44 protein-coding genes and 1 pseudogene (1 of these 45 only partly in view) are annotated in these 41,997 nt (G+C 64.3%); 21 read left to right on the plus strand and 24 right to left on the minus strand.

The annotated features are described in order from the left end of the window. From BM436_RS28150 to BM436_RS28190, 9 genes are all read right to left on the minus strand, one after another. Nucleotides 1–707, minus strand: the 5' portion of a protein-coding gene (locus BM436_RS28150; RefSeq protein ID WP_093559023.1) for a bifunctional riboflavin kinase/FAD synthetase. The gene continues 265 nt to the left of window position 1, outside the view; 707 of the gene's 972 nt are visible here — the first part of the coding sequence; it begins with the start codon at nucleotides 705–707; its stop codon lies beyond the left edge, outside the window. A 213-nt stretch (nucleotides 708–920) separates the two neighbouring features. Then, complete coding sequence (locus tag BM436_RS28155) at nucleotides 921–2,144, minus strand: tetratricopeptide repeat protein (RefSeq protein WP_093559025.1); 1,224 nt, start codon at nucleotides 2,142–2,144, stop codon at nucleotides 921–923. Nucleotides 2,145–2,212: 68 nt separating this feature from the next. Then, complete coding sequence (locus BM436_RS28160) at nucleotides 2,213–2,644, minus strand: ExbD/TolR family protein (protein ID WP_218164946.1); 432 nt, start codon at nucleotides 2,642–2,644, stop codon at nucleotides 2,213–2,215. A gap of 69 nt (nucleotides 2,645–2,713) precedes the next feature. Continuing rightward, nucleotides 2,714–3,139, minus strand: a complete 426-nt coding sequence (locus BM436_RS28165) for an ExbD/TolR family protein (RefSeq protein WP_093559029.1) — start codon at nucleotides 3,137–3,139, stop codon at nucleotides 2,714–2,716. Between the two features lie 5 nt (nucleotides 3,140–3,144). After that, on the minus strand, nucleotides 3,145–4,059 hold the full coding sequence (locus tag BM436_RS28170; protein ID WP_218164947.1) for a MotA/TolQ/ExbB proton channel family protein: 915 nt from the start codon (nucleotides 4,057–4,059) through the stop codon (nucleotides 3,145–3,147). Between the two features lie 88 nt (nucleotides 4,060–4,147). Further along, nucleotides 4,148–4,810, minus strand: a complete 663-nt coding sequence (locus BM436_RS28175) for an energy transducer TonB (protein ID WP_093559031.1) — start codon at nucleotides 4,808–4,810, stop codon at nucleotides 4,148–4,150. Between the two features lie 583 nt (nucleotides 4,811–5,393). After that, entirely contained in the window at nucleotides 5,394–6,932 is a 1,539-nt protein-coding gene (locus tag BM436_RS28180; protein ID WP_093559033.1) for a SpoVR family protein, read from the minus strand. A 21-nt stretch (nucleotides 6,933–6,953) separates the two neighbouring features. Continuing rightward, the gene (locus BM436_RS28185) at nucleotides 6,954–8,222 is read right to left on the minus strand and encodes a YeaH/YhbH family protein (RefSeq protein WP_093559035.1); all 1,269 of its coding nucleotides are present in this window, start codon (nucleotides 8,220–8,222) and stop codon (nucleotides 6,954–6,956) included. Between the two features lie 82 nt (nucleotides 8,223–8,304). Next, a complete protein-coding gene (locus BM436_RS28190; protein WP_093559037.1) occupies nucleotides 8,305–10,227 on the minus strand; it encodes a PrkA family serine protein kinase in 1,923 nt (640 codons plus the stop codon). Between the two features lie 521 nt (nucleotides 10,228–10,748). Here BM436_RS28190 and BM436_RS28195 point away from each other — a divergent pair. From BM436_RS28195 to BM436_RS28215, 5 genes and pseudogenes are all read left to right on the plus strand, one after another. After that, entirely contained in the window at nucleotides 10,749–11,759 is a 1,011-nt protein-coding gene (locus tag BM436_RS28195; protein WP_093559039.1) for an adenosine deaminase, read from the plus strand. A 146-nt stretch (nucleotides 11,760–11,905) separates the two neighbouring features. Further along, nucleotides 11,906–14,440: an ABC transporter permease gene (locus tag BM436_RS28200; protein WP_093559041.1), complete on the plus strand. Its 2,535-nt coding sequence runs from the start codon at nucleotides 11,906–11,908 to the stop codon at nucleotides 14,438–14,440. An 18-nt stretch (nucleotides 14,441–14,458) separates the two neighbouring features. Continuing rightward, a complete protein-coding gene (locus BM436_RS28205) occupies nucleotides 14,459–14,845 on the plus strand; it encodes a group II truncated hemoglobin (protein ID WP_093559111.1) in 387 nt (128 codons plus the stop codon). Next, the gene (locus BM436_RS28210) at nucleotides 14,845–16,101 is read left to right on the plus strand and encodes a DNA recombination protein RmuC (protein ID WP_093559043.1); all 1,257 of its coding nucleotides are present in this window, start codon (nucleotides 14,845–14,847) and stop codon (nucleotides 16,099–16,101) included. Before BM436_RS28205 ends, BM436_RS28210 begins: the two co-directional genes overlap by 1 nt. A 25-nt stretch (nucleotides 16,102–16,126) precedes the next feature. Beyond that, nucleotides 16,127–17,677, plus strand: a pseudogene (locus BM436_RS28215) (acyl CoA:acetate/3-ketoacid CoA transferase); the annotation flags it as partial. A gap of 108 nt (nucleotides 17,678–17,785) precedes the next feature. Here the strand turns inward: BM436_RS28215 and moeA are convergent. The 3 genes from moeA to BM436_RS28230 all read right to left on the minus strand — a co-directional run bounded on the left by moeA (nucleotide 17,786) and on the right by BM436_RS28230 (nucleotide 24,269). Continuing rightward, on the minus strand, nucleotides 17,786–19,660 hold the full coding sequence (gene moeA / locus BM436_RS28220; protein ID WP_093559047.1) for a molybdopterin molybdotransferase MoeA: 1,875 nt from the start codon (nucleotides 19,658–19,660) through the stop codon (nucleotides 17,786–17,788). A 13-nt stretch (nucleotides 19,661–19,673) separates the two neighbouring features. Next, entirely contained in the window at nucleotides 19,674–20,780 is a 1,107-nt protein-coding gene (gene moaA, locus BM436_RS28225) for a GTP 3',8-cyclase MoaA (protein ID WP_093559049.1), read from the minus strand. 222 nt (nucleotides 20,781–21,002) lie between these two features. Next, on the minus strand, nucleotides 21,003–24,269 hold the full coding sequence (locus BM436_RS28230) for an Rne/Rng family ribonuclease (protein ID WP_093559050.1): 3,267 nt from the start codon (nucleotides 24,267–24,269) through the stop codon (nucleotides 21,003–21,005). Nucleotides 24,270–24,834: 565 nt separating this feature from the next. Here BM436_RS28230 and BM436_RS28235 point away from each other — a divergent pair. The 4 genes from BM436_RS28235 to BM436_RS28250 are packed head-to-tail and all read left to right on the plus strand — an operon-like array spanning nucleotide 24,835 to nucleotide 27,998. Continuing rightward, a complete protein-coding gene (locus BM436_RS28235; protein WP_093559052.1) occupies nucleotides 24,835–25,860 on the plus strand; it encodes an RluA family pseudouridine synthase in 1,026 nt (341 codons plus the stop codon). A 32-nt stretch (nucleotides 25,861–25,892) separates the two neighbouring features. Beyond that, the gene (locus tag BM436_RS28240) at nucleotides 25,893–26,552 is read left to right on the plus strand and encodes an HAD-IIIA family hydrolase (protein WP_093559054.1); all 660 of its coding nucleotides are present in this window, start codon (nucleotides 25,893–25,895) and stop codon (nucleotides 26,550–26,552) included. 13 nt (nucleotides 26,553–26,565) lie between these two features. Continuing rightward, nucleotides 26,566–26,934 (plus strand): Rieske (2Fe-2S) protein, encoded by a 369-nt coding sequence (locus tag BM436_RS28245; RefSeq protein WP_093559056.1) that lies wholly within the window; start codon nucleotides 26,566–26,568, stop codon nucleotides 26,932–26,934. Between the two features lie 11 nt (nucleotides 26,935–26,945). Next, complete coding sequence (locus BM436_RS28250; RefSeq protein ID WP_093559058.1) at nucleotides 26,946–27,998, plus strand: S49 family peptidase; 1,053 nt, start codon at nucleotides 26,946–26,948, stop codon at nucleotides 27,996–27,998. A gap of 202 nt (nucleotides 27,999–28,200) precedes the next feature. Here BM436_RS28250 and BM436_RS28255 read toward each other — a convergent pair whose 3' ends face one another. Continuing rightward, complete coding sequence (locus BM436_RS28255; RefSeq protein WP_229490805.1) at nucleotides 28,201–28,500, minus strand: hypothetical protein; 300 nt, start codon at nucleotides 28,498–28,500, stop codon at nucleotides 28,201–28,203. Between the two features lie 132 nt (nucleotides 28,501–28,632). Here BM436_RS28255 and BM436_RS28260 point away from each other — a divergent pair, with 132 nt between their 5' ends. Further along, entirely contained in the window at nucleotides 28,633–29,349 is a 717-nt protein-coding gene (locus BM436_RS28260; RefSeq protein ID WP_093559062.1) for a pseudouridine synthase, read from the plus strand. 28 nt (nucleotides 29,350–29,377) lie between these two features. On the opposite strand, the gene BM436_RS28265 is transcribed toward BM436_RS28260, so the two are convergent. Then, the gene (locus BM436_RS28265) at nucleotides 29,378–30,421 is read right to left on the minus strand and encodes a phytanoyl-CoA dioxygenase family protein (RefSeq protein ID WP_093559064.1); all 1,044 of its coding nucleotides are present in this window, start codon (nucleotides 30,419–30,421) and stop codon (nucleotides 29,378–29,380) included. Between the two features lie 74 nt (nucleotides 30,422–30,495). On the opposite strand from BM436_RS28265, the gene BM436_RS28270 reads away from it, so the two are divergent. From BM436_RS28270 to BM436_RS28290, 5 genes are all read left to right on the plus strand, one after another. After that, nucleotides 30,496–31,494: a fumarylacetoacetate hydrolase family protein gene (locus BM436_RS28270; RefSeq protein WP_093559066.1), complete on the plus strand. Its 999-nt coding sequence runs from the start codon at nucleotides 30,496–30,498 to the stop codon at nucleotides 31,492–31,494. A gap of 80 nt (nucleotides 31,495–31,574) precedes the next feature. After that, a complete protein-coding gene (locus tag BM436_RS28275; protein WP_093559068.1) occupies nucleotides 31,575–31,868 on the plus strand; it encodes a type II toxin-antitoxin system RelE/ParE family toxin in 294 nt (97 codons plus the stop codon). Nucleotides 31,869–31,881: 13 nt separating this feature from the next. Next, on the plus strand, nucleotides 31,882–32,205 hold the full coding sequence (locus tag BM436_RS28280) for an addiction module antidote protein (protein ID WP_093559070.1): 324 nt from the start codon (nucleotides 31,882–31,884) through the stop codon (nucleotides 32,203–32,205). A 274-nt stretch (nucleotides 32,206–32,479) separates the two neighbouring features. Then, on the plus strand, nucleotides 32,480–32,881 hold the full coding sequence (locus BM436_RS28285) for a type II TA system antitoxin MqsA family protein (RefSeq protein ID WP_093559072.1): 402 nt from the start codon (nucleotides 32,480–32,482) through the stop codon (nucleotides 32,879–32,881). A 56-nt stretch (nucleotides 32,882–32,937) separates the two neighbouring features. Next, the gene (locus tag BM436_RS28290) at nucleotides 32,938–33,726 is read left to right on the plus strand and encodes a Fic family protein (RefSeq protein ID WP_093559074.1); all 789 of its coding nucleotides are present in this window, start codon (nucleotides 32,938–32,940) and stop codon (nucleotides 33,724–33,726) included. Nucleotides 33,727–33,746: 20 nt separating this feature from the next. Here BM436_RS28290 and BM436_RS28295 read toward each other — a convergent pair whose 3' ends face one another. From BM436_RS28295 to BM436_RS36485, 6 genes are all read right to left on the minus strand, one after another. Continuing rightward, on the minus strand, nucleotides 33,747–34,172 hold the full coding sequence (locus tag BM436_RS28295) for a DUF2442 domain-containing protein (protein ID WP_093559076.1): 426 nt from the start codon (nucleotides 34,170–34,172) through the stop codon (nucleotides 33,747–33,749). After that, nucleotides 34,159–34,389 (minus strand): DUF4160 domain-containing protein, encoded by a 231-nt coding sequence (locus BM436_RS38745; RefSeq protein ID WP_093559078.1) that lies wholly within the window; start codon nucleotides 34,387–34,389, stop codon nucleotides 34,159–34,161. The genes BM436_RS28295 and BM436_RS38745 overlap by 14 nt, the downstream gene beginning before the upstream one ends. Nucleotides 34,390–34,460: 71 nt before the next feature. Next, nucleotides 34,461–35,675: an RNA-guided endonuclease InsQ/TnpB family protein gene (locus BM436_RS28305; protein WP_093559080.1), complete on the minus strand. Its 1,215-nt coding sequence runs from the start codon at nucleotides 35,673–35,675 to the stop codon at nucleotides 34,461–34,463. Beyond that, nucleotides 35,642–36,106 (minus strand): type II toxin-antitoxin system PemK/MazF family toxin, encoded by a 465-nt coding sequence (locus tag BM436_RS38575; RefSeq protein ID WP_307666318.1) that lies wholly within the window; start codon nucleotides 36,104–36,106, stop codon nucleotides 35,642–35,644. Before BM436_RS38575 ends, BM436_RS28305 begins: the two co-directional genes overlap by 34 nt. After that, nucleotides 36,103–36,321: an AbrB/MazE/SpoVT family DNA-binding domain-containing protein gene (locus BM436_RS28315; protein WP_093559081.1), complete on the minus strand. Its 219-nt coding sequence runs from the start codon at nucleotides 36,319–36,321 to the stop codon at nucleotides 36,103–36,105. The genes BM436_RS38575 and BM436_RS28315 overlap by 4 nt, the downstream gene beginning before the upstream one ends. A gap of 31 nt (nucleotides 36,322–36,352) precedes the next feature. Next, entirely contained in the window at nucleotides 36,353–37,051 is a 699-nt protein-coding gene (locus BM436_RS36485) for a hypothetical protein (RefSeq protein WP_143133336.1), read from the minus strand. On the opposite strand from BM436_RS36485, the gene BM436_RS28320 reads away from it, so the two are divergent. Both BM436_RS28320 and BM436_RS36490 read left to right on the plus strand, forming a co-directional pair. Then, on the plus strand, nucleotides 37,041–37,529 hold the full coding sequence (locus BM436_RS28320; RefSeq protein WP_093559083.1) for a hypothetical protein: 489 nt from the start codon (nucleotides 37,041–37,043) through the stop codon (nucleotides 37,527–37,529). The genes BM436_RS36485 and BM436_RS28320 overlap by 11 nt on opposite strands. After that, the gene (locus BM436_RS36490; protein WP_143133337.1) at nucleotides 37,520–37,804 is read left to right on the plus strand and encodes a hypothetical protein; all 285 of its coding nucleotides are present in this window, start codon (nucleotides 37,520–37,522) and stop codon (nucleotides 37,802–37,804) included. The genes BM436_RS28320 and BM436_RS36490 overlap by 10 nt, the downstream gene beginning before the upstream one ends. A gap of 77 nt (nucleotides 37,805–37,881) precedes the next feature. Here the strand turns inward: BM436_RS36490 and BM436_RS37260 are convergent, their stop codons facing one another. Further along, nucleotides 37,882–38,088 (minus strand): putative type II toxin-antitoxin system PemK/MazF family toxin, encoded by a 207-nt coding sequence (locus BM436_RS37260; protein WP_177307555.1) that lies wholly within the window; start codon nucleotides 38,086–38,088, stop codon nucleotides 37,882–37,884. Here BM436_RS37260 and BM436_RS28330 point away from each other — a divergent pair. After that, nucleotides 38,087–38,377, plus strand: a complete 291-nt coding sequence (locus BM436_RS28330; protein WP_093559087.1) for a CopG family ribbon-helix-helix protein — start codon at nucleotides 38,087–38,089, stop codon at nucleotides 38,375–38,377. The genes BM436_RS37260 and BM436_RS28330 overlap by 2 nt on opposite strands. Then, a complete protein-coding gene (locus BM436_RS28335; protein WP_093559089.1) occupies nucleotides 38,365–38,655 on the plus strand; it encodes a type II toxin-antitoxin system RelE/ParE family toxin in 291 nt (96 codons plus the stop codon). The genes BM436_RS28330 and BM436_RS28335 overlap by 13 nt, the downstream gene beginning before the upstream one ends. Before the next feature lie 30 nt (nucleotides 38,656–38,685). On the opposite strand, the gene BM436_RS28340 is transcribed toward BM436_RS28335, so the two are convergent. Next, entirely contained in the window at nucleotides 38,686–38,877 is a 192-nt protein-coding gene (locus tag BM436_RS28340) for a hypothetical protein (RefSeq protein WP_093559091.1), read from the minus strand. Nucleotides 38,878–38,990: 113 nt separating this feature from the next. Between BM436_RS28340 and BM436_RS28345 the strand changes: the two genes are divergently transcribed. Next, a complete protein-coding gene (locus BM436_RS28345) occupies nucleotides 38,991–39,254 on the plus strand; it encodes a type II toxin-antitoxin system RelB/DinJ family antitoxin (RefSeq protein WP_093559093.1) in 264 nt (87 codons plus the stop codon). Between the two features lie 68 nt (nucleotides 39,255–39,322). On the opposite strand, the gene BM436_RS28350 is transcribed toward BM436_RS28345, so the two are convergent. Beyond that, on the minus strand, nucleotides 39,323–40,699 hold the full coding sequence (locus BM436_RS28350) for an FAD/NAD(P)-binding protein (protein ID WP_093559095.1): 1,377 nt from the start codon (nucleotides 40,697–40,699) through the stop codon (nucleotides 39,323–39,325). Nucleotides 40,700–40,907: 208 nt separating this feature from the next. On the opposite strand from BM436_RS28350, the gene cysC reads away from it, so the two are divergent. Further along, complete coding sequence (gene cysC / locus BM436_RS28355) at nucleotides 40,908–41,519, plus strand: adenylyl-sulfate kinase (RefSeq protein ID WP_259741445.1); 612 nt, start codon at nucleotides 40,908–40,910, stop codon at nucleotides 41,517–41,519. Between the two features lie 79 nt (nucleotides 41,520–41,598). Here the strand turns inward: cysC and BM436_RS28360 are convergent. After that, nucleotides 41,599–41,997: integrase core domain-containing protein (locus tag BM436_RS28360; RefSeq protein WP_143133338.1), on the minus strand; the 399-nt coding region annotated here is incomplete at its 5' end.

The following is a 41,997-nucleotide window of genomic DNA, read 5'->3' on the forward strand; positions in this document are numbered from 1 at the left end:
TCGGCCAGGCCGTGCACTTGCACCACGAAGATGCCGCCCAGCGCGGGGCGGTGCGGCACGCGCAGGTTCAGCGTCGGGTAGCCCAGGGTGCGGCCCAGCTTCTGGCCGTGGATCACGTGGCCGGAGATCGAGTACGGGTGGCCCAGCAGCTGCTCGGCGTGGTGGAAGCTGCCGGAGGCCAGCGCGGCGCGCACGGCCGAGGAGGAGATCCGGTGGTCGCCGTTCATCACGGTGGGCAGCGTCTCGACCTCGAAGCCGTAGTGCTTGCCGGCCTCGATCAGCATCTGCACGTTGCCGGCGCGGCGGGCGCCGTAGCAGAAGTCGTCGCCGACCATCAGCCATTTCACGTGCAGGCCGTCGACCAGCACGCGCTCGGTGAATTCCCGCGGCGTCAGCGCGGCGAAGGCGGTGCCGAAGTGCTCGACGATGACGCGGTCGATGCCGTTGTTCGACAGCGATTGCAGCTTGTCGCGCAGGTTGGCGATGCGGGCCGGGGCTTTCGACAGGTCGCCCGCCTTCTGCGCGAAGAACTCGCGCGGGTGGGGCTCGAAGGTCATCACGGCCGCCTCCAGGCCCAGGCGGTCGGCGGCGGCGCGGACGCGCGCGAGCAGGGCCTGGTGGCCGCGGTGGACACCGTCGAAGTTGCCTATGGTTAATGCGCAGGGCGCGCGCGCTGCAGCATTGGGTAGTCCGCGAAATACCTTCATGGGAATCTTGGGGGCGAAAAACTGGGCTAAATGGGGGATTATACGGGGTGCGACGGGGATTCACACAAGGAATGCCTGGAGCGCCAAAACCAGATGCGGAATCCGGGGTCGGACCCGCGGGGTCCGACCCCGGCCTTTTGCCCTTGGGTTGGCCCCAAAAAAAACGCCGCCTGCGGGGCAGGGCGGCGTTTTCGGCGTGCGCGGGGCGGCCGCTTACATCGGGTGGTTGGTCTGCATGATCCAGTAGCGGGCCAGCTCGGCCTCGCCGTTGGTGCCCTTGACCGATTTCAGCGTGGCCAGGCCGGCGGCCTTCTTGCCGGCGTTGATCTGGGCCAGGCCGTAGTGCAGCTTCATCTCTTCCGGACGCTTGGCGGTGCCGAACTTCAGCGCCTGCTCGATCAGTTTCAGGCCGGCGTCGCCCTTGCCCTCGCTGACCATGGCGTAGCCCAGGTTGGCCAGGCCGTCGGCGTCCTTGTTCTTCAGCAGCTCGGCTTCCTGCGTGGCGCGGTTCTTCACGGCCTCGGCTTCGGTCTTCAGCGCCAGGTCCTTCAGGCGCTGGTGGCGGCCGGCGTCGGCGCCGGTGCCCAGCGCGCCCTTCTTGTAGCCCTGGTCGATGATCTTCAGCGCCTCGGCGGTGTTGCCGGTCTGCAGCGACAGCTGGCCCATTTCCATGTAGTCGGCCGGCTTGGCCAGCAGGCCCAGCGCCAGCTTCAGGCGCAGCACGTCCAGGTTCAGCGAGCTGGAGAAGCCGGGCTTGCCCACCACGCGGTTCAGCAGGTCGGCCCAGTAGCTGGTCTTCGGATAGCCGCCGGCCAGTTTTTCCAGGGTCTGCACGTAGCCGGCCTTGTCGTTCTGCTTCAGCTGGATGTTGGCCAGCATCTGCAGTTGGGCCTCGGAGGCCTTGCCGTTCGATTGCAGTTCCTTGGCCGCCTCGGCGTACTTGCCGCTGATGTAGTAGGTCTGGGTCAGCAGTTCGCGCATCTGCGTGTCGCCCGGATTGTCCTTCAGCGCGCGCTGGATCCAGGTGATGGCTTTCGGGTAGTCCTTGGCGCGGTAGTAGAGGCCGGCCAGGGCTTGCGTGAATTTCGGGGCCTCGGCGGCGGACAGGCGGCCGGAGTTGACCACCGCCTCGAACGCGCGGGCGGCGGTGTCGTTGTCGCCGGCGGCCGCGGCCGCCGAGGCGCGCACGCGCTCAATCTGGTATTTCTCGAATTCGGACTTGCCGCCAACCGCGTCGGCGTCTTTCAGCTTGGCCAGCGCTTCCTTGTTCTTGCCCGCTTGCGCCAGCTTCTGCGCCTCCTGCAGCGGCTTGCCGACTTCGGCGCGGACCGTGTCGGCGGCGTGCGCGATCGAGGTCAGGCCGACCATGGGGGCCGCGGCGTTGAAACCGATGGCGGCCATCACCAGGCCGAGATGAGCGAGACGAAACTTGGTCATGGGGAAGTAATCTTTCTTAAAAACGAAATAGGCAGGGGATGCCTGCCTATCGTGGAAAATAATACCGGTTATTGGAACTGTTCGTTGCCGACCAGACCAATCTTGGTCACGCCCAGGCGCTGGGCCGAAGCCATCACGCCCGCCACCGCGTCGTACGACACCAGCTTGTTCGGACGCAGATGCACCTCCGGCTGGTCGGCCTGCGCCGCCACGGTCATCAGCTTCGATTCCAGCGTGGGACGGTCGGGGATGACCTGGTTGTCCCACAGGATCGTGCCGTCGAAGTCGACGTCGATCGTGATCACCACCGGCTCCTTGGTGGGCGGCGGCGGGGTGCCGACCGGCATGTTCAAGTTGACGGAGTGGTTCGCCTTTGGAATCGTGATAATCAACATGATGATCAGCACAAGCATGACGTCGATCAGCGGCGTCATGTTCATTTCCATCATTGGTTCTGGCTCGGCGTTGCTACCGCCACTCGAACCGACATTCATACTCATGTGTGTTCCTTTCAGAAGATCCGTCCGGACCGTGTGGCGTCCGGACGGCGGGGGCGACCCCCTGTGGTGTTAGCCCCTGTCAGGCGGTTCCGTGATGAAACCGACCTTCTGGATGCCAGCACGCTGGGTGGTGTAGATCACCTTGCCGATGAATTCGTAGCGCGTACCGCGGTCGCCACGCACATGCACTTCCGGCTGCGGGACCTTCACCGCCTCGACCTTCAGGAAATCGAACAGCTCATTCGTATCGGCCATGCGCTTCTGGTTCCAGTAAATGTCGCCATCCTTGTTGACCACGATGTTGACATTTTCCGGCTTGGTCTGAATCGCCTGGTTGGTCTCTTTCGGCAGTTCAATCTTCTGCAGCTTGAGCACAACCGGGCTCGTCACCAGGAAGATGATCAGCAGAACCAGCATGACGTCGACCAGCGGCGTCGTGTTGATCTCTGAGAGGACTGCGTCTTCTCCGCTATCGGAGCCTACGGACATCGACATGGCGTTTACCCGACCTTCTTACCAGCCTGTGCCGCGCCTTGGCTGGTGGACATCGCGCCGGAGATCAGCACGGAGTGCACGTCGGCGGAGAAGGAACGCACGTCTTCCATGGCGGTCTTGTTGCGGCGAACCAGCCAGTTGTAACCCAGCACGGCTGGAACGGCGACCAGCAGACCCAGCGCGGTCATGATCAGCGCCTCGCCCACCGGGCCGGCCACTTTGTCGATCGACGCGTTACCGGTCATGCCGATGTTGGTCAGCGCGCCGTAGATACCCCAAACGGTACCGAACAGACCGATGAACGGGGAGGTCGAACCAACGGTCGCCAGGAACGACAGGCCGTCTTGCAGACGCGATTGCACTTTGTCGACGGCGCGCTGGATCGACATCGTCACCCAGGTCGACAGGTCGATTTGTTCCAGCAGGGCGCCGTCGTGGTGGGCGGTGGCCTTGGTGCCGGTTTCAGCGATGAAACGGAATGGCGAGCCTTCGGTCAGCGTGGCGGAGCCGGCGGCGATGGAGGAGGCTTTCCAGAACTTGGCCGAGGTTTCCTTGGCTTGCTTGAAGATCTTCATCTGGTCGATCAACTTGGTGATGATGATGTACCACGAACCCATGGACATCAGGGCCAGGATGATCAGGGTGGCGCGTGGCACGAAGCCGCCGTTCCACACCGCCTGGAAGCCGAACGGGTTTTCCACTTCTTCCATGTTGCCGTGGCCGCCGGCGGCCGGCGCTGCTGCTGGAGCTGCCGCATCTGCTGCTGGTGCTGCCGCCGCATCCGCTGGAGCTGCTGCTGGGGCCGACGCGGCCGGAGCAGCCGTATCGGCCATGGCTGGGGCGCTGACCAGAGCGGTGGCTGCGGTCACCGAGAACAGCACTGCGGCCAGTACAGCGGACAAACGGGTATTCTTAAACATGCTTCCTCCAAATTGATAAAATAATCAGTTCGCTGAAATATCAACGAATATTGCTGCTAAGTTGAGACGGTGTTTTGTCCCGTTTTTTTTATTCCAGCGTCCAGACGTATTGCATTTGCATCCATGCTTCTTCTGGCTTGCCATCGGTCATGCCAGGTTTGAACCTGCACCTGCCGATGCCGTTCACCGCGGCCTTGTCCAGGTCCCGGAAGCCACTGGATTTCACGACCTTGGATTCCTTGACGGCGCCGTCCGTACCAATCAGGAACGACAGCGTCACGGTACCGGTCTCTTCATTACGCAGCGACGATTTCGGCCACTCGGGCTTGGCGCAAGTGCTGAAATCGGCCACCGCGGGAATGTGCACCGACTTTGCGGGAGGCGCTGGCGGTGCCGGCGGTGCGGCCGGCGCAGGCTTCTGCAGTTCGTTCGTCGCAGGTTTCACGTTCGTCGCGTTGGCGATCGTGTTCTGTGGCGGCGGTGGCTGCTGCACGTTCACCTCGACCGGAGGGATGAAGGGCGGTGGTGGCGCTTTCATCTCTGGCGGTGGTGGCGGCGGCGGCAGTTCCTTGGGCGGCGGAGGAGCGACCTCCTCGATGATCTTGGTCTCAACCGGTTCGATCATTTTGGCGACCAACCGCTTGCCCAAGCCCGTCACGATCCCGTAGCCAATCAGGATGTGTAACAGGATTACGATGGTAATACCTGTGTAATTCTTCCCGGTATCTTTCTCGTTATGCGTGAAATTCATGCCTGCTTTCTCCAATACCAACTCTTTTGTACTACTTGAACCCCGTCATGACGACACAACCCTCCAGTCGCACCCGGGACGTCGGCGAATTATACATACGAATTCTCGAATTTACATAGAATTTTGACCTTTAAAACCGGTTAAATTTCATGTGCTTATTGGCATTTCCTGCCTTGCTGCTGCACCGTTCTGGCACAAAAAGCAAGAACTCCCGGCACAATTTTGGGGCGCTGATTTTTGTGGCATTATGATATTAACCGTAATGATTGAATAACAAAATTTCGTTCATTGAAAATACGGTTTTACATCATAAAAGTTCGGGTGTCGGCGTTGTGGTTCCGCAACTCTAAGTACTTACGCGGATATGAAGTTTAGTAGAAATCCGGCCGTTTTTGCTAAAAAAACAGTCGAAAATTTTCAGGGAATGTTATGCAACCGGCATGTTTTCGACGGGTCCAGACCCGTCCAACGGTCGCGGCAGGGGAAGTGCCGGGGCGGGCCTGGTTCCCGCCCCCAAAAACAGCCTTTCAGACGGCCTTTCAGGGCCCTCCGGACGGGCCTCGAATGGCCCTCGAACGGACCCTCAAATGGCCCGGTTGCGCTTCTCGCGCTTCACTTCCAGGGTGTTGACGACGTTCCCGTGGGGATCGACCGTTTCCAGGTGCACATCGAAGCCCCACAGCCGCGCGACGTGCTTGAGCACCTCGTTGGCCTGCTGGTTCAGCGGGCGCCGGTTGAACTGGGTGTGGCGCAGGGTCAGCGCGCGGTCGTCGCGCGTGTTGACCGACCAGACCTGGATGTTCGGCTCCCGGTTGCCCAGGTTGTACTGCTCGGCCAGCTGCTGGCGCACGTAGCGGTAGCCCAGGTCGTCGTGGATGGCGGACACGGCCAGCTTCTCGTTCTTGTCGTCGTCCAGCACGGCGAAGAAGTGGAACTCGCGGATCAGCCGCGGCGACAGGTACTGCGCGATGAAGCTCTCGTCCTTGAAATTGCGCATGGCGAAGTCCAAGGTCTTGCGCCAGTCGCTGCCGGCGATGTCGGGGAACCATTCGCGGTCCTCCTTGGTCGGGTTCTCGCAGATGCGGCGGATGTCCGTCATCATCGCGAAGCCCAGCGCGTACGGGTTGATGCCGTTGTAATAGGGGCTGTGCACCGGCGGCTGGTAGACCACGTTGGTATGGCTCTTGAGGAACTCCATCATGAAGCCCTCGGCCACCACGCCCTCGTCGTACAGCTGGTTCAGGATGGTGTAGTGCCAGAACGTGGCCCAGCCCTCGTTCATCACCTGGGTCTGGCGCTGCGGGTAGAAGTACTGGCTGATCTTGCGCACGATGCGCACCATCTCGCGCTGCCACGGCTCCAGCAGCGGCGCGTATTTCTCGATGAAGTACAGCAGGTTCTCCTCCGGCTCGGGCGGGAAGCGCGGCATCGGCTTGTTGACCTCCTCCTCCTCGCGCCGCGGCACGGTGCGCCACAGGTCGTTGATCTGCGACTGCAGGTATTCCTCGCGCTCCTTCTGCTTGAGCTGCTCCTGGTACAGCGACAGCTTGGCCGGGCGCTTGTAGCGGTCCACGCCGTAGTTCTGGATCGCGTGGCAGGAGTCCAGCAGCATCTCGACCGCGTCGATGCCGTGGCGCTGCTCGCACTCGGCGATGTAGTTCTTGGCGAACACCATGTAGTCGACGATGGCCTCGGCGTCGGTCCAGGTGCGGAACAGGTAGTTGCCCTTGAAGAAGGAGTTGTGGCCGTAGGCCGCGTGCGCGATCACCAGCGCCTGCATGGTCAGGCTGTTCTCCTCCATCAGGTAGGCGATGCAGGGGTTGGAGTTGATGACGATCTCGTACGCCAGGCCCATCTGGCCGCGCTTGTAGCCCTTCTCGGTCGACAGGAAGTGCTTGCCGAACGACCAGTGGTTGTACGAGACCGGCATGCCGACCGAGGTGTAGGCGTCCATCATCTGCTCGGCGGTGATGATCTCCAGCTGGTTCGGGTAGGTGTCCAGCCCGAAGCTCTGCGCGACGCGCTTGATCTCCTCGTGCGCCTGTTCGATCAGCTCGAACGTCCATTCCGACTGCTCCGGCAGCGCGCGCGGATGGGGAATACGTTTGGTCATCTGGTTCATAGCGGCACTCGGTTGTCGCCCTTACTTGGGCTGCTTCTTGAACAGTTCGCGGAACACCGGATAGATGTCGGCGGGCGTGACGATCTTCTGCATCGCGAAGTGCGGGTGGAAGTCCGGCACGGTCGCGTACTGCTCCCACAGGTTCTGCGGCGGCCCGTCGGTGATCTCGACATAGGTGTAGTACTGCACCTTGGGCATGATGGTGTTCACCAGCAGCTGCTTGCACAGCATGGAGTCGTTGTCCCAGTTGTCGCCGTCCGAGGCCTGGGCCACGTAGCTGTTCCAGGAGCCGGCGCCGTAGCGCTCGTCGATGATCTTGTTGAGCAGGTGCAGCGCCGACGACACCACCGTGCCGCCCGACTCGCGCGAGTGGAAGAATTCGTTCTCGTCCACCTCGGCCGCGGCCGTGTGGTGGCGGATGAAGACCACTTCGATCTTGTCGTACACGCGCTTGAGGAACAGGTACAGCAGGATGAAGAAGCGCTTGGCGGTGTCCTTGCGGCTCTCGTCCATGGAACCGGACACGTCCATGATGCAGAACATCACGGCCTGCGTCATCGGCTTGGGCACCTTGACGCGGTTGCTGTAGCGCAGGTCGAACGGGTCGATGTAGGGGATGGCCAGGATGCGGGTGTGCAGGTGGTGGATCAGCTTCTTCAGTTCCACCACGTACGGGTCCTCCATCGGCGCGCCGGCCTCCAGCAGCGCCTGCAGTTCGGCCTCGGCCTCGAGCAGCTTCTTGCGCGACGGGCCGCCGACGGCGATGCGCCGGCCCAGCGCGCCGCGCAGCGAGCGCAGCACGTGGATGTTGGACGGCGTGCCGGACACGGTGTAGCCGGCGCGCATGTTCTTGAATTCGGTGGTGGCCGCCAGCTGGGTCTTGACCAGGTTGGGCAGTTCCAGGTCCTCGAAGAAATAGTTCATGAATTCTTCGCGCGACAGTTCGAAGATGAAATCGTCCTCGGAGGTCTGGTCGCTGTTGCCGGCCTTGCCGCGGCCGGAGCCGCCGCCGCCCTTGGGACGGTTGATCAGGTCGCCCTTCTGGTATTCCTGGTTGCCGGGATTGATCACTTCCCACACGCCGCCATGGGCGTGGCCGAACGAGGGCTCGTTCACGTCCTTGACGGGAATCGAGACTTTTTCGCCATTTTCAACGTCCGTGATGGAGCGGCCCTTGATGGCGCGCCCGACCGCATCCTTGATCTGGCTCTTGTAGCGGCGCAAGAAGCGTTCGCGGTTGACCGCGGACTTGTTCTTGCCTTGCAAACGACGGTCTATGAGGTAAGTCAAAATGCCTCCTGCAGCTGCTTGGGTTCCGGCGCCGGGCAGGGCGGCTGTTAGGCCGTCCCTGACCCATATTAGCACCGCCGGCTTAGGACGACTTCCTCACGCGCAGGTACCACTCGCACAGCAAGCGCACCTGTTTGGCGGTGTAGCCTTTTTCCACCATGCGCGCGACGAAGTCGGCGTGCTTGTTGGCGTCCTCGGCGCTGGCCTTGGCGTTGAACGAGATCACCGGCAGCAGCTCCTCGGTGTTGGAGAACATTTTCTTCTCGATCACCGTGCGGAACTTCTCGTAGCTGGTCCAGGCCGGGTTCTTGCCGCCGTTGTTGGCGCGCGCGCGCAGGCCGAAGTTGACGATCTCGTTGCGGAAGTCCTTCGGATTCGAGATGCCGGCCGGCTTCTCGATCTTCTCGAGCTCGTTGTTCAGCGATTCGCGGTCGAAGCTCTCGCCGGTGTCCGGGTCGCGGTATTCCTGGTCCTGGATCCAGAAGTCGGCGAAGGTCACGTAGCGGTCGAAGATGTTCTGGCCGTACTCGGAATAGCTTTCCAGGTAGGCGGTCTGGATCTCCTTGCCGATGAACTCGACGTAGCGCTGCGCCAGGTGCTCCTTGATGTAGGAGAAGTACTTCTGCTCGGTCTCCGGCGGGAACTGCTCGCGCTCGACCTGCTGCTCGAGGACATAGAGAAGGTGGACCGGATTGGCCGCCACCTCGGTGGTGTCGAAGTTGAACACCTTGGACAGGATCTTGAACGCGAAGCGCGTCGACAGCCCGTTCATGCCCTCGTCCACGCCGGCGTAGTCGACGTATTCGTGGATGGACTTGGCCTTGGGATCGGTGTCCTTCAGGTTGTCGCCGTCGTACACCAGCATCTTGCTGAAGATGGACGAGTTCTCCGGGTCCTTCAGGCGCGACAGGATGGCGAACTGGGCCATCATGCGCAGCGTGCCGGGCGCGCACGGCGCCTTCTCCAGCGAGGAGTTGGCCAGCAGCTTGTCGTAGATCTTGATCTCGTCCGTCACGCGCAGGCAGTACGGCACCTTGACGATGTAGATCCGGTCCAGGAAGGCCTCGTTGTTGCGGTTGTTCTTGAACGCCTTCCACTCCGACTCGTTCGAGTGCGCCAGGATGATGCCGTCGAAGGGGATCGCGCCGAAGCCCTCGGTGCCCTTGTAGTTGCCCTCCTGGGTCGCGGTCAGCAGCGGGTGCAGCACCTTGATCGGGGCCTTGAACATCTCGACGAATTCCATCAGGCCCTGGTTGGCCAGGCACAGGCCGCCGGAGTAGCTGTAGGCGTCCGGATCGTCCTGCGCGTAGTCCTCGAGCTTGCGGATGTCGACCTTGCCGACCAGGGACGAGATGTCCTGGTTGTTCTCGTCGCCCGGCTCGGTTTTCGAGATCGCGATCTGCTTCAGGATCGACGGATAGCGCTTGACCACGCGGAACTGGTTGATGTCGCCGTTGAACTCGTGCAGGCGCTTGACGGCCCACGGGCTGGGGATGTTGCGCAGGTAGCGCCGCGGGATGCCGTAGTCCTCTTCCAGGATGGTGCCGTCCTCGAGCTCGTTGAACAGGCCCAGCGGGGACTCGTTCACGGGCGAACCCTTCAGGCAGTAGAAGGGCACCTGCTCCATCAGCGACTTGAGTTTCTCGGCGATCGACGACTTGCCGCCGCCCACCGGACCGAGCAGGTAAAGGATCTGCTTGCGTTCCTCCAGGCCCTGCGCCGCGTGGCGGAAGAAGGAGACCACTTGCTCGATCACTTCCTCGGTGCCGTAGAACTCGCGGAAGGCCGGGTAGATCTTGATGACCTTGTTGGCGAAGATGCGGGACAGGCGCGTGTCGTTGCGCGTGTCGACCAGCGTGGGTTCGCCGATGGCCGCCAGCATCCGCTCCGGGGCGGTGGCGTAGGTCAGCCTGTCCTTCTTGCAAAGCGCCAGGTATTCGGACATGGACATCTCCTCTTCCCTGGTGCGTTCGTACCGTGCTGCGTAGTTGTCAAAAATGGTCATTTGGATGTCCTTTAATGTAAACCTGCTAGTCACTACGGTCGGCAGTCGGATCGGCTGCTGGCCTGTTCTTTAGTGTGTGCAAACTCCTCTTAGGATTGTTCTTATTTTCCGTCGACAGCTGCCGGTGACGGCGCGGATTGCCCGCGCCTCGGAGCTGGATTGTTGGGCCGTGCGGTGGACTTTTGCCGGCATATTTGTGTGCTCTTCGTAACGCATCTTACGTTGATGAAATTAATTATTGCTCTACTGGTTCAGGAAGTCAAAACATATGTCGCAATATCGTTAATAGGTTTGCGCAAGTCCTTGATCCGGCAGGGAAAATGTCGAAATGTAAATGGTAAAAACCAGCTATTTCCGCGACGTTTTTCTTGAGCTTCGACATCACATTATCATGGCTGTGGCAATAGTGCCGACACGCATGGAAGTCGTGCGCGGGCCCCCGCCGCGAATTGCTGCGACCGCACTTGCGCTAAGATGGCGGCATCCCGCCACACCAAGTCACACAGAGAGGAATACCGGATATGAACGAACAATTGCGCCAGGCCGTGACGGCCATGCCGAAGGCCGAACTCCACATCCACATCGAGGGCTCGCTGGAACCCGAACTGATCTTCGCGCTGGCCGAACGCAACGGCGTGCGGCTGGCCTATCCGTCGGTGGACGCGCTGCGCCAGGCCTACGCCTTCAAGGACCTGCAATCCTTCCTCGACATCTACTACGCCGGCGCCAGCGTGCTGCTGCAAGAGCAGGACTTCTACGACATGACCGCCGCCTTTCTCGAGCGCTGCGAGCGGGACAACGTGCGCCACGCCGAGATCTTTTTCGACCCGCAGACGCACACCGCGCGCGGCGTGGCGATGGAGACGGTGGTGAGCGGCATCCACCGCGCCTGCCAGGACAGCCCGGTCAGCGCCACGCTGATCATGTGCTTCCTGCGCCACCTGTCCGAAGAGGACGCGCTGGCGACCCTGGATGCTGCGCTGCCACATCGCGACAAGCTCATCGGCGTGGGCCTGGATTCGTCCGAGGTCGGCCACCCGCCCGAGAAGTTCGCGCGCGTGTTCGCGCGCTGTCGCGACCTGGGCCTGCACCTGGTGGCGCACGCGGGCGAGGAGGGGCCGCCGGCCTACATCGCCTCCGCGCTGGACGTGCTGAAGGTCGAGCGCCTGGACCACGGCGTGCGCATCCTCGAGGACGCCGCGCTGACCGCGCGCGTGGCGCGCGAAGGCATCGCGCTGACGGTGTGCCCGCTGTCCAACACCAAGCTGCGCGTGTTCGACCAGATGCGCGACCACAACCTGGTCCAACTGCTGGACGCCGGCCTGCTGGCGACCGTCAATTCGGACGACCCGGCCTACTTCGGCGGCTACATGAACGACAACTTCATCGCCGTGTTCGAATCGCTGCCGCTGACCCTGGCGCACGCCAAGACGCTGGCCCGCAACAGCTTCGCCGCGTCCTTCCTGCCGGCCGAGCAAAAGCGCCGCTTCCTGGACGAGGTCGACGCCTATTTCGCCGCCTTGCCCGCCTGAGTTCGTTAAGCCAGGCTTAAAAAACTTCCGTCACACTGGCCGGTCGGCGGCATTTACCGCTGACGCCGCTTTGGGGTCAGACCCCAAGGCGTTGTTGACGCCGCTTAGCGCGGCCGCGCCGGATCATGGGAAGGACGGGAGTGCCGATGTTTGTTCAAGCTTTACGCATGACGCTGCGCGACTGGCGCGCCGGACAGCTGCGCTTCCTGATGGTGGCGCTGGTGGTGGCCGTGGCCGCGCTGTCCGCGTCCGGCTTCTTCATCGACCGCCTGCGCGCCGCGCTGGACCGCGACGCGCACCAACTGCTGGGCTCGGACCTGGTGGTGCAGGCCGACCAGCCCATCCCCGACGCCTGGCGCGACGAGGCCCGGCGCCGCGGCTTGAACATCGCGCAGACCGTGGTGTTCCCCAGCATGGCCCAGGCCGGCGAGGGCGAGGCCTCGCAGTCTCAACTGGCCTCCATCAAGGCCGTGTCCGACCTCTACCCGCTGCGCGGCAAGCTGCGCGTCACCACCAATCCCGAACAAGCCAACGACGGCTACGGCAGCCCCGCGTCCGACACGCCCGCGCCCGGCACGGTGTGGGTCGACGCCGGCCTGCTGCCCGCGCTCAAGGTCGGCGTGGGCGACGAGATCCGCCTGGGCGAGCGCGCCTTCAAGATCACCCGGCTGATCGCCGCCGAGCCCGATCGCGGCGCCTCCTTCATGAACTTCGCGCCGCGCGTGATGCTGCAACTGCCGGACTTGGCCGCGACGGGCCTGGTGCAGCCCGGCGCCCGCGTCACCTACCGCCTGCTGCTGGCCACGCCATCACAGCAGCGCGCCGACGACGTGAAGGCCTACGAGGACTGGCTGCGCGCCAGGATCGCGGCCGACAACACCAAGGGCGTGCGCATCGAGTCGCTGGAGGCGGGACGCCCCGAAATGCGCGCCACCCTGGACCGCGCGGACCGCTTCCTGTCCCTGGTGGGCCTGCTGTCGGCGATGCTGGCCGCCGTCGCGGTGGCCATGGCCGCGCGCCGCTTCATGACGCGCCACCTGGACGCCTGCGCCATGCTGCGCTGCCTGGGCCTGACGCAGAACCAAGTCACGGCCATGTATCTGATCGAGTTCCTGCTGGTGGGCCTGGCCGGCAGCGCGATCGGCGTCGCGCTCGGCTTCGCCAGCCACTTCGCGCTGCTCGAGGCCTTGGGCAAGCTGGTGGCCAGCGACCTGCCGCCGGCCACCATCATGCCCGCCGTGCAAGGCGTCGCGACCGGCATGCTGTTGCTGGCCGGCTTCGCGCTGCCGCCCATCCTGCAGCTGCGCAACGTGCCGCACAACCGCGTGATCCGCCGCGAGGCCGCGCCGCCGCGGCCGATGGCACTGGCCACCTACGGCCTGGGCCTGGCCAGCTTCTTCGCGCTGCTGCTGTGGCAGGCGCGCGATATCAAGCTGGCCTCGCTGACGGGACTGGGCTTCCTGGGCGCGTTCGCCCTGTTCGCGCTGGCCGGCTGGCTGGGGCTGGCGGCGCTCAAGTCCGCGCGCGGCGCCTTCCGCCACCAGTCCTGGCGCTTCGCCGTCAATTCGCTGCAGCGCCGCCCCGGCGCCACCGTGGTGCAGGTGGTGTCGCTGGCGCTGGGGCTGATGGCCCTGCTGCTGCTGACCGTGGTGCGGGGCGACCTGATGACCGCGTGGCGCAACGCCACGCCGGCGGACGCGCCCAACCGTTTCATCATCAACATCCAGCCCGAACAGAAGGACGAGATCGCCGCGCGGCTGGCGCGCGCGGGGGTGACGAACGTGCCGCTGTACCCGATGATACGGGGCCGCCTGGTGGCCGTGAACGGCAACACCATCACCAAGGACACTTACACCGAGGACCGCGCGCGCGGCCTGGCGGACCGCGAGTTCAACCTGTCCACGATGACGGCCGTGCCGGCCCAGAACAAGATCGTGGCGGGCCAGTGGTATGGCGACGCGGCCGGCGCGCCGGCCGAGGCGTCGGTGGAGGAGGGCATCGCCAAGACGCTGGGCCTGAAGCTGGGCGACAAGATGCGTTTCGACATCGCCGGCTCGCCGGTGGAGGCGACCGTGACCAGCCTGCGCAAGCTGGAATGGGGCTCGATGCGGGTCAACTTCTTCGTCATCATCAACCCGAAGGCGATGGCCGACACGCCGCAGACCTGGATCACCGCCTTCCACCTGCCCCGGCAGCACGCCGCGCTCGGCAACGAGTTGACGCGCGATTATCCCAACCTCACCGTGGTGGACGTGGGCAGCGTGATCCGCCAGGTGCAGGCGGTGCTGGACCAGGTGATCGTGGCGGTCGAGTTCCTGTTCGCGTTCACGCTGATCTCGGGCGTGCTGGTGCTGTACGCCGCGCTGATGGGTTCGCAGGACGAGCGCACCCGCGAGGCCGGCCTGCTGCGCGCGCTGGGCGCCACGCGCAAGCAGCTGTCGCGGGCGCAGATGATCGAGTTCATGCTGGTCGGTTCGCTGGCCGGGCTGCTGGCGGCCAGCGGCGCGGCGGCCATGGGCTGGGGGCTGGCGACCTACCAGTTCAAGTTCGAATGGGCCTTCAATCCGGGCGTGTGGCTGGCCGGGCTGGTGGTGGGCGCGCTGTGCGCGATCGCGGGCGGCTGGCTGGGCCTGCGCAACGTGCTGCGCCAGCCGCCGCTGCAGACTTTGCGTGAAGCCTAGGTGCGCTATCATGACGGCATGACTGAACAAACCCTATACGAAACCATCGGCGGCGAAACCAAGCTGCGCGAAATGGTGGACCGCTTCTACGACCTGATGGAACTCGAGCCCGAGTTCGCCGTCATCCGCGCCCTGCATCCGCCCACCACCGACGGCTCGCGCGACAAGCTGTTCTGGTTCCTGTCCGGCTGGATGGGCGGCCCGGACATGTTCATCGAGCGCTTCGGCCACCCGCGCCTGCGCGCTCGCCACCTGCCTTTCCCCATCGGCAGCACCGAACGCGACCAATGGCTGCGCGCCATGGCCTGGGCCATGGAGGACGTGGGCATCGCCGAGCCCTTGCGCGTGCGGCTGATGGAATCCTTCTATCAAACGGCCGACTGGATGCGCAACAGGCCGCATTGATGGAGCGCGTCGAATTCCTGGTGCTGCTGGCGCTGGGCGCCATCATCGTCGCGCTGCAAGTGGCGACGCTGCTGCGCGGCCGTTCCAACGCCGGCCCCGACCTCTCCGCCGGCCTGGAGCGCGTCGAGCGCGAAGTGCGCATGCAGCTGCAAGCCACGGCCCAGGCCTCGCGCCAGGAAATGGGGCAGACACTGGCGCAATCCCACGCCGCCACCGTGCAGCAGCTGGACGGCATGCGGCGCCAGATCGAAACGCTGACCGAATCGAACACCCGGCGCCTGCTGGAAGTGCGCGCCACGCTGGAATCCAAGATCCGCGAGCTGCAGACCGACAACGGCGCGCGCCTGGAGGAAATGCGCAAGACGGTGGACGAGAAGTTGCACGCGACCCTGGAGGCGCGCCTGAGCGCCTCGTTCCAGCAAGTGTCCGAACGCCTCGAGCGGGTCCACCAGGGACTGGGTGAAATGCAGCAGCTGGCCCTCGGCGTCGGCGATTTGAAGCGAGTACTCACCAACGTCAAGACGCGCGGCACCTGGGGCGAGGTGCAGCTCGAGATGCTTTTGGAGCAAGTGCTCACTCCGGACCAGTACGCGAAGAACGTGGAGACCATCGCCGGCAGCAACGCGCGGGTGGAGTTCGCGTTGAAGCTGCCTGGCCAGAAGGAGGGCGGCGCGCCGATGTGGATGCCGATCGACGCCAAATTCCCCAAGGAACAGTATGAACGCCTGCTGGAGGCGGCCGAGCGCGCCGACGCCGACGGCGTGGCGCTTGCCGGCCGCGAGCTCGAGCGCGCGGTGCGGGGCGAGGCCAAGACCATCGCCGAGAAATACCTGTCGCCGCCGCAGACCACCGATTTCGCCATCCTGTTCCTGCCCACCGAGGGCCTGTACGCGGAAGTGATGCGCAGGCCGGGACTGGCGGACGATTTGCAGCGCGTGAACCGGGTCAGCATCGCCGGGCCGTCCACGCTGATGGCGCTGCTGAACAGCCTGCAGATGGGCTTCCGCACGCTGGCGCTGGAGAAGCGCTCGTCCGAGGTGTGGCAGGTGCTGGGCGCGGTGAAGACGGAGTTCGCCAAATTCGGCGACGTGCTTGCCGCCACTAAATTGACGCTGGAGAAGGCGGCGCGAAATATCGAGACGGCGGAAGTGCGCAGCCGCCAAATGGCGCGTAAGCTGAAGTCCGTGGAGGCGCTGCCCAACGAAACCGCGCAGTTGCTGCTGGGGCAGGAGGGGGACAGCGATCCAGAGTCATAATCGACCGCCCACACGGGAGACTGGCATGGCACGCAACAAGATCTGCACCGCCGCCGAGGCGGTGGCCCGCATCCGCGACGGCGACACCATTGCCACCGGCGGCTTCGTCGGCGTCGGCTTCGCGGAGAACATCGCGGTGGCGCTGGAATTGCGCTTCCTGCGAACCGCCCAGCCCCGGTCGCTGACGCTGGTCTACGCCGCCGGCCAGGGCGACGGCAGGGATCGTGGCCTCAACCACCTGGCCCACGCCGGCATGATACGGCGCGTGATCGGCGGCCATTGGAGCCTGGTGCCGAAGATGCAGGCGCTGGCCATCGACAACCTGATCGAGGCCTACAACCTGCCGCAAGGCGTCATCAGCCAGCTGTTCCGCGACACGGCCGCCGGCAAGCCCGGCATGCTGACCCACGTCGGCCTCGGCACCTTCGTCGATCCCCGCCACGGCGGCGGCAAGATCAACGCCCGCACCACCGAGGAACTGGTGGAACTGAGCACGCTCGGCGGCAAGGAGCACCTGTTCTACAAGGCGCTGCCCATCCTCGTCGGCATCATCCGCGGCACCACGGCCGACCCGGCCGGCAACCTCACCATGGAGCGCGAGGCGCTGACGCTGGAGGCGCTGGCCATCGCCATGGCGGCGCGCAATTCGGGCGGCATCGTCATCGCGCAGGTGGAGCGGCTGGCCGACCCCAACACGCTCAACCCGCGCCAGGTGAAGGTGCCCGGCATCCTGGTCGACTGCGTGGTGGTGGCCGAGAAGCCCGAGTACCACCTGCAGACCTTCGCCGAGCCCTACAGCGCGGCCTTCGCCGGCGAAACGCGCGTGGCGCTGGACGCGATCGCGCCCATGCCGCTCAACGAGCGCAAGGTGATCGCGCGGCGCGCCTTGATGGAACTCGGCCTGGACGACGTGGTCAACCTCGGCATCGGCATGCCCGAGGGCGTGGCCGCGGTGGCGGCCGAGGAGGGCGTGCTGGACCTGGTGACGCTGACGGCCGAACCGGGCGTGATCGGCGGCCTGCCGGCTGGCGGCCTGAACTTCGGCGCCGCCATCAACGCGGACGCGATCATCGACCAGCCCTATCAGTTCGACTTCTACGACGGTGGCGGGCTGGACGTGGCGGTGCTGGGCCTGGCGCAGGCGGACCGGCGCGGCAACCTGAACGTCAGCAAGTTCGGCCGGCGGCTGGCCGGGGCGGGCGGCTTCATCAACATCAGCCAGAACGCGAAAAAGGTCGTGTTCGCCGGCACCTTCACGGCGGACCGGCTGGACGTGGCCATCCGCGACGGCGGCGTGCACGTGCTGTGCGAGGGCTCGGCGCGCAAGTTCGTGGACGAGGTGGAGCACCGCACCTACAGCGGCGACTACGCGCGGGCCAGCGGGCAGCGGGCCCTGTTCGTGACGGAGCGCTGCGTGCTGAGGCTGTGCGAAGACGGGATGGAATTGATTGAAATCGCGCCCGGCGTGGACCTGGAGCGCGACATCCTGGCGCAAATGGATTTCCGGCCGCGCATCAGTCCGGAGTTGAGGCTGATGGACGCGCGCCTGTTCGCGCCGGAACCGATGGGCTGGCGCCCTTAAAACCAGCGGCGCCAAACCGGGGTCAGACCCCGCGTTCCGCGCCTCATGCCCTTGCAATGGCGTATGGCGCGGAGGGTCTGACCCCAGATTTACGCAGTTGGTTTAGACCAAGCCGTCGAACAGCACGACATCGACCAGGTCGCCCACCGCCGCGTCGCCCTGCGCGGCGGGCAGCACCACCATGCAATTGGCCTCCGACATCGAGCGCAGGATGCCCGAACCCTGCGAGCCGGTGATACGCACTTCCCGCTCGCCATCGCCGTTCACCGACAGGATGCCGCGCTGGTACTCGGTGCGTCCCGGCTTCTTGCGGATCGCCTGCGCGCTGCGCGCGCGCAGCACCGGCAGCGCCGATTCCGCCCCCATCATCCGCAGCAGCGCGGGACGGGCGAAGAAATAGAAGCCCACCATGGCCGCCACCGGATTGCCCGGCAGCCCGAACAGATAGGCGCCGCGGCCGTTGGAACCGATCCGGCCGAACGCCATCGGCCGTCCCGGGCGCATGTTCATCTTCCAGAACGCCACCTCGCCCAGTTCCGCCATGATGCGCCGGATGTAATCGACGTCGCCGGACGACACCCCGCCCGTGGTCAGCACCGCGTCCGCGCTTTCGCAGGCGCTGCGCAGCGCCTCCTCCAGCGCGCGCGGGTCGTCCGGCACCGTGCCCATGTCCACCACGTCGCAGCCCAGGCGTCGCAGCATGCCGTACAGCGTGTAGCGGTTGCTGTCGTAGATGCAGCCCGCGTCCAGCGGCTCGCCGATGGAGCGCAGCTCGTCGCCGGTGGAGAAGAACGCCACCCGCAGGCGGCGCCGCACGGCCACCTCGGCGATGCCGAGCGAGGCGATCAGCCCCAGGTCCGCCGGCCGCACGGTCTTGCCCTTGCGCAGCGCCGGCGCGCCGGCCATCAAGTCCTCGCCCTTGAAGCGGCGGTTGGCGCCGGTGGCGATGCTGCCGGGCGCGACCGTCACGCTGTCGGCCGTGATGGCGGCGGCCAGTTCCTGCGGCAGCACCGTGTCCAGCCCCTCCGGCATCACGCCGCCCGTCATGATGCGCACGCACTCGCCTGGGCCGATGCGCAGCGCGCACGGCCGGCCCGCCAGCACCACGGCCGTGATGCGGAAGGTGGTGGGCGCGCCGGCCAGCAGCTCGGCGCCGCGGAAGGCGTAGCCGTCCATCGCCGAATTGTCGTGCGCGGGCACGCTGATGGGGGAGACGATGTCGGCCGCCAGCACGCGGTCCAGCGCGGCGCGCAGCGCCACCTTTTCCACCGTCCGCACCGGCTCGATGTAGTCGTGGATGACGCGCTGGGCCTGCTCGACGTCCATCGCGTCCGGGTCGCCGCCGGCTTGCAGCGCGGGCCGGGCGGCCGGCTTTTCCATGTCCTTCAAGTCGGCCAGGGTGTTGATGTTGCGGAAGGCCGCCGCGTCGTCGAACAGCACCTGGGCCACGCGGATCGACTTGTACCAGCCGTCCATGCGGCGCGCGCCGCTGTCCAGGTAGGCGCTCAGTTGCGGCAGCACGCCGGTCTTCACCAGGCTGAACACGGGATGCACGCGCTGGTAGGCGTCGCCGGACTCGTCCGCCTCCATGGTGACGGCCACGGCCAGGTCGGCGTCCTGCTCGCGCAGCGCGGCGAGCAGGCGCTGGGCCAGGTCGGCGGGCAGGAAGGGCGAGTCGCAGGGCGCGGTCAGCAGCAGCTCGGTGGCGCAGCGGCGCAAGCCCGTCTGCAGGCCGGCCAGCGGGCCCTCGTAGCCCTGCATGTCGTCCGGCCACACCGGCGCGCCCATGGCCTCGTAGGTGGCCTGGTTGCGGTTGGCGTTGATGGCCACGCCGGCCACCTGTGGCGCCAGCCTCAGCAGCACGTGGGCGGCCAGGGTGGCGCCGCGGAAGGGTTGCAATCCCTTGTCGACGCGGCCCATGCGGGTGCCGCGGCCGCCGGCCAGGATCATGCCGGTGATGCTGTTCTGGTGCGTCAAACTGATTCCTCGCTTATCCGCCTATGTAAGACATCTCGACTTTTTGCGCGCCGGGCAGGCCGGCGGTGTTGCTGGTGCGCAGTTCGGAATAGCGGTCGCCGCGCGCCGCCCACAGGTGGCCGACGGCGCCGGAAATCTCCGCGTCGCTGGCGCCGTTGCGCATCAGCGCGCGCAGGTCGTGGCCGCGGGTGGCGAACAGGCAGGTGTAGAGCTTGCCCTCGGTCGACAGGCGCGCGCGCGAGCAATCCTTGCAAAACGCCTGCGTGACGCTGGAGATCAGGCCGATCTCGCCGCCGCCGTCCAGGTAGCGCCAGCGTTCGGCGGTCTCGCCGGTGTAGTTGGCGGCGACGGGCGCCAGCGGCATCTCGGCGCCGATGCGGCGCGCCACCTCGGCGGACGGGACCACCTCGTCCAGCTTCCAGCCGTTGGAGGCGCCCACGTCCATGTACTCGATGAAACGCAGGATGAAGGGCGTGCCCTTGAAATAGCGCGCCATCGGCAGGATTTCCTGGTCGTTCATGCCGCCCTTGACCACCATGTTGACCTTGATCGATTGCAGGCCGACGGCGTGCGCCACGTCCAGGCCGTTCAGCACGTCGGCGACGGCGAAGTCCACGTCGTTCATGCGCTTGAAGATGGCGTCGTCCATCGCGTCCAGCGACACGGTGACGCGCTGCAGGCCGGCGTCCTTCAGCGACTGGGCCTTCCTGGCCAGCAGGGAGCCGTTGGTGGTGAGGGTCAAGTCGAGCGGCTTGCCGTGCACGGTTTTCAGCTCGGCCAGCATGGCGACCAGCTTTTCGATGTTCTTGCGCAGCAGCGGCTCGCCGCCGGTCAGGCGGATCTTCTCCACGCCGTGCGCGATGAACAGCCTGGCGATGCGGGTGATCTCCTCGAAGCTCAGCAGGGACGAGTGCGGCAGGTAGTTGTAGTCCTTGTCGAACACTTCCTTGGGCATGCAGTAGACGCAGCGGAAGTTGCAGCGGTCGGTGACGGAGATGCGCAAGTCGTGCAGGGGGCGGGCGAGCTGGTCCCGGAGGGTGCCGGTGGGCGCCTCCAGAATGGCTGGCACGAAAGCGGCTTGCGGGCGGCTCTCGGCGAAGTGGATGATTTTCTCGGACATGAATATACGATAGCACGATGCGCGGACAGCCTCGCATATTGCCACAGTTGCTCCCATCACATCGGTGTCAGGCGCGACATTCGGACATTAATGGGGAGAAATGTCCGAATGTCGCGCCTGACACCGATGTAGGTGGGGAAAGTTTTGGGCTTTTGGCGGCGTGCCGTCCGGGCGAAAAAAAAGGAAGCGCGGGGCTTCCTTTTTTGGGGGGCCGCTAACGGGTTAGCGGCGGGTGTTGACCTGGACCAGCGGCTCTTCCTTTTGCTGCGGCAGCGGCTTGCGCTCGCGTGGCACGCGCGCCGGGGCCGGGGCCTGGGCCGCCGCTTCCTGCGCGGCGCGCAGTTTGGCGGGGTCGGTCGCGGCCAGGGTCAGGCCGGCGGCTTCCAGGATCGCGTTCAGGTCGCCGGACGATTTGTGGGCGGCCGGGGCTGCAGCCGCTTGCGGGGCTGCTGCTTCGGCTACCGGCGCTGGAGCCGCTTCCGCGACTGGCGCGGCTTCGGCCGCTGGCGCCGCGACGGCTTCGGCGGCTGGTGCGGCGGCGAAGGCGTACTCGGCGGCTGGAGCCGGCTCCGGCGTCACCGGCACGGCTTGCGCCGCGGCCACGACGGGTTGCGCCGTGGCGGCGGCTTCGACCGCGACTGGCGCGGCTTCGGCGGCAACCGGCGCTGCTTCCACCGCTGGAGCGGCTTCCACGGCAGGAACGGCTTCGGCTGCGACGACCGGTTCGGCCACGGCTGGCGCCACCTCGGCGACCGGCGCCGCTTCCGCTACTGGGGCGGCTTCAGCCGCCGGCGCTTCGGTTTCCGCTGCTGGGGACGCTTCAGCCGCATCGGCAACGGTTGCTTCGACTGGCGCGGCAACGTCGGCTGCGGCGGCTACAGCCGGGGCGATTTCAACTGGCGCTGGCGTTGCGACTTCCGTCGCCAAGGCCGGGGCGGCATCGGCTGCCGCTTCGGTCGCTGGGGCTTCAGCCGCCGCCGGGGCGATCGCCGCCTCGGCAACCACGGGTGCCGGGGCTTCCGCCGCGGATGCCTCGGTCACCGCGGCTTCCGCGACGACTGCCGGCACTGCCTGCTCGCCTTCGGCGGGGGCCACGGTGAAGCTGATCACCGGTGCTTTTTCGCCATCGGCGCCTTCAATGCCTTCGCCTTCTTCGCGTTCACGGCGGTTGCGGTTGCGGCCACCACGACGACGACGGCGGCGTGGCTCGTCGCCATCGGCGCCGTCCGCCTCTTCACCTTCAGGGCCGACGTTTTGCGCCAGCTTCTGCGGCGCGGCCTCGGCGGCGACGGGCGTTACCACGACCGGCGCGCCGGTCAGGGCGACGCTGGCGCCGGCGGCGGTCGCGTTCAGGGCGACTTCCTCGGCTTTCACTTCGGCGACCGGAGCCTTGTCGGCGCGCGGTTCGCGCGGCGGACGCGGTGGGCGTTCGGCGCGATCGGGACGCTCGGCGCGTTCAGGACGCTCGCCGCGCGGTTCGCGCGGGGCCAGGGCTTCCACCGGCTGGCCTTCGCGGCCTTCACGCGGTTCGCGTGGCGGACGCGGCGGACGAACCGGACGGCCGGCCTCGGCTTGCTTGGTCGCGTCGTCGGCTACCGGACGGCTGCCCGGTTCGCGTTCCTCGCGCTCGCGGCTGCCCGGCTTGCCGTTGCGGCTGCGGCCACGCGGGCCGCGGGCGTTGCGGTCGCCACGCTCGGCGGAGGCGGCGGCCGCGCCGGGCTTGGCCACCACGGCTGGCGTCGGCGTTGGCGCCGGGGTTTCCTCTTTGCCCGAGAAGAAGGAGAACAGTTTCGCGAAGAAACCTTTTTCCACCGGGGCGGGGGCTGGCGCGGGAGCGGCTTTCACCGGCTCCGGCGCGGGCTTGCGCTCCACCATCGGCGCGGGCTGGTCCGGGGTGATGGTCTTGACGACGGCTTCCTGGCGCGGCTTGGCTTCTTCCTTCTGGCGCTTGCTGTAGGCCATGTCGGTTTCGGCTTGCTCGGCCATGGTGTAGCTGGCCGTGTGGTCTTCCAGGCGCGGGTCGTCGTGCTTGATGCGCTCCAGCTTGTAGTGCGGCGTGTCCAGATGCTTGTTCGGGATCAGGATCACGTTGATGCGGTGGCGGTTCTCGATCTTGAGCACTTCGCCGCGCTTTTCATTCAGCAGGAAGGCCGCCACGTCCACCGGCACTTGCACGTGGATGGTGGCCGAGTTTTCCTTCATCGCCTCTTCCTGGATGATGCGCAGCACCTGCAGGGCGGACGATTCGGTGTCGCGGATGTGGCCGGTGCCCGAGCAGCGCGGGCAGGTCACGTGCGAACCCTCGGACAGCGACGGACGCAGGCGCTGGCGCGACAGTTCCATCAGGCCGAAGCGGGAGATCTTGCCCATCTGGACGCGGGCGCGGTCGTGGTGCAGCGCGTCCTTCAGGCGCTGTTCCACCTCGCGCTGGTTCTTGGCCACTTCCATGTCGATGAAGTCGATCACGATCAGGCCGCCCAGGTCGCGCAGGCGCAGCTGGCGCGCCACTTCCTCGGCCGCCTCGCAGTTGGTGTTGAAGGCGGTGGTCTCGATGTCGGAACCGCGGGTGGCGCGGGCCGAGTTCACGTCCACCGACACCAAGGCCTCGGTGTGGTCGATCACGATGGCGCCGCCCGACGGCAGCGGCACGGTGCGGCTATACGCGGTTTCGATCTGGTGTTCGATCTGGAAGCGCGAGAACAGCGGCACGTCGTCGCTGTAGCGTTTCACGCGGTGCACCATGTCCGGCATCACGTGGCTCATGAACTGGTGAGCCTGCTCGTAGATGTCGTCGGTGTCGATCAGGATCTCGCCGATGTCGGGCTGGAAGTAATCGCGGATGGCGCGGATCACCAGCGACGATTCCTGGTAGATCAGGAAGGCGCCCGCGGCGCCCTTGCCGGCGCCCTCGATCGCGCGCCACAGTTGCATCAGGTAGTTCAAGTCCCACTGCAGCTCTTCGACCGTGCGGCCGATGCCGGCGGTGCGGGCGATCACGGACATGCCTTGCGGCAGGTCCAGCTTGTCCATGGTTTCGCGCAGTTCCTGGCGCTCCTCGCCCTCGACGCGGCGCGACACGCCGCCGCCGCGCGGGTTGTTCGGCATCAGCACCAGGTAGCGGCCGGCCAGCGAGATGAAGGAGGTCAGGGCCGCGCCCTTGTTGCCGCGCTCTTCCTTCTCCACCTGCACCATGATTTCCTGGCCTTCGCGCAGGGCTTCCTTGACCGAGGCGTTGCGCACGTCCACGCCTTCGCGGAAGTAGCTGCGCGCCACTTCCTTGAACGGCAGGAAACCGTGGCGATCCTCGCCGTAGCTGACGAAGCAGGCTTCCAGCGACGGCTCGATCCGGGTGATGACGCCTTTGTAGATGTTGGATTTGCGCTGTTCGCGACCAGCGGTTTCGATGTCGATATCGATCAGTTTCTGACCGTCGACTATCGCTACGCGCAACTCTTCTTGCTGCGTAGCATTAAACAACATGCGTTTCATTTTTATTAACTCCGCGACCCTGAGGCCATCTCTTGCCACTCCCTCGGGAGTGGCGTAGTACAAGGATATACGCGGGAAAAAGGAGGCTGCGGGGGGTGTGCCTCGTCATGCGGCGCTGCGACGCGCGAACGCGTTGCGGCCGCAAAGGGCGCATGAGGCCGATCGTCATGCCGAGTGCGCGCACTGCCTGCGACTCATCCGATCACGGCCCGACGGGGTCGGGGGGGAGAATGCAGGCGTGCGCAAAACGTCGAGCCAGGGCATCTTGTATGGTGCCCGGGCGAAAACGGCAGCGTTATCAGCTTCATCAACCAGCGAGCAACGACTATGTGCTTGCTCGCTGGACTTATCCTAACAATCCAGCCAATCTAATCCCAGCACCCGTGCCCTCTACCCGATGACAACAGCGGTTGCCACCCTGACATGCGCACGAGTGTGCGTATACATTTATTTTCCACCGAATTTGCAAATAGGCGAGGCCAGTGGATACGCCCCTGTGTAAAATGTGCTTTTATTCTTACACGTGCAGCAGCTTAAACTGCGGCGAATCGATTATATATTCAAAATGAAGGACTTAGAGAGATTTTCAGGGAAAACAGCCCAAAAGCCGACCAAAACGGCCCCCGCTGAGACCCCCGCGCCAGTCCTGCCGCAAGCACAATTCGTGACGATCACCGAAGAAGAAGCCGGACAACGGATAGATAACTACCTGTTGCGGATCTGCAAAGGCGTGCCGAAAAGCCATGTGTACCGCATCCTGCGCTCCGGCGAGGTGCGCGTCAACAAGGGCCGCATCGACCAGTTGTACCGCCTGGTGGAGGGCGACGTGGTGCGGATTCCGCCGATCCGCCTGGCCGAGAAGGCCGAGACCAACGTCCCCGCCGCCGAGTTCGCCATCATCCACGAGGACAGCCACCTGCTGGTGATCGACAAGCCGGCCGGCGTGGCCGTGCACGGCGGCTCCGGCGTGTCCTTCGGCGTCATCGAGCAGCTGCGCGCCTCGCGGCCGGACGCCAAGTTCCTGGAACTGGTGCACCGCCTGGACCGCGAGACCTCCGGCCTGCTGCTGCTGGCCAAGAAGCGTTCGGCGCTGACCAATCTGCACGAACAAATGCGCGACGGCCATACCGACAAGCGCTACCTGGCATTGGCGGTGGGCGATTGGAAAAACCCGCGCCAGCATGTAAAGTTGCCGCTCCGTAAATACTCGACGCCGGATGGCGAGCGCCGCGTGTCCGTGTCGGCCGACGGCCTGGCCTCGCACACGGTGTTCACGCTGCTGAGGAAATACCCGCAGTTCGCGCTGCTGGAAGCCGAACTGAAAACCGGCCGCACCCACCAGATCCGCGTTCATCTGGCATCTTCGGGCTTTCCCATCGCAGGTGACGACAAATACGGCGATTTCGCATTGAACAAGGCGCTCCAGAAAGCCGACGCGACGCGCGGCGCGCTCAAGCGCATGTTCCTGCACGCGCACCAGATTACGTTTACCCACCCGGAAACCGGGAAATCGATGACACTGAAGGCGCCATTGGCCGCCGAATGCGAGCGTTTCTTGGTAAGCTTGGGCAAACCATTGAATTCTATATAACAAGGAGCCGGCCGCCGGACGGGCCGGGTGACATGGCAAGAAAGCAATTTGATCTGATCGTCTTTGATTGGGATGGCACGTTGATGGACAGCACATCGACGATCGTGAAATGCATCCAGGCATCGGCCAAGGATTTGGGCCTGCCGATACCGGGGGAGGACGCGGCGTCGCACGTGATCGGCCTCGGGCTGTACGAGGCGATGCAGGCCGTGCTGCCGAACGTGGATCCGAAATACTATCCGCGCATGGTGGAGCGCTACCGCTACCACTACCTGTCCAAGGACCACGAGCTGACGCTGTTCAAGGGTGTGGCTGAAATGCTACAGGAGCTGTCGCAGAACGCCTATTTCCTGGCCGTGGCGACCGGCAAGAGCCGTGTCGGCCTGAACCGCGCGATGGACGCGGCCGGGCTGCTGTCGATGTTCGACGCCACCCGCTGCGCCGACGAGACCTTCTCCAAGCCCCATCCGGCCATGCTGCAGGAGCTCACGCGCGAGCTGGGCCAGGACTTGAAGCGCACCGTGATGATCGGCGACACCAGCCACGACCTGCTGATGGCCAACAACGCCGGCGCGGCCGCCGTGGCCGTCGAGTACGGCGCGCACCCGGTCGACCAGTTGATGGCCTGCAATCCCATGTATTCGGCCAAGACCGTGGCCGAACTGCACGAGTGGCTCAACGAGCACGCCTGATGCGGGAGCGGGCATGAGCGAGGAAATCCTGATCTGCGCCGCCGACGCCGTGCTGGACGGCGGCCGCGGCGTGCGCTTTCCCGTCACGGCGGGCGGCGAGGACGCGACCGGCTTCGTGGTGCGCCACAACGGCAAGCCCTACGCCTACCTGAACCGCTGCGCCCACGTGCCCATCGAACTGGACTGGAATCAGGGCGAGTTCTTCGAGTCCAGCAAACTCTATATCATGTGCTCCACCCACGGGGCGATCTACATACCGGACAGCGGCATGTGCGCCGGCGGCCCCTGCCGGGGCGGGCGGCTGCGGCCGATCCCGGTGGTCGAGCACGACGAACAACTATATTGGCAGCCCGACGACTATATTCGTCCGGCGCGCGCCTGAGAACCGAATCCATGAGCGATAACACCAGCGACCAAGACAACGGCGCCAGCGCCGCGCCGCAGGGCGCCGCCCCCGCCACGCCCGCCACGCCAGCCGCGAGCGGCGCGCCACAGTCGGTCGCCGGCCTGAACTGGGAACGGGAGGTGCTGGAAAAGCTGGTGCTGTCCACCGTGCGCGAACGGCGCGCGCACCGGCGCTGGGGCATCTTCTTCAAGTTCCTGGTGCTGCTGCTGGTGCTGTTCGCGCTGGCCGCGTATTTCGACGTGTCCTGGCCCGTGGGGGATTCCGAGAACGTCGGCCGGCACACGGCGTTGATCGAAATAGACGGCGAGATCGAGACCGAAGGCAGCGGTTCGGCGGCGGTGGTGATCCCCGCGCTGAACAAGGCCTTCTCCGACCACGGCTCGGTTGCGGTGGTGCTGCACATCAACAGCCCGGGCGGCAGTCCCGTCCAGGCCGGCATGATCGTCGACGAGATCCGGCGCCTGCGCAAGGGCTATCCGGGCAAGCCCTTGTACGTGGTGGTCAACGAGATCTGCGCCTCGGGCGGCTATTACATCGCCGCCGCCGGCGACCAGATCTATGTCAACAAGGCCAGCATCGTCGGCTCGATCGGCGTGCTGATGGACGGTTTCGGCTTCAATGGCGTGATGAGCAAGGTGGGCGTGGAACGCCGCCTGCTGACGGCGGGCGAGAACAAGGGTTTCATGGACCCCTTCCTGCCGCTGTCGGACAAGCACCGCCAGCACGCGCAAACCATGCTCAACGACATACACCAGCAGTTCATCGACGTGGTGCGCACCGGCCGCGGCAAGCGCCTGAAGGAAACGCCGGACATGTTTTCCGGCTTGTTCTGGACCGGCGCGCGCGCCGTCGACATGGGCCTGGCCGACGGCCTGGGCACGGTCGACACGGTGGCGCGCGACGTCGTCCACGCGGAAGACATCATCGATTACACCCAGCACGAGGGCCTGCCGGAGCGCGTGCTGAAGAAATTCGGCGCCGCCATGGGCGCTGGCGCGATGAAGGCGGCGGTGCAAAGCGCCAACCCGAGCATCCGATAAATCCGACGCGAGTGTGCGCTGCCTCAAACGCGTCGGCGCGCCTCCGTGCGCGTAGGCACAGAAGAACATTATCTTTTCTGCTTCATTTAGCCTTGTAATCTCCCCGGCGTGGGCTATATTGGTGTTGTAGTTCTTTCCCAGGGAGGTCGCATAAACAGCTTAACTCGTTGTCTGCACAATCTTGTGTCTAGTCTGAAACGAACTACTCAACCGCATCGCTGATGCGGGCTCGAGAGAATTTCAATTCCTCGCACTGCGCCTCGCAATGGGGCATGAGAACGGCGGCGTCATTGCCGCTGTTTTCATTTTCCGGGCCGTCATTTTCCGGGCCGCCTATCTCCTCCCCGCCGAATCCGCCCGCCGAGAGCCAGTTGAGGAACTGCGCCTGGGTCGTCCTGTGCCAGGCGGCTTGGGGCATCGTCTCCGAGCCAGTGCTTTGCCATTGCGCCAATGCCAGCCGACTGGTGTGGAGCGCCATATACTTTAATGATGTAAGTTTCATTTTTGAGTGGCTTTCCTAGCTCATTAGGTAAATTCCTAATGAGATTTCAGTGTAGTAGTTCGTCCTGGGCAAAGTTTGATTTGCGTCAATGTGGCGTCAGGAAGGCGTGCGAAATCTGGTACAGTCTCGGCCATGAGCAAACTATCTTTAGACCGCATCCTGCAATCCCAAGGTTTCGGCACGCGCAAATACTGCCGCGCCCTGATCGAAGACGGCGAAGTCAGCATCGCCGGCGAAGTCCACGACAACTACAAGGAAAGTATCGACACCGACGGCCTGGTCCTGCGCGTTTTCGACGAGGAATGGGTGTACCGCGAGCGCGTGTACATCGCGCTGTACAAGCCGGCGAACTACGAGTGTTCGCGCAAGCCCAGCCACCATCCCGGCGTGCTGACCCTGCTGCCCGAGCAATACACCTGGCGCGAGGTGCAACCCGTGGGCCGGCTGGACCACGACACCACCGGCATGCTGCTGATCTCCGACGACGGCGCCTTCATCCACGCCCAGTCCTCGCCCAAGCGGCACGTGCCCAAGGTGTACCAGGCCACCACCCAAGACCCGGTGACGCCGGAACTGGTGGCGCAGCTGCTGTCCGGCGTGCAGCTGCACGACGAGCCGGCGCCGCTGTCGGCGCTGGTGTGCGAGCAGCGCGGCGAGCGCCAACTGGAAATCGTGCTGGAGCAGGGCAAGTACCACCAGGTCAAGCGCATGCTGGCGGCCGCCGGCAACCACTGCGGCGCGCTGCACCGCTCCGCCATCGGCGGCCTGCAACTGGAGGCGCTGGGATTGAAGGAAGGGGAGTGGTGCTACCTGAACGAGGAACAGCTGGCGCTGCTGGCGCCAGCGTGAGTAAGCGGCACGGCGGCGTGCTGACGCCTTAAGGCCGCAGCTTGCGCTTCTCCTTGCGTCCGTGCGTGAGGTAGTGCTCGGCCGGATTCCAATTGCCCGCCGCCACATCCGGATTCGCTTCCAGATACAGCTTGCCGTCGAACTCGTCCAGCAGGTGGCCGGCGTCCGTCGAGCAGGCCTCCACGAAGCCCTTCGGAATCGCATGGCCCGCGTAGCGTTGCGGCATCTCCTCGCCGGTGACGATGTTGGTCAGCTTGCGGAAATCGATCTTGCCGTAGAACGTGTCCGACATCATCGGCGTGTAGTACGCGCAGTCGTCGAAATAGTAATGGGTGACCTGCGACCAGCGCGTGCGCATCGGATCGGTCTGGCGCGAGCCGCCGTGCATCAGGTTGGCCGCCCAGATCAGCGCCTGTCCCTTCTTCGCGTGGAAATACTCCGGCTGCGCGCCGTGGGACTCCACCAGCGCGCGCCACATCTCCTCGTACAGCGCCTGGGTCGGCGTCTGGCCCAGCTGCGACACGCACAGGCCCACGTGCTCGTTCGTGTAAATTGGCCAGCGGTGGCTGCCGGGGAAGTACACCAGCGGCCCGTTCTCCTCGTTGATGTCCTCCAGCGCCACCCACACGCCGCACATGAAACGTTCCGGGCTGGAACTGAAGTGGATGGAATCGGTGTGGAAATGCTGCTGCGTGCCGACCGGGAAGTTCAGCGTCTGGAACGGCCAGGCCTGGCGTCCATACAGCCTGCTCAACAGCGCCAGGATGTGCGGATTGCAGGCGATGTCGCGCACCCGCTCGTTGAATTGCCAGGCGTCCTGCACCCGCAGGCTGATGCCTTGCCGATGGCCCTCGGCCCGCCATCCCTCCAGGTCGTAATGGTCCAGCAGGTCCGCCTTGATGGCCTCCGCCTTGGTCTCGAAGGCGGCGTCCGGAAAGTCCAGCACCGCGTATCCCTTCACCGCCAGGTCCAGCGCGATGCGGCGGGTCTCGTCGTCGATCGCGGGATCGCTGAAGAGCTGCTTGAAGAACGGGGATTCGACATGCGGTACGCCGGGCAGTACGTTTTTCATGGGGAGTGGCAAATCAATAAGGTTCGATATTGTAAGACCTTCCGGCCTCCAATGGCATCTGTTAAAGTCCCGCCATGAAACTAGCAACCCTCAAGGACGGCACGCGCGACGGCCAACTGATCATCGTCTCGCGCGACCTGAAAACCGCCCAGGTGGCGGACGGCATCGCCCCCACGCTGCAGCGCGCGCTGGACGACTGGGGCTTCATCGCCCCGCAACTGGACGAGGCCTACCGCCTGCTCAACGACGGCAAGGGCCGCCGCAGCTTCGATTTCGATCCCGCCAACTGCATGGCGCCGCTGCCGCGCGCCTTCCAGTGGGCCGGCGGGGCGGCCTACGTCAACCACCTGGAACTGGTGCACGCGGCGCGCAACGCCGAGTTGCCGGAATCGTTCAGGGACGAGCCGCTGATGCACCAGGGCGCAGGCGACGACTTCCTCGGCCCGCGCGACGACATCGCCTTGCCGCGCGAGGAGTGGGGCATCGATTTCGAGGCCGGGATCGCCGTCGTCACGGACGACGTGCCCATGGGCGCCACGCCGGACGAGGCGCACCAGCAGATCCGCCTGCTCATGCTGGTCAACGACGTGTCGCTGCGCAAGCTCATGCCGGACGAACTGGCCAAGGGCTTCGGCTTCCCGCAGTCCAAGCCGGCGACCGGCTTCTCGCCGGTGGCGGTCACGCCGGACGAACTGGGCGACGCCTGGAAGGGCGGCAAGGCGCATTTGCCGCTGCGCTCCAGCTGGAACGGCAAGCCGGTCGGGCAACCGAACGCGGGCGTGGACATGGCGTTCAACTTCCCGCAACTGATCGCCCACCTGGCGATGACGCGCAACGCCCGCGCCGGCGCCATCGTCGGCTCCGGCGCGGTGTCGAACAAGGACGCCAAGAAGGGCTATTCCTGCATTGCCGAGAAGCGCTGCCTGGAGCTGATTGCGGACGGGGAGGCCAGCACGCCGTTCATGGTCTTCGGCGACACCATCCGGATCGAGATGCTGGACGCCGACGGCAAGTCCATCTTCGGCGCGATCGAGCAGACGGTTAAGCAGACTGATTTGCGCAAGCCGCGTTAGAGCTATTAATGCAATAAGCATGGTTCCAGGTACTGTTCAAGTCGATTGAGTTTTTGTAATCGTTCGATTACAATCGGCACATGTTCACGATCAAGTCACTTCCCGCGTTCACTAGCTGGCTCGACGGCCTGGCCGATGCTACGACGCGTGGCGTGATTGTGGCTAGGATTAAGCGATTGGAGCGCGGATTGATGGGAGACGTTGAGCCAGTCGGCGACGGCGTTTCCGAGCTACGCATACACGTTGGTGCCGGCTGGCGTGTGTACTTCACACAGCGCGGCGGTCAGCTAGTCGTATTGCTGGTTGGTGGCTCCAAGCGCACGCAGAAGAGTGACATTAAGCGTGCCAAAGGATTGGCGGCATTGCTGGATTAACGAGGAAACACAAATGAGTAAACGCATTAATGTGGCCGATCTGCCCGACTTCGACGCCGCCCCTTACCTTGACGGTGAGGTGGCTATTGCCGCCTTCTTGACTGATATTCTGGAAGCGAACGATGCTTCCCTACTCGCCGCAGCTTTGGGCGACATAGCCCGCGCTCGCGGGATGACTGAGATTGCCAAGTCGGCGGGACTCACCCGCGAAGCGTTGTACAAGGCCTTGCGGCCAGATAGCGCTCCACGTTTCGATACCATAAGCCGCGTGTGCACCGCGCTCGGTGTACGTCTGGTGGTGCAGCCGGTACCGGAGCCTTGTGATGGCCAATCGTAAAGTTGTGGATCGAGAAATGATCGAGTTCGAGGACGCACTGTTGCGCTCAATGGGGCAAGCCAAGCGGGGTGAGTTTGCCGCTGTCCACACTCCAGAACAAATCGCAACACGGCGCGGCCGGCTGGCGGGGAGTGTCAAGGCGGCCCCCCCAAAGTGCCAATCCCACGCCGCAGCTGCAGCTGGCAAAAGTTGATAATCACCTACTTGGTGATTGTTGCCTATTGGGTTACAATTTTTAACTGAAAAAACGCACCCCACACTGCAATAGGCCAAAATGAAGAATTGCCCCGAATGCGGGGCACTGTCCCCGGTGCATGACACCCGCGACGTGCCCTATACCTACAAAAGCCATGAAACCGTGCTCCCGGCGGTGGCTGGCTACCACTGCTTCGCCTGTGGCGAAGTCACACTGGACCGCGACGCGGTAGACCGTTACAGCGATTTGGTAGGGGAATTTCAGCGCTCGGTTAACGCTGAACTGGTGGACGCGGCGTACATCACCCAGGTGCGCAAGAAGCTGCGCCTGGACAAGAAGCAAGCGGCCGCCATTTTTGGCGGCGGGGTCAACGCGTTCACCCGCTACGAAAGCGGCCAGTCAAAGCCGCCGGTGGCGCTGGTTAAGCTTCTAAAGGTGCTGGATCACCACCCCGAGCTGCTGGCCGAGGTCCGGGCCTAAGCCAGCGGATGCGATCAGGGTCAACGTAGCCGATTCAAGGAAGGTGAAGGAACTAAATGTCCCCCGCTCTGCAACTGCTGCTTTCTAAAGTCGATACCCTGAAAACGTCGCTGGACGCCGCGCGTCCGCTGCCGTCGCATACAGTGGCGTCGCTACGCGCAAAGTTGGCATTGGAGTGGACTTACCACTCCAATGCCATCGAGGGCAACACGCTGACGCTGCGCGAAACCAAGGTGGTCCTGGAGGGCATCACCGTTGGTGGAAAAACGTTACGCGAGCACTTCGAGGCGACCAACCACCGTGACGCGATCTTGTACGTGGAGGACATTGTCGCGCGCGACGAAGCATTGTCGGAATGGCAAATAAAAAACATCCACAGCCTGGTGCTGAAAGGGGTGGATGATGTCGAGGCCGGCCGCTATCGCAGGGAAAACGTCGCCATCACGGGCGCAAGTACGACTCCGCCCGGCTTCTTGCATCTTGCGGACGAAATGCGTTCGCTGGTCGAATGGCGCGAGAGCGCTGGCGCCGCGCACCCGGTCGAGTGCGCGGCGGAGCTGCACACCCGGTTCGTGAAAATCCACCCCTTCATCGACGGAAATGGTCGAACCGGACGGCTGTTGCTGAACTTCGAATTGATGAAGGCCGGCTACCCGCCGGCAGTGATCCGCAAGGAAGACCGCCTTGCGTACTACGATGCGCTGGACGTCGCCTGCGTCAGCGGGAACCACGATGACATCACCCAACTGGTCGCCGAGGCTGTGGAGCGCTCCTTGAGCGTCTATCTCGATCTACTGGCGCCAACCCCTGGCGGCCCGAACGGCGGACCCTCGCATACTACGTGATGCCAGAGGATATCGATTGCTCATGCGCCAGCCAACTCCCTGACTTTCTTTGGACGGCCACCAAGTTTCCCGTTTTCACGCGCGGCGGCCGTCTTGGCATCGGTGGATGCCTTGCCGCCCACCTTGCCCATCTGTGAAGCCATCCAGCGTTTGGAACCAAGAAAGCCCTCCAGGAGGGCGGGGATGTAAAGGTCGGCATCGAGTTTGGGGAAATGAACGCCCAAACCAGAGGGGCTGATCTCAGCACCGATCAGGTCTGCGGGATGGGCGTTCTCCAAACCTTGTACATCGCGGGGCGAAAACGCGATTTGCAAGCCGGATGCCAGGGAAATCACGATGCGCGAAATGCGCCGGTCATAGCGTACCGCCACCGCAGCCGGAAAAGCGGCTTTTTTTGCCGCGCCACGACGGTTCGCTGCCTCGAATGTGGTATCAGTAATGTCCATGTGTCGTCCTCCATTTAGTGCATAGGTCCGCCAAATTTTTGGCGAGTGCACCGGCAATCTTCCCCAGCTCCTTTTGCGAAAACCCATAGTTCTCGCGCAACTCAGGAGGCCCATCTGGACAATGCAAGTTGAACACTGCTTCACATCCGTTACCTAGAACGTGAACATGAGCCGGTCGGTGATCGTTTGGGTAGATGACGACGCGCAGGCCAAAAATCTTGACATCCTCCTCCCCCTCAACCTTCGGTTGCCGCTGACGCGGAAAGGGGGAGGATTCCTACGGCGCTGTCACCGATCGAGCCGGTTCGAGCCGCTTCGACGGGTTCCTACTGCTGGCGACCTTGCCGCGTCGCTCACTTCATAGGCGCACCGGGCGTGTCCCGCCCTGAGGATGTTGATCGCGCCGACCAGGTCGGCATGCCGCGAGTGGCCGCACGCCACGCACGCGAACACCGCTTGCGTGGGCCGGTTGTCGGCCGACACATGGCCGCAGCCCGGACAGGTCCGGCTGGTGTCGCGCGGCGACACCGCCACCAATATGCCGCCGCGCCACGCCAGCTTGTAAGCGAGCTGCCGGCGGAACTCGTACCAGCCCTGATCGAGGATGGCCTTGTTCAGGCCCGACTTGGCGCGCACATTGCGTCCCGGCTCGGCGCGATCGCCCGTCGCCGATGCCGACATGTTTTTGACCTTCAAGTCCTCGACGCTGACCATCGCGTGGTTGTTGCAAATAGTGGTCGTGGCCTTGTGCAGGTAGTCGCGGCGGGCATTGCCGATGCGGGCGTGGATGCGCTGGACCCGGGCTTTCGCCTTGTGCCAGTTCTTGCCGAATTTCTTCTTGCGGCTCATGGCTTGCTGCGCGCGCCGCAGACGGTCCTCGTGCCGCTTGAAACTGTGGAGGGGCTCCAGCGCTTGGCCATCGGACAGCGTGGCGAAGCGGACTATCCCCATGTCGATGCCGACCGCGCCGCCCGACGGCACGGGCGGCGCGACATCGCGCGCGGTCTGGATCGCCACATACCAGCGTCCCGCCGACTGGCTGACGGTGACGTTGCGCACCTCGCCCGGCACCGTTCTGCTGTCGCGGTAGCGCAGCCAGCCCAGCTTGGGCAGAAATACCCGGCCATGGGCCTGGTCGAGCTTGATCTGTTTGGGATCGGGGTAGCGGAAGCTGTCGTGCCGGCCCTTCTTCTTGAAGCGCGGGAAGGCGGCCCGCTTGGCGAAGAAGTTGGTGTAGGCCCTCTCCAGGTCTTTCAATGCCTGCTGCAAGGGATGCGTCGGCGCTTCTTTCAGCCATGGGGTCGCCGCCCCGTTGCGCCATGTCGTGAGCAGCCTGCACAGTTCGGCGTAGCCCAGCTTCCGCTCGCCGCCCTCATGGCGTTGCTTTTGAACCTCCAGCGCCTGGTTGAAAACAAAACGGCAGGCGCCGGCGAAGCGGCGCATGGCGCGTTGCTGCTCGCCGTTGGGGTTCAACGCGAATTTGAAGGCTTGAAGGCGTTCCATACTGTGATTTTATACAGTTGTGGCGACCGGGGACGCACGTTAGGACGCCTTCGGCGTCCGCGCTCTTGACCTCGGCCTGAAGTCCGAGGCTTGCCGCGCCCTGGGTCAGTACAGTTGGCATTGTATCGGAAACCTAAGCTGATTGGGTTATTCGTCATATCGTGCGTAGGGATGTCGACGTGGCGGGCGGCCAGGTCGATCACCCGCAGCTGATCGCAGCGCACAACGCCGGTGGTCTTGATTCCGGTCACGGGTACGGCGAAGCCCGGGCGGCGGGCGAACTCGCCGCCTGTGGTAATTGGCAGGATCACCGGTAGCTTGGTGGCTTCATTGAACGCGGCGGGCGACACGACCAGGACGGGGCGGCTGCCGCTTTGCTCATGCCCAGCTGTCGGATCGAGCGAGACAAGATAAATGCCACCGCGCTTCATAACAGCTCGCCCCCGGCGGCGGGCGCGTCGACCCATTCACGTTCCTCGACTGGCTGCGGCTGCGAATAGTCTGACACGGCCAGCAACTCGGCGAGTGTGTAGCGAGGCCGCGGCTTAGGATTGACCACCAGGCAGCCGTGATCAACGGACAGGCCGACTGTGGCGCCGGCCTGCAGCTGTAATTGTTCGAGGAAGGCGGGCGGGACGGCCAGCATCACCGAACCGCCGACCTTGCGAATGCCCCAATCATTTTACGGGTGACGCTATAATGACGGCCTCCAACCATCGACCACCGCGTTCGCGCCAACGCCCATGCCCCTCGCCGCCCAATACGCCATCCGCATCGCCGCGCCCGCGACCGCCGGCCCGCTGTCGCGGGTGCGGAAGCAGTTCAACACCCTGGTCAAGAAGCTCGAAGCCGAACGCGTCAGGTTGGCGCTCTGGCGCGAGGAGTTGCCCAGGATACGCGCCCTGGCCGACAGCGAGTACGACCCCTTGGCGCGGACCTTCGACGCCCATCGCCGACGATTGCTGTTGCTGCTCGATCAGGCCTGTTCCGACAAGGCGATGGGCAAGAAGGACAGGGAAAAGCTGGCCGACGTGATCTGTTCGACGGCCCTGGACTTGATGCAGATCGATGAGGAGGACGAGGCGATCAAGGAGATCTACAACAAGCACAGCGGATGCGACTTCGATCTGGAGATGGACGCGGAAAAGGCGTTCATGCGCGAGTTCGTGGGCGCGACGACCGGCGTCGAACTGGACGACGACACCGATTTCAGCTCGCCGCGCGCCTTCTTCGAGGCCATGCGGGACAAGATGGTAGCGGGAAGCGGGGCGGGAACAGATCGGAGCGGCCAGTCCGGCCAAGCCGGCCAAACCGAGCGCGCGCGAGGCGCGCCACCAGGCCGAGGAGCTCAAGCTCAAGCAGTCGGTGCGCGACATTTTCCGCAAGCTCGCCAGCGCGCTGCACCCGGACCGCGAGACCGATCCCGCCGAGCGCGGGCGCAAGACGGCGCTGATGCAGCGCGCAAACGTGGCGTATGCGGCCAACGACCTGCTCGACCTGCTCGGACTGCAACTGGAGGTCGATCAGATCGATCAGACCGGTCTGGACAATCTGGGCGACGACCGGATCAAACAATACAACCGGATTCTCGATGGCCAAGTCAGCCAAATCAAATTTGAAATCATCGCGCTGGAAACCGCGTTCTCGCTCGACATGGGCTGGGAGTTTGGCCGGCGCCGCACGCCGAAGGCGATGATGCGGGGCTTGCGCGCCGACATCGCCGAGATGCGGGCCAACGTCAAACACATCGAAGCGGAGCTCGACACGTTCAGCGACCTCAAGAAACTGAAGGACTGGCTGAAGGACTACCGCATCGTCGTCAACGACCCGGCCTACGGCGACTCGTGGTTTTAACGGCACAAGCCCCAAAAGAAACATGCGCGCCGTATCTGCTCGCCGGTGGGTGTCTGCCGAAGCCGGGCAAGCAGGGCGTCGGGTTGGATATGCTCGAACGCGGCGTCGATCACCTCCAGATTCACTCCCTCATGGCGCAACGCGAACTCCAAGTGGCCGACAAGCGTGTCCTCGAGCGCCACTCCCGTGGGGAAAAGGACACGGCCATCACTGTCGATTCGCCGATTCACGGACCGGCTCCAGATATGCCGGACGCGCAAGCGGCAGCACGTTGAGTTGCAATGTGGCAATGAAGTGCTCGTAGCCAACTGGGGTCATCGGGGATCGAATTTTCTTAACTTTTATCGAAAATTTATGCCATTTTCCGAAAAATGGCGGTCGCCATCGAAAAACTGTAAGCCCAGGCGGCGGGCGAACTCGCCGCCGGTGGTATTGGCAGGATCACCGGCAGCTTGGTGGCTTCATTGAACGCGGCGGGCGACACGACCAGGACGGGGCGGCCGCCGTGGCAAAGTATGGTAAGGTAATACCTAACACTGACTGACAGGAGAAGCTTCATGACCACCACCAATGTCCGCCCCATGTCGGTCAAGCTGGACCCGGACACTCGCGCCCGTCTTGAGCAGTTGGCGGAATCCCGCCGCAGAACCCCGCACTGGATACTGCGCGAGGCCGTCGCGCAGTACGTCGAGCGCGAGGAAAAGCGTGAAGCCTTCCGGCAAGATACGCTCAAGGCGTGGGAAGAGTATCGGACCACTGGGCTACATGTCACGGCTGACGAGGCCGACGCGTGGCTGGCGCAGCTTACGGAAGGCAACGACGTTGAGCCGCCAGAATGTCACGTCTGATCTGGTCGCCGTCCGCGTTGCGCGACGTGCAGCGCCTCTATCGCTTTTTGGCGGGCAAGAATCCTGACGCCGCGAAGCGTGCCGTCCAAGCTGTCCGGCAAGGGGTGAAGGTGCTGGGACAGCAGCCGCAGATTGGCCGCCCCATTGAGGACATGGCGGAGGTGTACCGGGAATGGCAGATCGACTTTGGCGACAGCGGCTATGTGGTGCGCTACCGTGTTGCCGCCGATGTCGTGGCCATCTTGGCAGTGCGCCACCAGAAGGAAGTAGGGAGCTAAGCAGACAACGAGCGCCGTCCCACGCCGTGGCTAAGCCAGCAACGTCCCCGCCAACCGCCGCGCAAACACGCGCAAATCCGGCACCGCCGTCGCCTCCCAGTAGTTCGCCTTCAACCACGGCCCTATATAAAACAGGCTCCGCGAAGGGCTGCCATCCGCCCCCAGCACCGCGCAATCCTCCGCCACATCGATGCCCAATCCCAGCCGGTCGCTGCGGATCAAGCCATCCTCCAGCAGCTGCCCCACCAGCGCGCTGTTGGTATGGCGCGGATGTTAACGGAAACGTTCGAACCGCGAGCTGGGCTACAATGGAGCTCACAATACGGAGGTGACTTATGGCCGCGAACGCTGTAGTGCGTGCCCGGATCGAAGAGCACATCAAAGACGAGGCAACTGCCGTACTTGCGGCCATGGGCCTGACTGTCTCGGATGCTTTTCGCATGATGTTAATCCGCGTGGCTCACGAAAAGGCTCTGCCGTTCGAGCCGCTGATGCCCAATGCAACCACCATCGCAGCCATGAAGGAGGCGCGCACTGGCGGCTTGAAGTCGTTCGCCACCGTCGAAGACTTGATGGCCGACTTAAATGTGGAGGATTGAGCAAACCAGCCAGTTTAAACGTGACGGACATTGTTTAGGTTTCGCCGAACGCCTACCCGCCGCCGCCATCAACGACCCAGCAACGTCCCCGCCAACCGCCGCGCAAACACGCGCAAATCCGGCACCGCCGTGGCCTCCCAGTAGTTCGCCTTCAACCACGGCCCTATATAAAACAGGCTCCGTGAAGGCCTGCCATCTGCCCCCACCACCGCGCAATCCTCCGCCACATCGATGCCCAATCCCAGCCGGTCGGTGCAGATCAAGCCATCCTCCAGCAGCTGCCCCACCAGCGCGCTGTTGGTATGGCGCGGATCCGAGCACGGCCCCGTGCAATTGACCACGTACTCCACCCGTATGGTCTGGTTGGCGCAGGCGCCGCGCGGCCGCACCGACACATGGACGCCATCGCCGCCCTCGTCGAACCCGGCCACCCGCGCCGCCAGCGTCCGCACCGTGCCCGCCGCCAGCGCCGCGCCGAAGCGCTCGTGGACAACCGGCGCCAGGCGGTGCCGATGGGTGTCCCAGTACGGCTGCACATGGCGCAGGAAGCGTCTGCGCTCCTTTTCCGGATACGCCAGCCACACGTCCGCCGTGACCGGGCGCAACAGCGCCAGGCCCTCGCGCCAGTCGCGGCCCTCCGAGGCGATGGCGCGGCAATACTGGCGGAAGGCGCGCAGTTGCGCGCGCACCGTGGCGGCGTCGCCCCAGATCGCCTCCGCGCCCGCGCCGGACGGCTTGCCGGCCGTGTGCCGATGGTGCTGCGGCAGCAGGCCCCGGCGGGACACGGCCGTGACGGGCCGTTCCGGGTTGCGGTTCAGCAGCGTCATCGCCACGTCGACGGCGGTCAAGCCCGTGCCCAGCAACAGCACCGGCGCGTCGGCCGGGATCGCGTCCAGCCGCGCCTGGTCCCACGGGTCGCGCAGGTAGCGGGCGCTGTCGTAGAACGCCATGTCGGCGACGCGCGGGTTGTTCGACGGGAAATGGCCCAGGGCCAGCACCACCTTGTCCACCTCCATCGTTTCGCCACCTTCGAGCGTTACGATGCTAGCGCGGCCGTCGGCGGCGGTGACGATGCGGGTGACGTGGCGGTAGATGCGCTTGAGTTCGGTGTTGGGCGCGGCGCCGAGCTCGGCCTGGTTCAGCAGCCACTCGAGGTAGTCGCCGTAGATGCGGCGGGAGACGAAGGAGCCCGCCGCGGTGCCGGCATCGACGTGCTGGGCGTAGCGCAGGAAATGGTCCGGGTCCTCATCGAATGCGCTCATGTTCCCGGCGGGGACGTTGAGCGTGTGCTCCGGGCTTTGGGTGCCGTAGGCCATGCCGCGCGCGATGCGGCCGCTGCCGTTCAGCAGGTGGATGCGGGTGGCTTCACCGCTCTCTTGCCGAAGCAGACGGGCGGCGATGACGGCGCCGGAGAAGCCGGCGCCGATGATGAGGATGGTTTTCATTATGCGTTTTACGAATATGCTTAGAATAATTTCGTATTATTGTATGAGCAAAATAGATCGAGGCTGTAACAAAGATGCCCCGTTGCCATTTTTCCTCATCAACCAGTTGTCGAGTATGTAAAACACCTATATGGCTGGCAATTGATTGCCCGCTATGTCATCATGCCCGATCGCGGCCGTGAGTTGCGCGCAGTCTAGGAAACCGATAGTGAACATAAAATCCAGCAACACCGTGTGGCACCACGCCACCGTCACCCGCTCCCGCAGGGAGCAGCTCAACGGCCACAAAGGCGTCGTTGTCTGGTTTACCGGACTGTCCGGCTCGGGTAAATCCACATTGGCTCACGCGGTCGAGGAAAGGCTGTATCAATCCGGATGCAGAACCTTTGTGCTGGATGGGGACAATGTGCGCCATGGACTTTGCGCGGACCTGGGTTTCTCGGACGAAGCGCGGACTGAGAATATCCGACGCGTTGGTGAGGCGGCAAAACTCTTCGTTGAAGCAGGAACGGTCGTTCTGACCGCATTTATCTCCCCCTTTCAAAATGATCGCGAGCGTGTGCGGGCGTTGCTGGCCGCTGACGACTTCATAGAGATCTATTGTCATTGTTCTCTCGAAATGTGTGAGCAACGGGACGTGAAAGGGCTGTACAAACGCGCCCGCGCGGGCGAGATATCACACTTCACTGGGATTTCTTCGCCTTATGAGGCTCCTACAGCGCCCGATCTGAAGGTGAACACTGACTCTCTATCTTTGAATGATTCGGTTGAACTGATTTTGAACTTGCTGCGCGAGCGGAGTGTCATTGCTGCAGCGTAGCCAGATACCGGCCAGATACCGGAATATACAGACCGTCAGTTTTGCTTTCTGCTGCCGTCCCCTTCGCGCTTTTTGGAGGCTAGATGTCGAGTCCCGTTTGATCATAAACACGTTTAACGAATAATTCGGGCTTCTGCCGCTGCCATTCCTTGAGCGCTTGGATCGGTGTCCTGGTGCCGATGGCGCGTTGTGGAATATGGTGGTTGTAGAGCTTGAGGTAGTTCAGCAAAGTCGTCTCCAGATCGGCCCTGCTATCGAAACGAGTCTGCCGCAGCAGTTCGTTAATCCGGCCATTAAACCGCTCCACCATGCCATTGGTTTGTGGATGACGCGGCGGCGCCAGGCGGTGCTCGACAGCGATGGCCGCGCAGGCCTTGTCGAAGGCGTGCTGGCCGCTGGGTTTCTTGTCCTTGGCCGCGAAGCGATCAGTGAACTGCGAGCCGTTATCAGTCAGTATTTTGCTGATCTTGATAGGCGA

The organism is Pseudoduganella namucuonensis, from assembly GCF_900116645.1.
GTDB lineage: Bacteria > Pseudomonadota > Gammaproteobacteria > Burkholderiales > Burkholderiaceae_D > Rugamonas > Rugamonas namucuonensis.

What these genes read in the sequence shown, in the direction of transcription:
- BM436_RS28240 (WP_093559054.1), top strand. Translation starts at nt 25,893, where the DNA reads ATGGCAAGAAAGCAATTTGATCTGATCGTCTTTGATTGGGATGGCACG.
- BM436_RS28270 (WP_093559066.1), top strand. Translation starts at nt 30,496, where the DNA reads ATGAAACTAGCAACCCTCAAGGACGGCACGCGCGACGGCCAACTGATC.
- BM436_RS28180 (WP_093559033.1), bottom strand. Translation starts at nt 6,932, where the DNA reads ATGAACCAGATGACCAAACGTATTCCCCATCCGCGCGCGCTGCCGGAG.
- moaA (WP_093559049.1), bottom strand. Translation starts at nt 20,780, where the DNA reads ATGTCCGAGAAAATCATCCACTTCGCCGAGAGCCGCCCGCAAGCCGCT.
- BM436_RS28305 (WP_093559080.1), bottom strand. Translation starts at nt 35,675, where the DNA reads ATGGAACGCCTTCAAGCCTTCAAATTCGCGTTGAACCCCAACGGCGAG.
- BM436_RS28255 (WP_229490805.1), bottom strand. Translation starts at nt 28,500, where the DNA reads ATGAAACTTACATCATTAAAGTATATGGCGCTCCACACCAGTCGGCTG.
- BM436_RS28195 (WP_093559039.1), top strand. Translation starts at nt 10,749, where the DNA reads ATGAACGAACAATTGCGCCAGGCCGTGACGGCCATGCCGAAGGCCGAA.
- BM436_RS28190 (WP_093559037.1), bottom strand. Translation starts at nt 10,227, where the DNA reads ATGACCATTTTTGACAACTACGCAGCACGGTACGAACGCACCAGGGAA.
- BM436_RS28175 (WP_093559031.1), bottom strand. Translation starts at nt 4,810, where the DNA reads ATGAATTTCACGCATAACGAGAAAGATACCGGGAAGAATTACACAGGT.
- BM436_RS28235 (WP_093559052.1), top strand. Translation starts at nt 24,835, where the DNA reads ATGAAGGACTTAGAGAGATTTTCAGGGAAAACAGCCCAAAAGCCGACC.
- BM436_RS28345 (WP_093559093.1), top strand. Translation starts at nt 38,991, where the DNA reads ATGGCCGCGAACGCTGTAGTGCGTGCCCGGATCGAAGAGCACATCAAA.
- BM436_RS28200 (WP_093559041.1), top strand. Translation starts at nt 11,906, where the DNA reads ATGTTTGTTCAAGCTTTACGCATGACGCTGCGCGACTGGCGCGCCGGA.
- BM436_RS28165 (WP_093559029.1), bottom strand. Translation starts at nt 3,139, where the DNA reads ATGTCGATGTCCGTAGGCTCCGATAGCGGAGAAGACGCAGTCCTCTCA.
- BM436_RS38575 (WP_307666318.1), bottom strand. Translation starts at nt 36,106, where the DNA reads ATGAAGCGCGGTGGCATTTATCTTGTCTCGCTCGATCCGACAGCTGGG.
- BM436_RS28330 (WP_093559087.1), top strand. Translation starts at nt 38,087, where the DNA reads ATGACCACCACCAATGTCCGCCCCATGTCGGTCAAGCTGGACCCGGAC.
- BM436_RS28285 (WP_093559072.1), top strand. Translation starts at nt 32,480, where the DNA reads ATGAAGAATTGCCCCGAATGCGGGGCACTGTCCCCGGTGCATGACACC.
- BM436_RS36485 (WP_143133336.1), bottom strand. Translation starts at nt 37,051, where the DNA reads ATGTCGCGCACCGACTGCTTGAGCTTGAGCTCCTCGGCCTGGTGGCGC.
- BM436_RS28245 (WP_093559056.1), top strand. Translation starts at nt 26,566, where the DNA reads ATGAGCGAGGAAATCCTGATCTGCGCCGCCGACGCCGTGCTGGACGGC.
- BM436_RS28290 (WP_093559074.1), top strand. Translation starts at nt 32,938, where the DNA reads ATGTCCCCCGCTCTGCAACTGCTGCTTTCTAAAGTCGATACCCTGAAA.
- BM436_RS28205 (WP_093559111.1), top strand. Translation starts at nt 14,459, where the DNA reads ATGACTGAACAAACCCTATACGAAACCATCGGCGGCGAAACCAAGCTG.
- BM436_RS28265 (WP_093559064.1), bottom strand. Translation starts at nt 30,421, where the DNA reads ATGAAAAACGTACTGCCCGGCGTACCGCATGTCGAATCCCCGTTCTTC.
- BM436_RS37260 (WP_177307555.1), bottom strand. Translation starts at nt 38,088, where the DNA reads ATGAAGCTTCTCCTGTCAGTCAGTGTTAGGTATTACCTTACCATACTT.
- BM436_RS28170 (WP_218164947.1), bottom strand. Translation starts at nt 4,059, where the DNA reads ATGTTTAAGAATACCCGTTTGTCCGCTGTACTGGCCGCAGTGCTGTTC.
- BM436_RS28335 (WP_093559089.1), top strand. Translation starts at nt 38,365, where the DNA reads ATGTCACGTCTGATCTGGTCGCCGTCCGCGTTGCGCGACGTGCAGCGC.
- BM436_RS28280 (WP_093559070.1), top strand. Translation starts at nt 31,882, where the DNA reads ATGAGTAAACGCATTAATGTGGCCGATCTGCCCGACTTCGACGCCGCC.
- BM436_RS28160 (WP_218164946.1), bottom strand. Translation starts at nt 2,644, where the DNA reads ATGAGTATGAATGTCGGTTCGAGTGGCGGTAGCAACGCCGAGCCAGAA.
- BM436_RS28295 (WP_093559076.1), bottom strand. Translation starts at nt 34,172, where the DNA reads ATGGACATTACTGATACCACATTCGAGGCAGCGAACCGTCGTGGCGCG.
- BM436_RS28275 (WP_093559068.1), top strand. Translation starts at nt 31,575, where the DNA reads ATGTTCACGATCAAGTCACTTCCCGCGTTCACTAGCTGGCTCGACGGC.
- BM436_RS28210 (WP_093559043.1), top strand. Translation starts at nt 14,845, where the DNA reads ATGGAGCGCGTCGAATTCCTGGTGCTGCTGGCGCTGGGCGCCATCATC.
- BM436_RS28260 (WP_093559062.1), top strand. Translation starts at nt 28,633, where the DNA reads ATGAGCAAACTATCTTTAGACCGCATCCTGCAATCCCAAGGTTTCGGC.
- BM436_RS28315 (WP_093559081.1), bottom strand. Translation starts at nt 36,321, where the DNA reads ATGCTGGCCGTCCCGCCCGCCTTCCTCGAACAATTACAGCTGCAGGCC.
- BM436_RS28250 (WP_093559058.1), top strand. Translation starts at nt 26,946, where the DNA reads ATGAGCGATAACACCAGCGACCAAGACAACGGCGCCAGCGCCGCGCCG.
- BM436_RS28350 (WP_093559095.1), bottom strand. Translation starts at nt 40,699, where the DNA reads ATGAAAACCATCCTCATCATCGGCGCCGGCTTCTCCGGCGCCGTCATC.
- BM436_RS28155 (WP_093559025.1), bottom strand. Translation starts at nt 2,144, where the DNA reads ATGACCAAGTTTCGTCTCGCTCATCTCGGCCTGGTGATGGCCGCCATC.
- BM436_RS28230 (WP_093559050.1), bottom strand. Translation starts at nt 24,269, where the DNA reads ATGAAACGCATGTTGTTTAATGCTACGCAGCAAGAAGAGTTGCGCGTA.